56 protein-coding genes (1 of these 56 only partly in view) are annotated in these 57,512 nt (G+C 32.2%); 16 read left to right on the top strand and 40 right to left on the bottom strand.

Features of this window, described 5'->3' with window-relative positions:
• Positions 1 to 157: 157 nt before the first annotated feature.
• Together rsgA and KQI38_RS17035 are read right to left on the bottom strand one after the other, a co-directional pair.
• Positions 158 to 1,189 (bottom strand): ribosome small subunit-dependent GTPase A, encoded by a 1,032-nt coding sequence (gene rsgA / locus KQI38_RS17040; RefSeq protein WP_216561506.1) that lies wholly within the window; start codon positions 1,187 to 1,189, stop codon positions 158 to 160.
• 600 nt (positions 1,190 to 1,789) lie between these two features.
• Positions 1,790 to 2,470, bottom strand: a complete 681-nt coding sequence (locus tag KQI38_RS17035; RefSeq protein WP_216561504.1) for an N-acetylmuramoyl-L-alanine amidase family protein — start codon at positions 2,468 to 2,470, stop codon at positions 1,790 to 1,792.
• A gap of 305 nt (positions 2,471 to 2,775) precedes the next feature.
• Between KQI38_RS17035 and KQI38_RS17030 the strand changes: the two genes are divergently transcribed.
• The 5 genes from KQI38_RS17030 to KQI38_RS17010 are packed head-to-tail and all read left to right on the top strand — an operon-like array spanning position 2,776 to position 6,030.
• Positions 2,776 to 3,648, top strand: a complete 873-nt coding sequence (locus KQI38_RS17030; RefSeq protein ID WP_216561502.1) for an AraC family transcriptional regulator — start codon at positions 2,776 to 2,778, stop codon at positions 3,646 to 3,648.
• Positions 3,645 to 4,100 carry a GyrI-like domain-containing protein gene (locus tag KQI38_RS17025; protein ID WP_216561500.1) on the top strand — a complete coding sequence of 152 codons (456 nt, stop codon included), beginning with the start codon at positions 3,645 to 3,647 and terminating at the stop codon, positions 4,098 to 4,100. Before KQI38_RS17030 ends, KQI38_RS17025 begins: the two co-directional genes overlap by 4 nt.
• A gap of 2 nt (positions 4,101 to 4,102) precedes the next feature.
• Complete coding sequence (locus KQI38_RS17020) at positions 4,103 to 5,041, top strand: ABC transporter ATP-binding protein (protein ID WP_216561498.1); 939 nt, start codon at positions 4,103 to 4,105, stop codon at positions 5,039 to 5,041.
• Between the two features lie 11 nt (positions 5,042 to 5,052).
• Positions 5,053 to 5,808: an ABC transporter permease gene (locus KQI38_RS17015; protein ID WP_216561496.1), complete on the top strand. Its 756-nt coding sequence runs from the start codon at positions 5,053 to 5,055 to the stop codon at positions 5,806 to 5,808.
• A 3-nt stretch (positions 5,809 to 5,811) separates the two neighbouring features.
• The gene (locus tag KQI38_RS17010; RefSeq protein ID WP_216561494.1) at positions 5,812 to 6,030 is read left to right on the top strand and encodes a M23 family metallopeptidase; all 219 of its coding nucleotides are present in this window, start codon (positions 5,812 to 5,814) and stop codon (positions 6,028 to 6,030) included.
• 81 nt (positions 6,031 to 6,111) lie between these two features.
• Here KQI38_RS17010 and KQI38_RS17005 read toward each other — a convergent pair whose 3' ends face one another.
• A complete protein-coding gene (locus KQI38_RS17005) occupies positions 6,112 to 6,846 on the bottom strand; it encodes a TIGR03915 family putative DNA repair protein (protein ID WP_216561492.1) in 735 nt (244 codons plus the stop codon).
• On the bottom strand, positions 6,846 to 8,132 hold the full coding sequence (locus KQI38_RS17000) for a putative DNA modification/repair radical SAM protein (protein WP_216561510.1): 1,287 nt from the start codon (positions 8,130 to 8,132) through the stop codon (positions 6,846 to 6,848). The genes KQI38_RS17005 and KQI38_RS17000 overlap by 1 nt, the downstream gene beginning before the upstream one ends.
• 356 nt (positions 8,133 to 8,488) lie before the next feature.
• Here KQI38_RS17000 and KQI38_RS16995 point away from each other — a divergent pair, with 356 nt between their 5' ends.
• Positions 8,489 to 9,268: a class I SAM-dependent DNA methyltransferase gene (locus KQI38_RS16995; RefSeq protein WP_216561490.1), complete on the top strand. Its 780-nt coding sequence runs from the start codon at positions 8,489 to 8,491 to the stop codon at positions 9,266 to 9,268.
• A gap of 157 nt (positions 9,269 to 9,425) precedes the next feature.
• On the opposite strand, the gene KQI38_RS16990 is transcribed toward KQI38_RS16995, so the two are convergent.
• The 10 genes from KQI38_RS16990 to prdR form a co-directional block, all read right to left on the bottom strand.
• Positions 9,426 to 9,878, bottom strand: coding sequence for a hypothetical protein (locus KQI38_RS16990; protein WP_216561488.1), 453 nt, complete (start codon positions 9,876 to 9,878; stop codon positions 9,426 to 9,428).
• A 294-nt stretch (positions 9,879 to 10,172) separates the two neighbouring features.
• On the bottom strand, positions 10,173 to 11,180 hold the full coding sequence (locus KQI38_RS16985; RefSeq protein ID WP_216561486.1) for a proline racemase: 1,008 nt from the start codon (positions 11,178 to 11,180) through the stop codon (positions 10,173 to 10,175).
• A gap of 62 nt (positions 11,181 to 11,242) precedes the next feature.
• Positions 11,243 to 11,719 carry a glycine/sarcosine/betaine reductase component B subunit gene (locus tag KQI38_RS22465; protein WP_216561484.1) on the bottom strand — a complete coding sequence of 159 codons (477 nt, stop codon included), beginning with the start codon at positions 11,717 to 11,719 and terminating at the stop codon, positions 11,243 to 11,245.
• Positions 11,720 to 11,762: 43 nt separating this feature from the next.
• Positions 11,763 to 12,557, bottom strand: a complete 795-nt coding sequence (gene prdD / locus KQI38_RS22460) for a proline reductase cluster protein PrdD (RefSeq protein ID WP_216561482.1) — start codon at positions 12,555 to 12,557, stop codon at positions 11,763 to 11,765.
• Positions 12,558 to 12,635: 78 nt separating this feature from the next.
• Positions 12,636 to 12,887 carry a hypothetical protein gene (locus tag KQI38_RS22975; protein WP_216561480.1) on the bottom strand — a complete coding sequence of 84 codons (252 nt, stop codon included), beginning with the start codon at positions 12,885 to 12,887 and terminating at the stop codon, positions 12,636 to 12,638.
• A 21-nt stretch (positions 12,888 to 12,908) separates the two neighbouring features.
• The gene (locus KQI38_RS22970) at positions 12,909 to 13,361 is read right to left on the bottom strand and encodes a glycine/sarcosine/betaine reductase selenoprotein B family protein (RefSeq protein ID WP_216561478.1); all 453 of its coding nucleotides are present in this window, start codon (positions 13,359 to 13,361) and stop codon (positions 12,909 to 12,911) included.
• A complete protein-coding gene (locus KQI38_RS16960; RefSeq protein ID WP_094903052.1) occupies positions 13,361 to 13,612 on the bottom strand; it encodes a CBO2463/CBO2479 domain-containing protein in 252 nt (83 codons plus the stop codon). Before KQI38_RS16960 ends, KQI38_RS22970 begins: the two co-directional genes overlap by 1 nt.
• 18 nt (positions 13,613 to 13,630) lie before the next feature.
• A complete protein-coding gene (prdA, locus tag KQI38_RS16955; RefSeq protein ID WP_216561476.1) occupies positions 13,631 to 15,724 on the bottom strand; it encodes a D-proline reductase (dithiol) proprotein PrdA in 2,094 nt (697 codons plus the stop codon).
• A 22-nt stretch (positions 15,725 to 15,746) separates the two neighbouring features.
• Entirely contained in the window at positions 15,747 to 17,051 is a 1,305-nt protein-coding gene (gene prdC, locus KQI38_RS16950; RefSeq protein WP_216561473.1) for a proline reductase-associated electron transfer protein PrdC, read from the bottom strand.
• 450 nt (positions 17,052 to 17,501) lie between these two features.
• Positions 17,502 to 19,295 carry a sigma-54 dependent transcriptional regulator PrdR gene (prdR, locus tag KQI38_RS16945; RefSeq protein WP_216561471.1) on the bottom strand — a complete coding sequence of 598 codons (1,794 nt, stop codon included), beginning with the start codon at positions 19,293 to 19,295 and terminating at the stop codon, positions 17,502 to 17,504.
• Between the two features lie 147 nt (positions 19,296 to 19,442).
• Between prdR and KQI38_RS16940 the strand changes: the two genes are divergently transcribed.
• Positions 19,443 to 20,684, top strand: a complete 1,242-nt coding sequence (locus tag KQI38_RS16940; protein ID WP_216561469.1) for a metal-dependent hydrolase family protein — start codon at positions 19,443 to 19,445, stop codon at positions 20,682 to 20,684.
• Between the two features lie 47 nt (positions 20,685 to 20,731).
• On the opposite strand, the gene KQI38_RS16935 is transcribed toward KQI38_RS16940, so the two are convergent.
• Together KQI38_RS16935 and KQI38_RS16930 are read right to left on the bottom strand one after the other, a co-directional pair.
• A complete protein-coding gene (locus KQI38_RS16935; RefSeq protein ID WP_094903060.1) occupies positions 20,732 to 21,580 on the bottom strand; it encodes an undecaprenyl-diphosphate phosphatase in 849 nt (282 codons plus the stop codon).
• A 161-nt stretch (positions 21,581 to 21,741) separates the two neighbouring features.
• Positions 21,742 to 22,965: a GGDEF domain-containing protein gene (locus KQI38_RS16930; protein WP_216561467.1), complete on the bottom strand. Its 1,224-nt coding sequence runs from the start codon at positions 22,963 to 22,965 to the stop codon at positions 21,742 to 21,744.
• 273 nt (positions 22,966 to 23,238) lie between these two features.
• Here KQI38_RS16930 and KQI38_RS16925 point away from each other — a divergent pair, with 273 nt between their 5' ends.
• The 4 genes from KQI38_RS16925 to KQI38_RS16910 all read left to right on the top strand — a co-directional run bounded on the left by KQI38_RS16925 (position 23,239) and on the right by KQI38_RS16910 (position 26,880).
• Complete coding sequence (locus tag KQI38_RS16925) at positions 23,239 to 23,667, top strand: Fur family transcriptional regulator (RefSeq protein WP_094903064.1); 429 nt, start codon at positions 23,239 to 23,241, stop codon at positions 23,665 to 23,667.
• Between the two features lie 51 nt (positions 23,668 to 23,718).
• On the top strand, positions 23,719 to 24,213 hold the full coding sequence (locus KQI38_RS16920) for a rubrerythrin family protein (protein ID WP_094903066.1): 495 nt from the start codon (positions 23,719 to 23,721) through the stop codon (positions 24,211 to 24,213).
• Between the two features lie 325 nt (positions 24,214 to 24,538).
• Positions 24,539 to 25,843 (top strand): MATE family efflux transporter, encoded by a 1,305-nt coding sequence (locus KQI38_RS16915; protein WP_246565898.1) that lies wholly within the window; start codon positions 24,539 to 24,541, stop codon positions 25,841 to 25,843.
• A gap of 185 nt (positions 25,844 to 26,028) precedes the next feature.
• Positions 26,029 to 26,880 carry a DegV family protein gene (locus tag KQI38_RS16910; protein WP_216561463.1) on the top strand — a complete coding sequence of 284 codons (852 nt, stop codon included), beginning with the start codon at positions 26,029 to 26,031 and terminating at the stop codon, positions 26,878 to 26,880.
• A gap of 109 nt (positions 26,881 to 26,989) precedes the next feature.
• Here the strand turns inward: KQI38_RS16910 and KQI38_RS16905 are convergent, their stop codons facing one another.
• Positions 26,990 to 27,295 (bottom strand): winged helix-turn-helix transcriptional regulator, encoded by a 306-nt coding sequence (locus tag KQI38_RS16905; protein WP_216561462.1) that lies wholly within the window; start codon positions 27,293 to 27,295, stop codon positions 26,990 to 26,992.
• A 120-nt stretch (positions 27,296 to 27,415) separates the two neighbouring features.
• Here KQI38_RS16905 and KQI38_RS16900 point away from each other — a divergent pair, with 120 nt between their 5' ends.
• The gene (locus tag KQI38_RS16900; protein ID WP_216561460.1) at positions 27,416 to 27,850 is read left to right on the top strand and encodes a Dps family protein; all 435 of its coding nucleotides are present in this window, start codon (positions 27,416 to 27,418) and stop codon (positions 27,848 to 27,850) included.
• A gap of 81 nt (positions 27,851 to 27,931) precedes the next feature.
• Here KQI38_RS16900 and KQI38_RS16895 read toward each other — a convergent pair whose 3' ends face one another.
• Together KQI38_RS16895 and KQI38_RS16890 are read right to left on the bottom strand one after the other, a co-directional pair.
• A complete protein-coding gene (locus KQI38_RS16895; protein ID WP_216561458.1) occupies positions 27,932 to 29,137 on the bottom strand; it encodes a winged helix-turn-helix domain-containing protein in 1,206 nt (401 codons plus the stop codon).
• Between the two features lie 32 nt (positions 29,138 to 29,169).
• Positions 29,170 to 30,063 (bottom strand): EamA family transporter, encoded by an 894-nt coding sequence (locus KQI38_RS16890; RefSeq protein WP_216561455.1) that lies wholly within the window; start codon positions 30,061 to 30,063, stop codon positions 29,170 to 29,172.
• A 220-nt stretch (positions 30,064 to 30,283) separates the two neighbouring features.
• On the opposite strand from KQI38_RS16890, the gene KQI38_RS16885 reads away from it, so the two are divergent.
• Entirely contained in the window at positions 30,284 to 30,943 is a 660-nt protein-coding gene (locus tag KQI38_RS16885) for a hypothetical protein (RefSeq protein WP_216561454.1), read from the top strand.
• Positions 30,944 to 31,381: 438 nt separating this feature from the next.
• On the opposite strand, the gene KQI38_RS16880 is transcribed toward KQI38_RS16885, so the two are convergent.
• Complete coding sequence (locus KQI38_RS16880; protein ID WP_216561452.1) at positions 31,382 to 31,711, bottom strand: tRNA-binding protein; 330 nt, start codon at positions 31,709 to 31,711, stop codon at positions 31,382 to 31,384.
• 208 nt (positions 31,712 to 31,919) lie between these two features.
• Positions 31,920 to 32,411, bottom strand: coding sequence for a phosphatase PAP2 family protein (locus tag KQI38_RS22050; protein WP_216561451.1), 492 nt, complete (start codon positions 32,409 to 32,411; stop codon positions 31,920 to 31,922).
• Positions 32,412 to 32,673: 262 nt separating this feature from the next.
• Here KQI38_RS22050 and KQI38_RS16870 point away from each other — a divergent pair, with 262 nt between their 5' ends.
• Together KQI38_RS16870 and KQI38_RS16865 are read left to right on the top strand one after the other, a co-directional pair.
• Positions 32,674 to 33,168 (top strand): RNA polymerase sigma factor, encoded by a 495-nt coding sequence (locus KQI38_RS16870; protein WP_216561450.1) that lies wholly within the window; start codon positions 32,674 to 32,676, stop codon positions 33,166 to 33,168.
• Entirely contained in the window at positions 33,158 to 34,342 is a 1,185-nt protein-coding gene (locus KQI38_RS16865) for an anti sigma factor C-terminal domain-containing protein (RefSeq protein WP_216561449.1), read from the top strand. Before KQI38_RS16870 ends, KQI38_RS16865 begins: the two co-directional genes overlap by 11 nt.
• 62 nt (positions 34,343 to 34,404) lie before the next feature.
• Here the strand turns inward: KQI38_RS16865 and KQI38_RS16860 are convergent, their stop codons facing one another.
• The 10 genes from KQI38_RS16860 to KQI38_RS16815 form a co-directional block, all read right to left on the bottom strand.
• Positions 34,405 to 35,658, bottom strand: a complete 1,254-nt coding sequence (locus KQI38_RS16860; RefSeq protein ID WP_216561448.1) for a dicarboxylate/amino acid:cation symporter — start codon at positions 35,656 to 35,658, stop codon at positions 34,405 to 34,407.
• Between the two features lie 85 nt (positions 35,659 to 35,743).
• Entirely contained in the window at positions 35,744 to 36,628 is an 885-nt protein-coding gene (gene dapA, locus KQI38_RS16855; RefSeq protein WP_216561447.1) for a 4-hydroxy-tetrahydrodipicolinate synthase, read from the bottom strand.
• Between the two features lie 286 nt (positions 36,629 to 36,914).
• Entirely contained in the window at positions 36,915 to 38,057 is a 1,143-nt protein-coding gene (locus KQI38_RS16850; RefSeq protein ID WP_216561446.1) for a pyridoxal-phosphate-dependent aminotransferase family protein, read from the bottom strand.
• A gap of 35 nt (positions 38,058 to 38,092) precedes the next feature.
• Entirely contained in the window at positions 38,093 to 39,166 is a 1,074-nt protein-coding gene (locus tag KQI38_RS16845) for a pyridoxal-phosphate-dependent aminotransferase family protein (RefSeq protein WP_216561445.1), read from the bottom strand.
• A 331-nt stretch (positions 39,167 to 39,497) separates the two neighbouring features.
• Entirely contained in the window at positions 39,498 to 41,441 is a 1,944-nt protein-coding gene (locus KQI38_RS16840) for a sigma-54 interaction domain-containing protein (RefSeq protein WP_216561443.1), read from the bottom strand.
• Positions 41,442 to 41,805: 364 nt separating this feature from the next.
• The gene (locus KQI38_RS16835) at positions 41,806 to 42,075 is read right to left on the bottom strand and encodes a CD3324 family protein (RefSeq protein WP_216561441.1); all 270 of its coding nucleotides are present in this window, start codon (positions 42,073 to 42,075) and stop codon (positions 41,806 to 41,808) included.
• A 120-nt stretch (positions 42,076 to 42,195) separates the two neighbouring features.
• On the bottom strand, positions 42,196 to 43,005 hold the full coding sequence (locus KQI38_RS16830) for a GNAT family N-acetyltransferase (RefSeq protein WP_216561439.1): 810 nt from the start codon (positions 43,003 to 43,005) through the stop codon (positions 42,196 to 42,198).
• Positions 43,006 to 43,176: 171 nt separating this feature from the next.
• The gene (clpB, locus tag KQI38_RS16825; RefSeq protein ID WP_216561437.1) at positions 43,177 to 45,774 is read right to left on the bottom strand and encodes an ATP-dependent chaperone ClpB; all 2,598 of its coding nucleotides are present in this window, start codon (positions 45,772 to 45,774) and stop codon (positions 43,177 to 43,179) included.
• A gap of 115 nt (positions 45,775 to 45,889) precedes the next feature.
• A complete protein-coding gene (locus KQI38_RS16820) occupies positions 45,890 to 46,825 on the bottom strand; it encodes a DnaJ C-terminal domain-containing protein (protein WP_216561435.1) in 936 nt (311 codons plus the stop codon).
• Positions 46,826 to 46,943: 118 nt separating this feature from the next.
• Positions 46,944 to 47,096: an aspartyl-phosphate phosphatase Spo0E family protein gene (locus KQI38_RS16815; protein ID WP_216561432.1), complete on the bottom strand. Its 153-nt coding sequence runs from the start codon at positions 47,094 to 47,096 to the stop codon at positions 46,944 to 46,946.
• Between the two features lie 154 nt (positions 47,097 to 47,250).
• On the opposite strand from KQI38_RS16815, the gene KQI38_RS16810 reads away from it, so the two are divergent.
• Positions 47,251 to 47,646, top strand: a complete 396-nt coding sequence (locus tag KQI38_RS16810; RefSeq protein WP_216561430.1) for a helix-turn-helix domain-containing protein — start codon at positions 47,251 to 47,253, stop codon at positions 47,644 to 47,646.
• A 199-nt stretch (positions 47,647 to 47,845) separates the two neighbouring features.
• Here KQI38_RS16810 and KQI38_RS16805 read toward each other — a convergent pair whose 3' ends face one another.
• The 9 genes from KQI38_RS16805 to KQI38_RS16765 form a co-directional block, all read right to left on the bottom strand.
• Complete coding sequence (locus KQI38_RS16805; RefSeq protein ID WP_094898820.1) at positions 47,846 to 47,995, bottom strand: aspartyl-phosphate phosphatase Spo0E family protein; 150 nt, start codon at positions 47,993 to 47,995, stop codon at positions 47,846 to 47,848.
• Positions 47,996 to 48,179: 184 nt separating this feature from the next.
• Positions 48,180 to 48,449 (bottom strand): metal-sensing transcriptional repressor, encoded by a 270-nt coding sequence (locus tag KQI38_RS16800; RefSeq protein WP_094898819.1) that lies wholly within the window; start codon positions 48,447 to 48,449, stop codon positions 48,180 to 48,182.
• 14 nt (positions 48,450 to 48,463) lie between these two features.
• Positions 48,464 to 48,670, bottom strand: coding sequence for a copper ion binding protein (locus tag KQI38_RS16795; protein WP_216561428.1), 207 nt, complete (start codon positions 48,668 to 48,670; stop codon positions 48,464 to 48,466).
• Positions 48,671 to 48,804: 134 nt separating this feature from the next.
• Positions 48,805 to 51,177 (bottom strand): heavy metal translocating P-type ATPase, encoded by a 2,373-nt coding sequence (locus tag KQI38_RS16790; RefSeq protein WP_216561426.1) that lies wholly within the window; start codon positions 51,175 to 51,177, stop codon positions 48,805 to 48,807.
• A gap of 215 nt (positions 51,178 to 51,392) precedes the next feature.
• On the bottom strand, positions 51,393 to 52,850 hold the full coding sequence (locus KQI38_RS16785) for a Na+/H+ antiporter NhaC family protein (RefSeq protein WP_216561423.1): 1,458 nt from the start codon (positions 52,848 to 52,850) through the stop codon (positions 51,393 to 51,395).
• Between the two features lie 87 nt (positions 52,851 to 52,937).
• A complete protein-coding gene (locus KQI38_RS16780; protein WP_216561422.1) occupies positions 52,938 to 54,056 on the bottom strand; it encodes an ATP-NAD kinase family protein in 1,119 nt (372 codons plus the stop codon).
• 15 nt (positions 54,057 to 54,071) lie between these two features.
• Entirely contained in the window at positions 54,072 to 55,634 is a 1,563-nt protein-coding gene (gene gcvPB, locus KQI38_RS16775) for an aminomethyl-transferring glycine dehydrogenase subunit GcvPB (protein WP_216561420.1), read from the bottom strand.
• 21 nt (positions 55,635 to 55,655) lie between these two features.
• Positions 55,656 to 57,059 carry an aminomethyl-transferring glycine dehydrogenase subunit GcvPA gene (gene gcvPA, locus KQI38_RS16770; RefSeq protein WP_216561418.1) on the bottom strand — a complete coding sequence of 468 codons (1,404 nt, stop codon included), beginning with the start codon at positions 57,057 to 57,059 and terminating at the stop codon, positions 55,656 to 55,658.
• 21 nt (positions 57,060 to 57,080) lie between these two features.
• Positions 57,081 to 57,512: the 3' portion of an SDR family NAD(P)-dependent oxidoreductase gene (locus KQI38_RS16765; protein ID WP_216561416.1), read on the bottom strand. 345 nt of this gene lie beyond the right edge of the window; the window shows 432 of its 777 coding nt (coding positions 346-777); its start codon lies off the right edge, out of view — the gene reads right to left on this strand; its stop codon occupies positions 57,081 to 57,083.

Genomic DNA, 57,512 nt, shown 5'->3' with positions numbered 1-57,512 from the left:
CACATGCTTCTATTTTAACTTCTTTACTAAATTTTGGACGCCTTCCCATGAAAAAACCTCCTTAAGTAGAGTAAGTAATTTTAATTAATTACGTTGTCTACTTAGGAGGTATCATATCATTTAGCTGGCTTTACTTTTATATATTTCCTTTATTCTATCATCTTTTCTTTGATAATTTTTCTTTCTTCCTAAGATTTAGCTGTTCCTTTCTAGCGGCAAACCTAGCCTCCTTCTGGAGCTTTATATAATTATTCCATCTATCATAGGAAAGTTCACCACTTAGTAGTGCTTTTTTAATAGCACATCCCGGTTCCTTATTATGACTACAATCTTTAAATCTACATAATCTACTTAATTCTTCTATCTCTGAAAATGTAGTATCTAATCCATCCTCAATATTCCAAAGTGCAAGTTCTCTCATACCAGGAGTATCTATAATCATAGTTCCGTTACTTAACATAATCAATTGTCTATGAGTTGTAGTATGTCTTCCCTTGCTATCATCTTCCCTAATATCATTGACCTTCATAACATTCTCACCAGATAAGGCATTTACCAGAGAAGATTTACCTACACCCGAAGATCCTAGAAACACTATAGTTTCTCTTGGTTTAAGATATTCTTTTAGCTCTTCTATTCCTTCTCCCGTTACTGAACTAATATAGAAAATTGGTACTCCCATAGCAATATTATCTACTTGTAGACTATATTCTTCAATATCATCAACTAAATCTGATTTCGTCAAGATAACTGCCGGATTCGCTCCACTTTCCCATGCAATTGAAAGATATCTCTCAATTCGTTTTATATTAAAATCATGGTTTAAAGATGAAATTATAAATACATGGTCAAAATTCGCAGCAACCATTTGTTCCTTCTCATAATGTGAATCGTATCTGGAAAATTTGCTTTTCCTATCTAATACATGATGGATTATATCCTCTCCATAAGGATTTTGATTAACTAAAACAAAATCACCTACAGCAGGATATATACTATATTTATCATTGTAAAAGATTGAACCCTTAAGCCTTGCCCTTTTTTCTATATTATCATAAATTATTGTATACATTTCTTTGTGTACTTCAGTTATTCTTGCTGGTACAAGATCATCTTTATCTCCATTAATTAATTCTATTTGGTTACTAAAATAATTTGTGAAACCATAGTTTTCAATACCTCTAATCATTTAATTCCTCCAATTTTATTAATTTTATACTTGTAACATTAAAGTTTATATTCTTCTTCATAAAACATCACTCCTTTTAATTCCTTAAAAATGGGCATAAAAATACCGTAGACAAAACCATCCATGGATATCTACGGTAATATTATTTAATTATTATTAGATTTAAGTAGATGTGAAGGGTTGATTTCTACGGCACAAGGTAATTTTATTGCACAACAAAAAAACATACCATTAATCATTAATTCCTTGGCCCATATTTGATTTTATTGAGCAATCTCCATTATCAATTTTATCATATCACATCGACTCCTTACTATTTACATATTTTAAGTATATATCTGCCAAATATTGTTGTCAAGACATATTTGAAATGATATCAAAGTTTTATTGTCTCTGTTTTCTCATTATTTCTAGCATCATTTTGAAATCCGTATTGTTATACATAAACATAACTATATCTGTATCACTTTTCCTTACAATATCATCATATATTATTCTTCCATCTTGATTCCTTTAATATTATCAATATTAGGTTAACATAATATATTAAGATGTTCTATTGGAAAATTCTAGAGTCTTATATTAATTAAACGAATCTGCCTAATTGTCTAAATTTAACTCAAAGTAATTTTCTAATCCATTTACTATAGAATCCACTATCTTATCTTGATAATCGTCAGTTAATAAAAGCTTTTCTTCGTTTTCATTAGATAAGAATCCACATTCAACTATTATAGCTGGCATTTTTGTTTGGTTTAATACAATTAAGTCTGGTCTATCTACTATTCCCTTATTGTCAGCTCCGGTCTCCTCTAATAATTTATCTAATATGATTTGAGCTAATGAATCACTATTTGGGTCATTTATAGTACTTTCTCTATTAGGATAATACAATACTTGAACTCCATTTACAGTATTATTATTTTCTATAGCATTACCATGGATACTAATAAATACTCTAGCTCTCTTCTTATTTGCAATATCTGCTCTAGTATTATTATCAATAAATTCATCTGTTGCTCTAGTTAAAATAACTTTGTAACCCATTGACTTAAGTTTTTTATATAATTTCTTAGATATGTCCAAATTTATATCTTTTTCATAACTATTGTTAAATCCAATAGTCCCAGAATCTTTTCCACCATGTCCCGGATCTATAACTATAACTTTCTTCGATGATATAAAGTCCTTCCTAAAAAAAGATAGTCCTCTAAATGCAAAAAAAATAATAAACATTAATAATATTAATAAAAAAATAGCTCTAATTCTTCTAAGTATCATCCGTCTCCCCCATATATGCTTATATTTTTAAGTTGAAAATATCTCTTACCATATTATAACGAAAGAAAATAAAAAAAGACTGCAACTTAAAGTAACAGTCTCTGAACATATTGAAAATAATTTCAAGTTCTTCTTATAATAGATTATCACTTCTCCACCAAATGCTTCATCTTTATAATAAAAAATTTTATTTTTTAAGAATTGATATAAAATTTTTATTACGTTACAGTTTACAAAAGAGGACATGAAAAGCGAGGAGTAAAATTTGTAATTCAGATATGATATTCACAAGGAGGTACACAAAAATGGAATGGCTGAACAATTTAAGCAATGCCATAGAGTATATAGAAAATAATTTGGATAAAGAAATATCCTATGAAGAAGCAGCCCGTATCGCTTGCTATTCAACCTTTTATTTTCAGCGTATGTTTTCTTACGTTGCGGGTATTCCCTTATCAAATTATATTCGTCGCCGTAGAATGACTCAGGCGGCTTTTGAATTACAGCGGACAGATAAAAAGGTTATAGACATTGCCCTTAAATACGGGTATACGTCTCCCACCTCTTTTAACCGGGCATTTCAGAATGTTCATGGCATTACCCCAGCTGCCGCTAGAAATATGGGAATCACATTAAATGCGTACCCGCCAATTAAATTTTCAGTTAAAGTTATGGGAGGAAGTGCTATGTCATATTACATTGCAGAAAAAGAAGCTATGCGTATCGTTGGTATTCGTACCCCATTAGTTGAGGATATGGAGGAAAATCAGAAGTCTGTTCCTGTCTTTTGGAACAATACATTACAAGGACAACAATTTTCCGCAATATGCCAGCTTTCCAATCAAGAGCCGCAAGGAATATTAGGTGTAAGCATTTATCAAAGTCCAAAAGATATTTTCTACTACATTGCTGCGGCTACTGACAAACCTATACCAACAGGCATGTACGGGTATGAAATACCTGCCGCCACATGGGTAGTCTTTGAAAATGACGGACGTTTCAAAGAAAATGTGCAAAGTGTTTTTCAGCGTTTTTATATAGAGTGGCTGCCGTTTTCTGGTTACGAATATGCAGGGCTTCCGGACATTGAGGTATACCCTATTTATGAGAAAAAAACATTAAACGGTCATTCCGAAGTATGGATTGCCGTAAAAAAGAAAAGGAGAGTTGATTTATGAACTATCAAATCGAAATCAGAGATATTGAACCTATGAGAATAGCTTATATGAAATACAATGGAATGGCCACCGAAGCTAACAAGGTTTTCCCAAATGTTTTCAAGTCAATCCGTGGTAAAACCAGCGGCGCACCGTTTTTTAATTACTTATCCATGAACCCGGAAACCAAAGTGGGGAATATGGAATTATGCGTACCAACTGAGGAAACTCCAAATGGAAACGGGATTGAAGTAAAAGAAATGCCACGGATAAAGGCAGTATGCGTTACTCATATTGGATCTTATGAAACACTTTTTAATGCCTATAACGCCATTGATAGATATGCGGCTGATAAGGGACTGGTACTAATCCCCCCTTTTCGGGAGGTCTTTATCAAAGGACCGGGAATGCTCTTAAAAGGTAATTCCGATAAATACATTACGGAAATCCACTTCCCGATTAAGGAGGAATAACCATGTATGCCATTCAAGCTGAAAACATAGATAAGCGGTATAAGAATGGGGTACAGGCATTAAGACATCTCAACTTATCTGTAAAGATGGGCGAAATTTTTTCCCTGTTAGGCCAAAATGGTGCAGGAAAATCTACGCTTATCCGTATATTAACCACTTACTTAAAACCTACTTCTGGCACAATTATGATGTTAGGGAAAGACATTTTTAGGGAAGCGGCGGCTATCCGTTCAGAAATCGCTTGTGTTGCACAGCAGACCTCTATTGATACGCATTTATCTTTAGTGGAAAATATGATGTTTCAAAGCCGACTATACAGAATTCCGAAAACAGAAGCAAAAAAGCGCATGGAAACCCTTATTTCTGATTTCGGCTTAAAACAGTATATGGGATATCCTGTATCTTCCTATTCCGGCGGTATCAAAAGGCGGCTTGATATTGCGCTTAATATGATGTCAAAACCAAAAATCTTGTTTTTAGACGAGCCTACTGTTGGAATGGATATTCAGTCCCGTATGGCTATGTGGGAAATGATGAAGAAAATCCGTGATGATTTCGGGACAACCATTTTTCTGACAACGCATTATTTGGAGGAAGCAGACAGTTTAAGTGATACTGTCTGCATTATGAAAGACGGAAAGGAAGTAATACAGGGAACTCCATTTGAATTAAGGACATATATCAGACAAGATACCTTGCAAATTAGGTTTATAACCAATGCAGAAGCAAAAGAATATGTCACCCATATTGCAGAACATTGCTCCTTGAAAGAAGTGCGTTTACAGAATGATACCATTATCATCAATACAAAGGATAGCCATGCTGACTTAGAAAAGATAAACCTTTTTTTAATAGAGAGCCATATCCCCTATAATGGGATTCAAATATCGCAGCCTACTTTGGAAGATGTATTCTTACGCTTAACTGCAAAGAATGAATAGGGGGAATGTGCATGAGTGTTTTTACAATTTTACAGAGAAATATCAAATGGCGTTTTCATAATGCCTTTACAATCGTTATTACCATTTTACAGCCCATACTTTGGTTAATCCTTTATAGCACAGTTGCAGGACAAACTATGAAGAGTACAGGGATTGAAAACTACACTGCTTTCATTTTGCCTGGTTTGGTCATATTAGTTAGCTTTTCCACTTGCAGCAGCAGCGGAATTATGAATTACATGATGAAATCAGAGGGAAGTTTTTACCGGGTGTTAATCGCTCCTGTCCGAAGAAGCTCTATCGTATTAGGGCAACTTTTAGAAGCTGTTTTATGCACGTTTCTTGAAGTAGGAATAATGGGTATTTTCAGCCTTTTATTCTCTGTTAAAGTCGCTACTGGCTTAACAGGAATACTATTTATTCTTTTGCTAGTATTTCTAACAGCGTTCTTTATGGCGGGTTTATCGTATGCAATTAGCCTTATTCTTCCCAATGAAGTTGTATATGAAACCGTTATGAACGCAATCGTATTACCCATATTCTTTCTTAGTACGGCTTTGTTTCCCGTTAATGAAATAAAAGGCATTTTTGCTATTGCAATCAAACTTAACCCTTTTACCCATGTAATTGACGCGTTACGTTCTCTAATTCTGTACGGAAATATTGAGCCTGCAAGAATATTCTATATACTGCTCCTATTTGCCATTATGTGTGGTATCAGCTTTCTATGGGCATTACACAGACTTAAGAGAGAAACCAGTTTATAGAAAATGGCATATGGTAAAACAGTAATTATTGATCATGGTAATGGTTTAGCCACATCATATGCTCACTGTTCTGAACTCCTTGTTAAAGAAGGTAAGGAAGTAACTTCTGGTACGATGATTGGAAAAATAGGTACAACTAAAAGTAGTACTGATCTCCACTTACATTTTGAAGTAAGAAAAGATGGCGAGGCGGTTCAACCATTAGACTATATAAATAAATAATTACATAGTAGGGAAAAGATAACTCTATTATATCTTTTCCCTATTTATTGAATCAGTATTTTGAGAATGGTTTATTTCATATCACTTCTCCACCAAATGCTTCCAATACCTCATTGGCATATTTCTTTTTTGCAGTTTTGGATTAATTCTATTTTGAATAGCTATAGATTTAAAATATGCTTTCCAAAGTTCTTGATATTCTTCCTCATCTTCTTTTATCATTAAAGAATCTGCGACTTCTATATCTTTAATAACCCATTCTTTTTTATTATAAAGTACACCTATTCCTCTATTTACATCATGTATCGCCCAGTTTTCATTCATCATTCTAGATGCAAAGTGGGGTGCCAGTAATCCTACGATATTGTAATCTGGTTCTATAGAAGAATAAAGTATCCCATTTTCAAGTTGCTTAAACCTAATAAGTCCCAACATCCTGTGCTTTTCCATGCCTACCTTATAATTAATATTATCCATTTTTAAGATGATATCATTTGATAAGTTCAAGTCTACTTGAGGTCCAAATTTAAATCCTAACTGAAGATATTTAAGTATTGTTATTCCATGCCCTGGTAACTCAGATAAATAAGCATAGAACACTCTTTTTAAAGCTTCTTCCGAAATCTTGTTTCCTATAGCCTCATATACTTTTCTAGATTTTTCTCCATCTGTTGAAATAAAAACCTTCTGTACTAGAAAATTTTCTTCCATACTATCTTTAGGTACTATATCCTCAATATCTTCTCCTCTATAATAAGCTTCATAAATTGAAGTCAAGAGTCCATCAAAGCTACCATCATAAATATAATGAAGCATCAAAGTTGACCTCCTATCTGAATATATTTATCTTCAAGAGAGACTTGATCGAATAAAGATAACTGCTGATAATTTTTCTCTAGCTGTGGACCTTCTACTAGCTGATTACGGATTATTTGGCTATCCATGGATTTTACTCCATAATATTTTCCTTTACAGGTAATAAAATATTGAGCCCTTTTCAAGACAATTCCCAGCTTTTTTAAATCATAAAAATCTATAGATGAAAATCTTCTTGCTTGAATTATCTTCATTGCTGATTTTACTCCAATTCCAGGTACTCTTAAAAGCATATCGTAATCTGCTTTATTTATCTCTACTGGAAATAAATGAATATTGCGAAGTGCCCAATCGCATTTAGGGTCTAATGCTAAATCAAAATCAGGTTTATCTTCATCTAATAATTCCTTTGCTTCAAATCCATAAAATCTAAGCAGCCAATCTGCTTGATAAAGTCTATTTTCTCTCACCAGCGGGGGAGATTTAATCAATGGAAGCTTAGGATTATTTGACACAGGTACAAAGGCTGAATAGTATACTCTTTTAAGATTATAAGAATTATATAGACCTTCAGATAATCTTAATATCTTTAAATCATTATCCACAGTTGCTCCTACTATTAATTGTGTAGTCTGTCCAGCTGGAACAAATTTGGGGCTAAAACGAAATTTTTTCTTCTCCTCTATGTATTGAGTGATTCCAGTTTTAATTAGGCCCATAGGCTTTAAAATACTTTCTTTATTCTTTTGAGGTGCTAAGAGTTTTAATCCTTCTTCTGTGGGTAATTCTATATTTACACTCATTCTATCCACATATCTACCAACTTTTTCAACAATTTCCCTATCTGCCCCTGGTATTGCTTTTGTATGGATATATCCATTGAAGTTTTGTTCCTCTCTTAGGTTCCTAACTACTTGAAAAATCATTTCCATAGTATGATTAGGTGATTTAAATACAGCAGAGCTTAAAAACAACCCTTCAATATAATTTCTTTTATAGAAATTTATAGTTAAATCAACTATCTCCTCTGGAGTAAAAATAGCCCTAGGTAGATCATTGGAAGACCTATTGATGCAATAAACACAATCGTAGATGCAATAATTAGTCATTAAAATCTTTAATAAAGAAATACATCTTCCATCATCTGACCAGCTATGGCATATTCCACAAGCTTTTGCATCTCCTAATCCGCCATTCTTGTTTTTTCTATTACTCCCACTAGATGAGCAAGATACATCATATTTAGCTGCATCAGATAATATCTTTAATTTCTCTAGAACATCCACCACTAACACCTCATTACCGATTATTTTAGGTAAATTATACCACAAGAAGAACAAAAGTTCAAACATATGTTTGAGCAAAATTTTATACATCTATTTTTCTCTTTAGAATTATTACTAATATGCCTACTTTAAATATAATTAATTTAAACCTACAGCGGATGTTGACTTAATCTTAACCCTATTATACAATATGCCCTATAAATCGTCTTAAGATCATAGGAAAATTGAAGAACTTAACTAATCATTGAGTTTTAGCCTATAAAGCTTGTTAGTTATCATACTAAGATTTTTATTATTTAAGGGATGTATTTTTTTCATATGAATTCTAAAATTTTTATATCAAAGGAGAAAGTTTTATGGACAATAAAATGATATTAGATAATTTTGAAGAATATAATGATCCAATCCTATACGACAAAGAAAATAAAGGCTTAGACGAAATTTCACTCCTTTTAAAATGGGCTTCACAGACAAAAGGGCCTATCATCGATTTAGCTTGTGGAACTGGAAGAGCAACTATTCCCTTAGCAAGTGAAGGATATTCTCTTATTGGTGTAGATCTTCATAGAGGAATGCTAGAAGAAGCTAAAAAAAAGGCATCTAATCTTAATTTACAAATACAGTGGGTAGAGCAAGATTGCACTAAGTTAAATCTAAATATAAAAAGCAAGTTTATATATTCAGTTGGAAACTCTTTTCAACATTTCCTTACAAATGAAGCCCAAGATGGACTATTATCTTCTGTAAGCAACCACTTAGACACTGGAGGGCTTTTCATTTTTGAAACAAGATTTCCAGGTATAGAAGAACTATTACAACCAAGCGGAGAGGAATATTGGAAAAGTTATATAGATAGTGATACTAAAAACAAAGTAGATGTTTACACCATAAGTAATTATGATTCTCTTAGTCAACTTCAACATTATATTACAATTAGAAGATATAAAAACCAAGATGGTGAAGTTATAGATGAAAAAAGAACAAAAATAAGTTTAAGATATGTATTCCCAAAAGAAATGGAACGACTTTTACTTGCTCATAAATTAGAGGTTTTAAATATTTACAGTGACTGGAATGAATCTCCTATAAAAAATGATAGTTATCAAATGATTTATATTTGTAAGAAAATAGAATAGTTACTATCTATCTTATTTGTATTTGTATTAGTAAAATCTTTAATCTAACAATAAAATAAGCAAAAGGATTATCTCAAAATGATTAAAAAATCATTTTAGGGCAGTCCCTTTTGCTTATTATATATTTTTATCCAACAAAACCAGTTAAAACTAGAATTTACTTAACTGTATCTAAAGAATTCTCAAGAATCTTATTCTGAATTTCAATGAGTTCATCCACTAATTTATCAATTTCTTCATCATTACCATTGGATTCAATTAATTTAATCAATCTTTGAACACCTATTCTTGTCTTTTCAAGGTATTGGCTTTTTTCTAATTCTGTTGTTTCAAAATTACGCTGGAATAATGAATTAGATATTCTCAACATTCCGTCTAGCCTATAAATATCCTTAAGATTAATAGGTTTTTCAGATAGTATGGGTATAATCCAATTTCTTGGCAAAGAAACAGTAGTTGTACCAATTATATATTCCTCAGATGAAACTATTATATTTTTTAATCTTCTATTCTCTTTATACTGCTTAATAATCAATATGATTAATACAGCAAAAGTAATTATTATAATATTCTTTTTTACTTTTGGATCTTTTATTTTTATATTTTTCATTTTGATTTTATTATCCCCCTCTCTATTCTGCTATTTCCTATACATCTACAATAAATATAAAACACTACAGAGAATTGTATATCTTAACCTAAAATATTTTTGTTTATCATTAGCATAATTAGCTATTATATAATATATAAAACATATCAATACTAAATACATTAGTCAACCAATTTCAAAGATTATTAGAATACTTCATACAATTTAATTAACCACAATTCTCTCTAATAAAAAAACTCCTTATCTAGGAGTTTTTTGTCTGTCTTACCACTATTATTTTATAAATATTTAATTCTATTTCAAAATAAATCCATATCCTACTGGGTCTTCTTCGTCTATTACTAAATGGTTAAATCCTGTTATAAAAGCAGAACCTGTTATTTCAGGTATAACAGCTTTAAATTCACCAACAGTAGTTTCTTCTAAAATTCTTCCTTTAAATTTAGTATTAATTATACTTTCATATGTAAAAGGTTCATTAATACCTAGTTCCCCCTTAGCATATAATGTTGCCATTTTTGCACTTGTGCCGGTTCCGCATGGTGATCTGTCTGCTTGTCCCGAGCCAAATATTACTACGTTTTGATAATCTGCATCTTCGCTTTTAGGTTGTCCATAAACTTCCACTAAATCAACGGTCTTTATATGTCCTTGAGTTGGATGTTGTACTTGGATTTCCTTGTTAATAATCTCTCTTAGCTTCATAGCTCTTTCAATTATTAGATTAGTATTTTTCGGGTCAATATCAACCTTTAATTCACTATCTTTTACTATGGCAAAGAAACTGCCACCAAAGGAAATATCAAAGATAACTGTACCGATATCCGGTACATCTACTTGTACATCTTTTTTATATAAGAAGGAAGGAACATTGACTACTGAAACCTCTTTAGCCTTTCCCTTTTCCACTTTTACCTTGGCTTTAACTAAGCCGGCAGGGGCTTCTAATACTATATCTGTAGTTGGTTCGGTAACTTCCACCATTCCAGTTTCCACTGCAATAGTAGCTGCACCAATAGTGCCATGTCCACACATGTTTAAATATCCGCCGCCATCCATAAAGATTATTCCTAAGTCAGCTTCTGGTAATGTAGGTGCAGTGATTATGGATCCAAACATATCATTATGTCCCCTTGGTTCATGCATTACAGCTGTTCTTATATAATCTAAATGATTTTCTAAGTACTCTTTTTTCTCTGCCATAGTCTTTCCAGGTATATTAGGTAATCCACCTATTATAGTTCTATTCGGTTCTCCCATTGTATGGGAATCAATTGCGTGTAAGCTTTTACTAAAGTTCATGTCTTACTCTCCTTTGACTATAGTTTGATTTTTAACAATCCTTTATGCAAATAACCTAATTTCTATTCTTTAGATTCTTTATTTCTCATCTTTAACTTCAGCAATGCTAAGGCTTTTTTAGCATCTAATTCTGATAATGTGTTTTCTCCAACTACTTCAGTCTCTATACCATCTTTAGATTTATTAATATCCACTATGGTATCCATATATCTATTCTTTACAACAAATTGGGCCTGAGTACCAACAAAACTAATCCCCACTACCGGAATGTTTCTCTTTCCGATTTCTTCTATTGTATTTGCATAATCTACATGGCTATTTCCCCAGCCATCTGCAGAAATTATTACTCCATCAGCTCTCATGGCTTCGACCCAAGCGGCAGCTCTCCTGCCAACAAAATATTTATCCTCATTGTCTTGAGGTGTTCCTACAATAATAATTCCCAATAAGTCAATATCCTTATCATTAGATACTATATTTAATATTGGATCTCTAAAATGATGGAGAGTAGTTTCTTTTGTTGAAGGTCCAACTCCCATATATACACACCATCCTTTAATGGAATAGATTTACATATTTGAATCAATGCATCGCTCTTATTGCACCATCTCTATATTCGTTGGGACTCACTATAATAGGTACATTCCCCATGTCTATTATAGATCGTCCTCCTGCAAATCCTGAGGGTTCCTTTGAGAACAATTGAGTATCATACATAGCACCTTGTCCGGCAACTTGCTTTATTATAACCACCTTTTTCTTTCCCGGTTTCACTATGTCATAGTACTCATGTCTTTCAGTAAAACTATTGGATTTTAACCTTTTTAGGACTTCTCTAATATCCTGCACCATTTTATCACAAGCCCTATGAGCCGCTGTTGGTCCTTGTCTGTGATGACCTTCCCCAGCTTTAAGCACTACATCAAAAGAAATAATAATATCCGTATCAGCTGGAGTACCAACCTTATTTAAAGACAACTGGTCTTTCAATATCCCTTCTGATGAGCCGAATTCTGCAACTTGGATTCCCTCAGCATCAACTCCTGTAAGCATAAAACAAGCTCCTGTAATAGTATGAGTTATACCTTCACCTAAGACACCTAAAACCTTTACAGATATAGGTATTATATCCATAATACTATTAGTCCATCTATTATGGGCTCTTGGTTCTACTATATTTAAATCAATTCTCTCAATTAAAGGCTCTGTTTTTAATATCTCATCAATTAAATCTTTATTTATCCTTAATACTCCGTCCTCAATAGATGTTTCAGATGAAAGCTGAACTTCATTTATATGAAAACTTTTTATTACAAGCCTTCTTTTTTCAATTTCATCCTTTTCAAGCATCATATCATCATTCCTTTTCACTGTCACTATCCATCAGATAAGATTGCAGCTATATTTTACTATATCTGCAATCTATTCCTAACAGTTTTTAATTTATCATTTTTCTTAAACTTTTGCTATATATTCGTATGGAAGAGGAACTATTTTCCCTGGAGTATCAATTTCTATTAATTTTCGTAAAGATTCTTTACAAATATTATATTGCATTTCTATATCATTAGGAGCTCCTGCATTTGCTCCCATAGGTACTAGTGGAGCAACTGCTCTAGGAGTACCATTTTGTCTTACTACTGGGGGAAGAGCAGCTATTATTATAGTTGGTATACCTGCTTCTTCAATCGCTCTCTGCACAATCACGGCAGAGCGGTGGCAAGTACCTCATCCCGCAGTCATCAATACAGCATCTACACCTTCTTCTTTAAGTATCTTTGCAATCTCTGGTCCTGTTTCATTCTTAAATTTCTCTTGATTTCCTCCGCCACCCATGAATCCAATATGAACTGGGGCAACTTTTTTTATAACCCCATCCTTTGCAAGCTCATGTAATCTATCTATTGGAAACATACAGTTAATATCCTTATTGACATCTCCATTATCATATCCGCCATGTGATACCATTAATTCACTGGATGGAGTTGTATCTTTGACTTCTCTAAAAGAAAAGTCGCCAGCAAGATTAAATCTTTTATCTTTTTTCTCGTGAACACCAGCTGCTGTAACTAAAGCAACGGTCATCTCCTTCAACTCTTTAGTTACAGGAGTCCATACTGGTGGTGGTGTAATTGGTACAAATATTTCGGATTGTAATCCCTTCACTACCGTTAGGCTCATTACTTTACCTCCTTATCCTTTTTCTTATCTAAATTACTTATATATTTATCATTTGGTATAGGACTTAAAACTTCCACATAGCTCATATTGAGGCAAACTTCCTGACCCACTTCTAGTGGATAGTCAGTAATCAACATTCTCATTGGAATCTTTAAAAATCCTAATCTTCCTTTGAAATCTATACTTACAGCACCATCACTTACTTCAACTATAATACCTTCCATATATCTTACATTATCAATATATTTCATTTTAGCACCCTAATTTTATTAACTATATTTTTCTTTTCTTTTTTCACTCATTGGAATAGAAGTTTCGTTTTCTGGTCTTTCAATTTTCATCCCTGTCGTCTTCTCTATTAACTCTAGATTATTTTCCTTAACATTTGGATTCCATTTTCTTTCAGGCTGAGCTACTTCTTCATTGGCAATAGCAGACTTTAACATTGCAATTGCCCTAAGTGCATCTTCTTTAGTCAATGTATTACAGGATAATACTTCATTTTCAATTCCTGCTTCTGATTTATTATGATCTATCATATGTGTCATATATTTATTACCAACTACTAATGCACCTTGAACTGCACAGAATGATGAGCCAACTACTGGTATTCCTCTCATACCTATTTGTTCAATATGGCTGGCAAAATCAATATGATTATTTCCAAATCCTTCTGTAGTAACAAATGCACCATCAACATCCATAGATTCAACTGTCATACCAACTCTTTCAGATACATAGAATTTTTCAGAGTTGATTTGAGGACTTCCAACTAATATAACTGCACATAGATCCAACTCTTCATCTTTAAGTGCTTCCATTACAAGAGGCTCTCTCCAATAATGTCTTGAACATTCCTTAGATGCAGGTCCTATACAAGTAAGTGCATGTATAGCTCCGTCTAATATTTCTAATGGTGAACAAACTATAGGAACATTGCCAAGGTCAACATTTGGTTTAGCTCCCAGCACTCCAACTGGTTCAACAGGAAGTATTAAATTATCATGCATAGCACCCTGTCCCATAATCTCTTTAACTATTACTACCTTTTTCTTTCCAGGTCTTCTTGTTTGAATAAATAATTCCTCAGTTACTACTAAAGACTCATCTAATTTCTTTAATACATCTCTAATTTCTTGTGTGATAAAATCTGTAGCCTTGTGAGCTGCAAGAGGTCCTGGTCTTTCCATATTAGTATGTTCTTTAATTACAACCTCAGTTTTTATAAATATTTCTCCTTTATCAGGAGCACCAGGTCTTCCCCACATAATATTTTCTTCAAGGATACCTTCTGATGAACCAAATTCACCGATTTGAACTCCATTTTCATCAGTACCAGTTACCATTATGATTACTCCATCAAGTACTCTAGTTACTCCTGTGCCTAATTTACTTCCTTCTTCTTTTGTTGCTATAGGCTGAACATCCATTATGGTTTCTGAATACATATTATATTTATCAGGAGTGATAATTTCTACCTTTATCTTTTTTACCAATTCATCTACCTTAACTGCATCTTCTCCAATATTTTCTCTGATATATAAAGTAGTCCCATCAATTTTAGTTTCTGGTCCAAATTTAACTTCATCTATTTGGAAATGTTTTTTAACAAGTCTTCTGATTTCTTTAGCAGGAACTTCTTCATCTTTCATTTCTACTTTCTCTGCTGCTAAAGGTGCTTCTGCTACTACAGTCTGCACTGGCATTGCTGGAGTTTGTGATATTGAATATCCTCCCAAAGGAACTTCTATATCTATTCCTTTCCCTTCAGCTATTTTTATTTTTAGCACTCCACCTTGTATAGAGCTTGCTATAGAAGGTGCTTCTAGAACTTCTTTTTCTGATGATATACTAAATCCTTCTAGCATATTTTGAGTAACAGGTGTAAGGGCTGGTACGCTCTGATTAAGTTTTGCTCCAATAACTTCTCCTCTCGTCAACACCCCATCACCTAGTTTAATCAGAAGTGAATCCTCTAGTTTCTCAAAATTAATTGGATTTTCTAAATCAGCTGCCTTAATCACATCTCCAGCCTTCATATTAAATTTTAATACTGCCTTCTTATCTGAGTCTACAAGCTTTTCTGTATTTGTGCCAACTGTTCCTTCTACCTTCATTCCCTCTATAATTTCTGGTGTTATAGGGGTCAATGAATCAATAGTCTTTAAGAGTTTAACTCCAATAACCTGTCCTATCTTAGCAGCATTTTCTGGTATGGAAAGTAATCCTGAATCTACAAGATCAGGAAATATATTTGGATCTTCCAGATTATCTGCTGATATTACGGTCCCTGCCTCTGTCCTACAGCATACTACAGCAACTTCATCTTTAAACTTTTGTGCTTCATCAGCGCTTATTGACATATTCATACCTCCTCGATAAAATCTATTTTTCTTCTTCCATAGGAAGTCTTCTTGTTAATTCATGATCAACTGTTCTAAATATATGATCTGTATGATGATATACCGGTATCCCCATATTAGGAGCACAACACATTACCGTATTTGTACAATCACTACAGTTTGATATTAAAATTCTTTTGGCACCATTTTTTTTAAGGTGCATTACTCCTTGAACCTGTCCAGGGCAGTCCCCAGGTGTAAGGCATTTATTTGTACCTCTTACTTCTACAATATTTTTGCATTTTGTTACAGCAACAACTTCTGATTTCATTTTTCCAGCTATATCTCTAAGTCTAGATTCGTCTGCACCACATGCACATACAAGAAGTCCAATTGGTCCATCAAATTCCGGTAAAGGAATAGTAACTATGGCACCGCCAGATATTTTAGTAACTACAGAACTATGAATATCTCCAGACTTTCCTGTATACGGTCCTCCAATTACTACTTCACCAAAATCTCCATCAATTCCTCCACATTCATTAATAAGATCGTTTATTGGAGTCCCAATAGGTACTTGGAAGAAAGTATTAGCTTCTTTACCACTTTTTAATTTGCCGCCTACTGTAATATCCTTATCAATTACAGGTTTTAAATCCTCAACTGCCCTTGTAAGGTTTGCCAAAGTCTCACCATTCATAACTACACATTTGGCTTCAATAGGCAACTGCTCTGGAGTAAGCCATGTACCAAAGATTTCATGAATTATTGCTCTTTCTTCTCCCATAGGATACATATCTCTAAGCTCTTTTACTTCAATATCCTTTACCTCGCCAATTGCACTTTTTAATGAATGAATGGCTCTCTTATTTTTAGCTTTTATTGCTATATATCCTTTTGGAGCCTTTGTAGATTCCATAGCATATCTAATACCTTTTATAACTATCTCAGGATTTTCTTCTAAAAGTCTTATATTATGATTTAAAATCGGCTCACACTCTACACAGTTTGCAATTACATATCCATCTGGAATTTCTGATTTAAGCTTTATATGAGTAGGAAATCCAGCTCCGCCAGCACCTACTATTCCAGCTTCATAGGCAGTTTCTACTATAGATTCACATTTTTTTATTTTTACATAATCTTGTTTATCTATAACTTCTCCTTCAATTTCAATAGCTTCTTCTGTTATATTTATAATCTTACCTGACACACTAGAATGTATTTTAGCTCCAAGCCCATTTGGATCAGCAATACATTGACCTCTTAATACCTCATCTCCTATTTGTACTGTTGCTACACAAGGAGCACCTACATGTTGTCTTAGCGGAATTCTATATAATGCCATTTTCTTCCTCCCAACAATAAATATTGATAATTATTTGTTTATTATTTACTATGCAAATATTATGCCATTACCCCATTATCTAATATATTTGCACTTTGTAATTTATTTCTCATAACCTTCAATCACTATAAACCTCATACTTCCAATACCTTCAAAGAATGAAACGCCTCTTAATTTTTTCATTGATTTGTTAATTATTACATCTTTTTTCTTTATTAAATAAAAATAAACCTAATATATGTCAGATATCTGACATATATTAGGTTTATTTAATTCGCACCTATTATAGATATTTTTTATAGAAACCTAGTCATTAACCAAGTTGATATATAATAACAATGATATTAATATTATTTATCATGATAAAATAACTACAAAGCCAGTGTCAGTTTTTTGTACTCGAATGTCAATTAATTGACATTTCTTTTAAATACCTATTTAGATTCAATGTTATGAAAAATATTCAGTTAAATTGTATAAGTCTAATTTATAATATAGTGTAGATCTTTTTATATTCAGTAATTCTGCTGCTTGAACTTTATTACCTTTTACTGTGGCTAAAGCATTTATAATTATATTCTTTTCAAATTCCTCTACAGCATTCTTTAAATCAAAGGAATTGTCTATATCCAAATTTATAAAAGGAGACATATTTGTACTGCTTATTATTTCTGCAGGTATATCATTACTCTCAATTATATTATTCTTAGATAAAATTACTAATCTTTCAATAGTGTTTTTTAATTCCCTGATATTACCTCTCCAATGATAGTCTGACAGTATCTTCATGGCATCTGGAGATATATCTATCTTTCCTTTATTATTTTTCTCTGAGAATTCTTCAATAAAATTATTTATAAGCTCTGGTATATCTTCCTTTCGTTCTCTAAGCGGAGGTATTTGTATGGATACCACATTTAATCTATAATAAAGGTCCTCTCTAAATTTACCTTCCTCCATAAGTTGTTGCAAGTCTTTATTTGTTGCAGCTATTATCCTTGCATCTACCTTTATAGATTTACTGCTTCCTACTCTATACACGATTCCATCTTGTAATACTCTAAGTAGCTTTGCCTGCATAAGTAAAGGCATATCACCAATCTCGTCTAAAAATAAAGTTCCACCATTGGCTAGTTCAAACTTTCCTGGTCTTCCTTTCTTATAAGCACCTGTAAAGGCCCCCTCCACATATCCGAATAATTCAGATTCTAAAAGATTTGAAGGTATAGCACTACAATTAACTGGAATAAAATCTCCTTTTCTATCACTTTCCTGATGTATAGCCCTTGAAAATACTTCTTTTCCAGTTCCGCTTTCACCAGTGATTAATACGCTTGCATCTGTTTTGGCTACTTGTTTAGCTATAGTCATGGCATCTACTAAGGCCTTAGACTTACCGATAATCTTACCAAAGAAATATTTATCCTGAGTTATTTCCTTCATTTGTTGCTTTAAGATTTCCACCTTTGTCTTTTCTCTATCTAATTCCATATATAAATTGGTGATTTCATTAAGATCTCTATCCGTAGAAACTGCTCCTATTAGTTCCCCTTTATATATAAGGGGGGTAGCAGATATTATTACATCTGATTCATCCTTAGGCTTATATTTTAAGTTTTGGAAAGTTCTTTTCTCCTTCAGAACCCTTATAAGCAAAGCATTAGGAAAGAATTTTTCTATGTGAAATCCTACTATTTCATTTGCCTCTATACCATATAATTTTTCAGAACTAGCATTCCAAAATGTAACTATGCCAGAAGTATTTATGACACATACTGCTTCATGAAGATTACCTAATATCAGCCTTAGCTGAAGCTCTATTTCATCTCTTTGGAAATCCTGATGTCTGAACAATTCCAAGGGTGTCAATATTCCTACTATTTTTTCCTCCCTTAAAACCAGCAATGTTTCTACACCTTTTTCCTTCATAAGGAGCTTTGACGTCCTTATGCTTTCCTCTACATTGATGCCAGTTACATCACCCTTTATCCAATTTCCAACCTTGTCTTTAAGATTTATCTCCTTCTTAACTAATTTCCCTATATCTTCAATTGTAATAATCCCTAAAGCATTGTTATAATCAGCCTTATTTTTAAGTTCTTTAACTATTACAATCTCGTATCTGGAGCTTATAAGCATTTCTCTTAGGGCCGACTCTATAGATATTGATTCCTCTGCAAATATAATATCTTCATTCATAATATCAGCAATGTTCTTAAAATCTGCAGTATAATATTCAGCCATTTTATCACCTACTCAATATTTTCTTGCTTTCAATATTATTATAATTCTATCACATTTTAAAAAAACTTGCATAAATTTAATGATTGATTAGTGGAGTATTAAAGGTTAAAATGTATATGAATATTACTATAAGGGGGCGAATACATAGTGAGTAAGTTTATATTTACTGGCGGTCTATTAATAAATGGTACAGGAGAAGTAATCGAAAACTCTATGGTAGTTGTAGAGGATAGGAAGATCAAATATGCTGGACCTATTACAGATACTAAATTCGATGGTGAAGTAATTGATATAACTGGTAAAACTATTATGCCTGGTTTAATTGATGCACATCTTCATTTTAGTGGAAATTTAAGTGATAATGATACAGAATGGGTACTTGAACCAGTTATTCAAAAAACTATAGTTGCTGTAGCACAAGCTAGAGAGGCTTTAGAACATGGATTAACAACAGTTGGAGAAATTTCTCGCTCTGGAATACATATCAGAAATATGATTGAGCAAGGTATTATTCCCGGACCTAGGGTTATTACAACAGGTCTTGGATTTTGCAGAACTGCTGGACATGGGGATTCTCATAAATTGCCTTTAGATTATAATAATGATTCTCATCCATGGGCAGAAAGAGTAGATGGACCATGGGAACTTAGAAAAGCCATTAGAAAAAGACTCCGTGAAAATCCAGATGCGGTTAAAATCTGGTCAACAGGCGGAGGAATATGGAGATATGATGCTAAGGCCGCTACTCATTATTCAATGGAAGAAATTCAAGCAGTAGTTGACGAGTGTAACATGGTTGGAATACCTGTATGGTCCCATGCTGAGGGCTATGAAGGTGCTTTAAATTCATGTAAAGCAGGTGTATCTTCTATTATCCATGGACAAGAATTGAATGAAGAATGTTTAGAGATTATGAAGGAAAAAGATATTACCTTCTGTCCTACTTTGCAATTCTTCTATGAATGGTTTACAGTCTATGAGCCACCTTATAGACCTATACATGATAAGTATCCAGGCAATACAACTGCTGAGAAGGAATTGAATCGAATAATTGACAATCTGCAAAATGCAAATAAGAAAGGTATCCGAATCACAGTAGGATCAGATTCATTCTGTAGTAGCTTAACTCCTTATGGAAAATATGCTATAACAGAAATGTATGCCTTAAACAAAGCAGGTTTATCAGAGATGGAAGTAATATTGGCTGCTACTAAAAATGGTGCAGAAATGTTAAAGGTAGATGATATTACAGGAACATTAGAAGAAGGCAAATTTGCCGATTTAATAGTTCTTCAAGATAATCCTCTTTTAGATATTCATAATATTTGTGTTGAAAAAATGGAAGTAATTATGAAGGAAGGACAATTTGTAAAAAACTTCAAGAATTAAAAAAGAAATGGAGTAGTAGGTGATCACCTCTTACTCCATTAATTATTTTATTGAAATATTCCTGTAAGTCCTGCTATTAACACAATAATAGCAAATACCATTCTGTAGAATGCAAATATCCTCATAGGTTTCTTCTTTAAGTATGAAATAAATTTATTGATTACAATTAACGCTACTATAAATGATACCACGAATCCCACAGCAAGAGAAATAAGTTCGGGAACTGTAAGAACAGCTATTCCCCCAATCTTTATAATCTTTAAAAAGCTCATCCCTACCATAACTGGAATTGCTAAAAAGAAAGAAAACTCCGCAGCTGCAACAGTAGAAAGCCCTGACACCCATCCACCTATAATTGTTGAAGCCGAACGTGACATTCCTGGAATTATGGCTAAACATTGGAATAATCCAATTGTAATTGCTTGTTTTGCTGTAACATTTAAACTTTTACTTTTATTTCTATTGTTTCTAAATTTATTCTCTGCATATATCATCCATATCCCACCAAGGAATAAGGTTATGGCTACAGATACAGGGTTAAATAAGTATTTATCTGCTAAATCATCTAATAATATTCCGAAAACACCTCCAGGAATACAAGCAATAAATATCATAAACCAAAACTTAAATCCAGACTTTTCATACCCTACTTTTTGAGGAAAAAAATTTATAATAGTTTCCTTTATTTTCTTCCAATAAAGAATAACTACTGCTAATATAGCACCTAATTGTATAACATATGTATACATCTCAACATAGCTTTGATTTGTTCCTTTGAAACCTATTAAGTTCTGAAATATGACTAAATGCCCCGTTGAAGAAACTGGCAAAAATTCGGTCAATCCTTCTACAATTCCTAATATTATTGATTTTATTACTAAAATTATGGTATCCATAAGTAAATCCCCCTATCTAATGTTTATTTAAATCTTTAAATATTATTTATATATAATTTAACACCTTCTATCTTATTTAATATATTATACTTATTCATATATAAACATTATACAATATATTTCAGATACTTAAATATATAAAATAATTTTCTATATTTAAATCATTTACTAACGCAGTTTCTACCTTTTTTCTTAGCACGATATAAAGCCTTATCTGCAGATTTTAAAACATCATCTGGTGTTCTATAGTTTTCATTCTTCTGGGCAACTCCTATGCTCACTGTTATAAAAATTTGTTTTGAAGACTTTAGGGTTTTGGTTTTCTTTTTAGGTTTATTTTTCGGACGATCCTTCCCACGAATTGTAAACCCTCTCTGTGATATTTTTTCTCTTAATTCTTCAAGATGCGGAAGCACTTCACTTATAGATTTTCCTGGGAAAAGTATTGTAAATTCCTCTCCACCATAACGGTAAGATTTACCTCCCCCTGTAACGTTCTTTATAATGGAAGCAACTAGCTTTAAGACCTCATCTCCTGTGTCATGTCCATATTTATCATTAAATTTTTTAAAATAATCAATGTCTAGCATAGCAATTGAATAGTTAACGCCTAGTTTCATCATATCTTGTTTTAAAGCTCTTCTGGATGGTAAACCCGTAAGTTCATCAGAAAATGCCATATAATAAGAGTCCTGAATTATTGCAACTATAAGAATAAGTCCTGAAACTGCAAAAAATACGGAGCATAATATTTGACTGCTATTATTTTCTAGTACATAAAATAATGCCACTAATACAGCAATAAAAGATACATCCTGAGAAGATTTATATGATACCTCTCTAGTAATAAGTATCACTAGAGTTATTAAAAATACTATTACTGATATCTGAGGTATTGAATTTATTGCATCAATATTTATAGATAATATATCTTTATTGATTAGGTCTAAAATGTATCTCTCACCTGAATAAATCAACCAAAGTGCAAATAATAATTGCCCAACGATAATTCCTATACGTATAGCTCCCCATAGACTTATTATCCCCCGCTCTTTTAGAAATGAGAACAATGCAATATTTATGGGAATCATTAGGCAAATTATTGAATACATATCAGCTGCTTCCGTTGAACTAATAGAATCACTTTTTGTGTATCCTATTACACTTAAACATAGAGTAAGAATTATTAATACAAAAAATTCTCGACTGCGATTAAATCTCCAAGCAATGACAATTCCTATAAAAAATATTACATAGGGAGAAAGTCTTATTATATCTAGTTGTGCATCTGACATTGTATTAGTCTTAGTAAATAAAATATAGGCAAATATAATCAAACTAAATGGTAAAAACATGGAAAAAATCCTTTTGACTCTAGTTCTCATTTTATGTAATTCCTTTCGCATTAATTACCAATTCAAAATTAAGTATTTACTTTTAAGCTTTTTATTGGATTTTTTTCATAGAATCTCAACACTATTTTTTATTTTATACTTTATTTTACTGATTTTCAAGCATCATGTTCTAGGACAAAATTACTTAAAGTTTTTACTTGACATCTTTTAAATTTACAATTATAATTATATTGTAATCATTACAACTTAATAATAATTTTAATTTATTATTATAATCCTAAATATATAAAGGATGTGAGGCATATGAATACAACTTTTGAAGAACTAACTAATGAATTAAAAAATAGGAATATTCGTCTTTCTCACCAAAGATTAAAGGTTTTAGAATATATAAATAATCATAAAACTCATCCCACTGTTGATCAGATATATACTGATTTACAAAAGGAAGTTCCTACATTGTCAAAAACAACAATTTATAACACCCTAAATGCATTAGTAAATGCCAATCTAGTAAGAGTTATAACAATAGAAGACAATGAAACTCGATATGATGCCACAACTGAAAATCATGGACATTTTAAATGTGAATCTTGCGGGGAAATTTTTGATTTTAATATAGACTTTGATTCATTAGCAGCAGAGGGCTTAGGTAGTTTCAAAGTTAATCATAAGGATGTGTATTTTAAAGGTATATGTCCAAAATGTATTAAAAAAAATAATGATATCTAAAGACAAGATAGTCTTTTGAAAATATTAATTAAATAAAATGGAGGAGATAAAATGGAAAATAACAAAACACTTAATAATCTTATGGAGGCATTTGCTGGAGAATCCCAAGCAAACAGAAAGTACTTATCATATGCAAAAAAGGCAGAAACAGAAGGAAAGCTAAATGCGGCGAAGCTATTTAAAGCAGCTTCTGACGCTGAAACTATTCATGCTCTTAGACATTTCCAAGTAGCAGGTAAGATTGGATCAACTGCTGAAAATCTTGAAGATGGAATCAATGGAGAGACATATGAATTTGAGAGCATGTATCCACCATTTATAGAAGCTGCAGAAGCAGAAGGAAATAAAGCAGCAGTTCAAACTTTTACTTATGCTATGGAAGCTGAAAAAGTCCATGCAAAACTATACAAAGAAGCTTTAGAAAATATTGATCAAACGGAAGAAGTTTTCTACTATCTATGTCCAGTTTGTGGAAATATTGAAAAATTTGTTCCAGAGAAATGTAGTATCTGTAACGTTGCTGGTTCAAAATTTATTAAGTATTAATAAATTTCAAAGGCTTAGTTCATATAAAGTGATGATTACCTTAATCATCACTTTATATTTATGCATTTATACCTCCTTTTTTGGAATATAATTTTATTCTAAAATTAATAATTATTAATTTTATTTTCATATATAAATTGACAAGTTATAATAACTATTATAAACTAGATTTTACTTGCTCTAAGGATAAATCTATATAGAAAATTCTATAGCTTATTAAGTTAATGTAGGAGGTAAAGATATGACAAGACTTAAAGAACTATTTGCTCCCAAAGATTTAACAGAGGGTACACCTTGGAAGCGAATTACTGAATTCGCGATACCAATGCTTATCGGTAATATAGCACAGCAATTTTATAATACTGCTGATTCCATTATCGTCGGTAAATATGTTGGCGATAACGCACTTGCTGCTGTTGGAAGTGCATCCCCTATATTAAACCTTTTACTCGTACTCTTTGTTGGAATTTCTGTGGGGGCAGGCATAATGGTAGCTCAGTACTTTGGAGCTAAGGATCGAAAAAAACTTTCTCATACTATTGGTGTATGTATATCTTTGACTGCTATTGCATCGATAATTATTATGATTATCGGTCCTATTGTTACCCGCCCATTACTTTCTTTTCTCAATACACCAGATACTATTATTGATTGGTGCGCAAATTATCTTATTATTTATTTCGTAGGTATTGCAGGCTTTGCTTATTATAATATTTTAGCTGGTGTTCTTCGTGGTCTTGGTGATTCTCTATCGGCACTTATATTTCTACTTATTTCCACAGTTTTAAACGTAGTGCTTGATATTTGGTTTGTTGCTGGACTTAATATGGGTGTCCCAGGTGTTGCGCTGGCGACTATTATTGCACAAGGAATATCAGCAGTACTTTGTATCATTAAACTAATGAAAATGAAAGATAACTTCGACTTGAACTGGGCAATGCTAAAATTAGACAAGGAGTTTTCCTATAGACTAATAAAACTCGGATTACCATCTGGTCTTACACAGGCAATATTCTCTCTTGCAATGATTGTTGTACAATCTCTAACTAATAGTTTCGGAGAGATGGTTATAGCTTGCAACGTAATTGTTATGCGTGTTGATGGATTTGCCATGATGCCAAATTTCTCTTTCGGCAGTGCAATGACAACCTATACTGGACAAAATATAGGGGCAAATAAAATGGATAGAGTGGAAAAGGGAACTAAAGATGGTACTATGATAGCTGTTGGAGTTTCCACTGTAATAACTATTTTGATTTTAATTTTCGGTAGATATCTTATGGGTGTTTTCACTGATACAGCAGAACTTGTTGATTTAAGTATGCATATGATGCGAATTCTAGCAGTAGGTTATATTGCAATGGCTGTAACACAGAGTTTATCAGGAGTTATGCGTGGTGCAGGGGATACAGTTACACCTATGTGGATTTCACTAATTACTACAGTTGTTCTTCGTGTTCCTGTGGCTTATGGCATTGCTTACCTTACAAGAAGTGAAGCTTATCCAACAGGACGACCTGAATCCACATTTATTTCCCTACTGGTTTCTTGGACAGTTGGAGCAATTATAACTACAATTTTCTATAAAAAAGGCAAATGGCGTAAAAAAGGCTTTGCTAATAAGTTATAGTAAGAAAAGAATCAATCCTATCTAAATATTAGATGGAATTGATTCTCTTTATATTTTTGACATAATATTAAATTGACAAAAGTCATAGTATTAGATATTATTATTCATACATATTAGTCATATTTTCCATTAGTCAATCTAAAATAAAAATTTTCAATCAATATATTTAGGAAGGATTACTCAAAATGAAAAAGATAATATTAAGTGCTGATAGCACCTGTGATCTAAATCATGAATTAATAGGGCATCATAATGTTAATAGTTTTCCTTATACCATTCTTCTGGATGAAAATACTTATAAGGATAATGTAGATATTACACCTGCCGAAATCTTTAGAGTATATTCTGAAAAGAAGATTTTACCGAAAACATCTGCTATAAATGTTGCAGAGTATTATAGTTATTTCAAGCCTTGGATAGATGATGGCTATGAGATAATACATGTTAACCTAGGAAGTGCACTTACAAGTAGCTATAATAATTGTTGTATAGTAGCGAATGAGTTGAAGGGAATCTATCCTATAGATTCACACAACCTTTCCACTGGTTCTGCTCTTTTGGTATTAAAGGCAGCTAATATGATAAAAGAAGGATTATCAGCAAAGGAAATTAGTGATAGACTAAATAGTCATAGAGAAAACATACATATGAGTTTCGTTCTTGATACTTTAGATTTTTTACATGCTGGGGGCCGTTGTTCAAGGACTTCATCTTTAGGAGCAAATTTATTAAAAATCAAGCCTGTTATTAATGTAGACAATAAATCTGGTGCCATGGACTTAGGAAACAAATATAGAGGAACATTAAATAAGGTTATTGTAAAATATATAAATGATAAATTATCAAGCTATGATAATATTAATAAGGAGAATATTTTTATTGTTCATTCGGGAATAGATTCTGAGTATATAGAACTTGCCAAGAATACAATACTAGAACATACGGATTTTAAGAAAATTCATGTAACAATTGCAAGTTGTACAATATCATGCCATTGTGGGCCAAATACTTTAGGTATAGCTTTTGAAACTAAATAGTTAATAAAAAGTCTTCATCAATAAATTGATGAAGACTTTTTATTTATTATCTATTATGTCAAATAGAGAGTTCTTTATTTGCTATTATAGAAGACATGCGTACCGCTCCTTAAGAATGTTGAAAGTACTTCTCTTCTAAATCTTCTAAATGGTAGAAAATATGTACTAAATCTTTACCAAAGCTAAGTAAAGAATAGTATGTATTTTCCTCCTCAACTACTTTATCTATGACATTTCTTTCTATAAGTATAGATAACTTTCTATTTAACTCAGTATGGCTCATATATGGAATACTTCTTAAAATATCGCTATACCGTTGATTTCCAAGATGGATAGATTTTAATATTTCTGGTACCCATCTAAGTTTAATTAGATCCTGTACAATTTGAAATCCATTAGATATTTTGTTTTTCATAATTTCACCCCTACGAACATATTTGTGCCTTTTTGTTACTTATATTTTATCATATAATATAGTTAATAGAAGATAATAATTAATAATTATATAAATTTAAAAATTTTAAGGAGGTATTTTATGAAACATATCGAATTATTACAAAAATATTTATCAAACTTGGCTGTACTAAATGTAAAGTTCCATAATATTCACTGGAACGTAGTAGGTACTCAATTTATGCAAGTCCACAATTTTACAGAAGAAATCTATGATAAGTTATTTGAGAATCTAGATGAAGTAGCAGAATTATTAAAAATGAAAAATGAAACTCCATTATCTACAATGGCTGAGTATCTAGAAAAATCTAATATTGAAGAAATTAAAGCGAAAGACTTTTCAATAAAAGAGTCTCTAGAAATAGTTAAAAAAGATATGGAATTAATGAAAGAATTAGCAACTGATATCAGAAATATAGCTGATGAAGAAGGAGATTTTGAAACTGTTGCTATATTTGAAGATTACGTTGCATACTACAGCAAAAACATATGGTTTATAAATTCTATGCTAAAATAAATAAAATTTTCAAAGCATCCTTAATTAAGGATGCTTTGTTTGTGTATTTAAATTTATCTTCTATTCTCACTACTATCTATACTAAGACCTATGAGAACTAGATGATATCTCACAGTCTATTCTTATATTTTGGCAATTATTAAAATTAGCAAATCTATTGAGACAATCTTGAATTTTATCTTCGAATACATCATCTTTAATAATATTATCTTCAAACCAGAAATTCTTTACTACAAGTTGCTTCAATTTTTTATCATTTATTACTTCTATTCTCCCAATGAAGGTATCTCCATATAGAACAGGTAAAATATAATAACCATACTTTCTCTCAGCAATAGGCGTATATATTTCCCATTTGTATTCAAAGTTAAAAATATCCTTGATCAATCTTCTATCCCAAATCATATTATCTAGTGGAGCGATGAACTCTACCCTCTTTTGGAACTCATCAGTATCTAAAACCAAGTCAATTATATCTTTATCCTCTGATAGACAATAAAAAGCATCAGATATATTTTCAATAATAACTTCGATAATCTTTTTCTCTGCAAGTAATTCCTGGAATATTTCATTACGATTAGATGATTTTAAGCCATCAATTCCTAGCCATGCATCTGATGACTTATTCCAAAGTAATCCAACAGCACCAATACGTCTTAAAATTCTCCACTTCCAGTGTTCCTCATCAGTTAAGTTAGGATCTTTTGCATTAAGAATCTCTTCAGGAATATATTCATGAGCAAGAGAGTAATATTTAATCGTTCCTTTTTTATGATTAAGAATCAAATCACCTTGAAAATATAATGTTTCCAATGCTGCACGAGATAATGTGGCAGGACTCCAATACCAATCAACCTGCTCCTTAAAACTTAAATCTTTTGAAGAAACAAAACCTTTCGCTTTGATAATTTCCTTTATCTTGTCCATTACGTTATTTACTTGTTCTCTACTTCTACCATTTTTCTCATGCTTTGCTCTTTGACGTGAAAAATATTTCCAATCTTCTAGACTGAATATGGACATATTCTTATCAAAATAATCTATAAATTTTCTATCTATGTACAAAAGTTTATGCAACATCTCCTTAGAAAATCCATCTACCCTTGATTGCAAGACTAATTCAGCATTTTTACCACAAACATCTATAGGATCAAATTGAATACAGCCTGCTTGCTTGATATAATCACAAACACCTTGTTCTTTAATAAATTTATAATTACCTACTAATCCTTGTTTCAATAAAATAAAATGTCGAGCTTGTCTGTTTGTAAGTTTAACTTGTTCCATTTTATTTATCACTTCCTAACTTATTAATTATACTACTCCATACCTAAAATACCAATAGATATCATTATTGCAGCTATTACAGCATATTGAAGTTTGTTCAATTTTTCTTTTAAAAAGACTCTAGACAGTATTACTGATACTATACTATAAGATGCTACTAGAGGTGCCGTAACAATTGAATTTTGAGCCATGGCAAAAACATAGAAGAATTGACCAAGGGTTTCAAATATAGCTGCATATAGCTTTATTTTTTCCCTTCCAAAACTTAAGAATTCTTTTTTGACAAAAGCTAAATATATAAATGCTATTATTCCTACTATCATAAAAGTGAATTCATAGGATAAATTTGCTTCAGCTTCAGTTAATACCCTATCCAAATAGAATGCATCTGCAAATGTCCCGATTCCATCTATTATGCAATATAAAATTGGAAATACTATTGCCATAGTGCTTATTGTATATTTATTATCTACAGACCTATCTTCCAGTCTACCTTGAATTATATTCTCTTTTCTTTCTAGAAAACCTAAGATAATCATCCCCACTGAAATAATAGCTACTGCAGCGAACTGCAATATATTCATGGTTTCCCCTAAAAAAACAAATGTCAATAATGCTGCTACTGCTCCTGAAGAATTTCCCAATGGAGAGGAAATGGATAATTCAATGTACCTAAGTCCCATATAGCCTATAGTCATAGATAGAATATACATAGAAGTTACTGGGATATATCTTATAATATTTATAGGATTATAGGATATTTTATTGAAAATCATATATCCAAAGCCATGTATTCCCATTACTAATCCTACCATAATAACAATTTTTAGATGACTATATTTATCCTTAGGGTCTGTCCCCATTTTGTAAAACAAGTCTGCAATGCCCCAAGATACAACAGATATTAGTGCAAAAATAAACCACATTCAATTTTCCTCCTAATTTTTGCTGATACTATGTTATCATTTAGATTATTTTACTATATGGAGGAATAAATGTATAGACAATTCATATTCAACTCCTCCTAGTGTGTCATGGAATTGTAATGATGATGTAACCTCTTTGTAATTGTATTGATGTAAAATTATGGTATTCTAATTACAGTAGTATGTTACTCTATATGAAATTAAGATGGGAGTGATAATTATGGAAAAAATGACCATGAAAGAAGCAGGAAGATATGCTAACTTCCTTGATAGAACCATCGACGAATTAATATATTTATCAAACTATGCTATGGATTCTAGGATATATTCTATAACAGAAAATCATAAGAAGTCAGCTTCATACAAAGATGCAGTTGATGAAACTGTAGAAGTGGAATTTGAAGATGATGCAGAAATAGATGTTCCCAATCTAACAATACTATTAGAAGACCTTTTTCTTGAAAAATCTATGTTAGCAGAAAGTATAGCAGAAGCCAAGAAGGACTTGATAATAAAAATTGATGATAATAAGAGCATGAATTTGGATGCAGCATTGGAATATGCAAAGTTACTTAGAAGATTTTCGGAATCATATCTAAGACCTCTAGCAAATAGAAAGGATAAGAAAACAAAGGAAAATAGAACTGGCTACGCATTCAATGTAGAAGGAAATCAAACACCATATATATATGAGGCTGAAGTAATTACTACAATAATATATGATACAAAGCCATTATCCGAAAAGATTAAATCCAATAATTATCTAGCAGATAGAATATCTGAAAAAATTGACATGGCAATGAATCTTCAGTCTGTAGATTTTAGTGCAAAATTTAGTTATCTAGATAGATGTGAAGATATCATAAATCAATATAAATAGTATAGAATAATTTGGTGTGATAATAAAAGGCTTCATTGATATTGAAAGATGATCAGTCGATAGCATAGATTGAAGGAATATTACATTTTAGGCTTGCTTAAGATATTATATTCCTAATATCTGAAATCCTTTGATGGAAAATAATTCTGATATATTAAAAGATTACGCTATGCAATCACTACTCATAAATTCACAACTCACCAGTTCCTTAATTCATGAGCTCATCCTTCAAGAAACATCAAACAATTCAGTTGGCAATATAACGTATTTTAGACTCTCTTGCTATTAAGCTTTTGTTAGTTACTTTATAATTGCTTCGATGGATTGTTTAGTAAATTGATATGGAGCTTTCTATTATCACACCAAATTCATATCATTTTTCATCTAATATTTGTCTGGATACTCATTCAAAAGGGAGATTAGATAAGATACCAACCTTTAACCTAATTTTTCTCCTTTTTTAACAGGTTGTTCTGGTTGAATCAATACTACCCCTTGCTCAGAATAAACTCCTAATACCAATACCTCTGACATAAAATCTGCAATTTGCCTTTCTGGAAAATTTACTACTCCTAATACTTGTTTACCTACAAGATCCTCTACTTTATAACATTCAGTAATTTGAGCACTTGATTTCTTTATACCAATTTCTTCTCCAAAATCAACCAATAGTTTATACGCAGGCTTTCTTGCCTTTTCAAAAATCTCTGCTTTAATAATTTCTCCTACTCTAATATCTAATTTCATAAAATCATCAAATGTAGCCATAATAAGCTCCTCCTACTCAATTATCTTATAAATATACTATTTATATATTACCATAAACTATTGACCTGCAAAGCTAGTGTAATACCAGCACGTAAAACGTAATATTGAACCAAGTGCCGTTACTATAATTATACACTGTCTGCCATGAGCTTCTTTGTTTCCCTTAAAACAAAACACTATCAGAAGTTTAAAGGGATATTCTATAGCATTATAAACGGAAACCTATCATACCAAATAAGATGCCAATCATAGCACCAACAACTACATCCCTAGGAAAATGTACACCACCTAGTACTCGTACTATTGCTAATATAATGCCTGCAAACATTAAAATGACTCCCACTGGAACTGAAATGTAATATAAAGTCATGGCGATTACAAAGGCAGAAAATACATGACGACTTGGAAACGATCTTCCCTTAGTACTTTTATTGATGATTGGGACAATATCCAAAACTTCATAAGGACGAGGAAAATCAGTATGATTTCGGAATGAACTAACCAACATGAAAGAAATTCCTGGTGTAAGAAAAACTCTCCAAAACCTTAAATCACCATTAAATGCCAACATAAGAAGAAAAATTGGATATATGAAATACACCAATGTAGTAGTTAACTTATTTATTCCTTTAATCATTACTAAGGCATATGGATGGCTACCTAATATTTTTATCATTTTTTCATATGTTTTTTCATTCACGATTATCACCTTATCTTTTAATCTGTTATCTATTATACCATATCAATATATTTTCTAAATAGATGCTTTCTTCTTTTCTTAATTTATCTGTTATGATAAAAATAATCCTCAACTGGCTTACTCCTATATCCATATTGAAACAAGTAGTCTTTTCTTCATTCTTTCGATATAATCGACATAGAATGACCTTTTTAAAAATTCTTCTAAAAAAGTGTAACCTTTATCCTTCTATTCCGTTTATTAAGTGAAAGGGGATTTTCCTATGATAAACAGCCAATTAGAAAATTTATATATCAAATATCATAGGGAAGTTTACCTCTATGCCCTTTCGTTATGCAAAAATCATCATCATGCTCAGGACTTGGTTAGCGAAACCTTCTTCAAGGCCTTATTGTCTCTAGACGAAGATACTCCATATATTAAATATTGGCTCTTTAAAGTATGTAAGAATTTGTTCTTAGATACTTCTAGAACTAATAAAGAATATAATACTATGGATAGTTTAGAAGATCTTCTTGCTACAGAGGAAACTCCCCTAAACAAAGTCATTGACAATGAAGAAAAAAAACAGCTCTATTACCTAATTATAAATCTACCTCATTCCTACAGAGAAGTCATTATACTATATTATTATTGTGACTTTACTATAAAAGAAATAGCTAAAACAACGGGGTTAAAATACGGGGCTGCTAAAACTCTACTTTTTAGAGCTAGAAAAAAATTAAAAGATATGTTGGAGGGTGAATATGAATTTTAAGGAATTGATGGATAAATATAGAAATGGTATCGCCTCTGAGGAGGAAAAATTGCTAATAAAACAAGAAATAGAAAAATATGAGGCTATAGAAGAATATTTATCAGAGAACATAGATATAGATTTTATAGAAGTGGAAAATTATGATGACCAGAGGGATGAGACTATTAAACTAAAAAAAAGTGTGAACAGTCGTCTTAGAAGAGTAGTTATAACTTCAGTGTCTGTTGTTATGCTCATTATTTTAGGAATTTTTTTTGTTTTATCTCCTATCATAGACAGTTTTTATTACAACCCGACAAAGGTTTCAGTTGGTCAATATAATCAGGACATATATTTTGATCTGACAGCCTTTACAGAACTAAATCTGCCAGGATATTCTCTAGGCCTTGTCACAGCTGAAAGACTAGGATTTGGCAATTATAATATTTATTATAGTCGTCATAATCTTTTCACTAAAGAATCAAAAAATATCTCTTCCAAAATAAAACGAGATACTCATTTAAAAAACTTTGAAAATGTCTTTGAGGAAGAATATATAAGTCTAGGTTTTCAAATAATCACAAATCCTGAGATTAGTGATTATGAATATTTTAAAGAAAATAAAAATCGAGTTATAAATCACATAAAAAAACTAAATCCTGTGTCCTATGTATCTGCTTATCTTACCTTTGAAGAAGATTTAACTATGGAAGAAATCTACAATATGTTGATGGAATACGATAATATTGAATTTGCTTGGATTGGTATCAGAACAGCACCTAAAGATGAGGCTATTCAATATCTTACAGGATTTAAGCCTCCTTCCAATGCAGTATCAGCTGCTGATGACAGACCTGATAAAAATAAATACCCTGCATTTCAATTATTGGATTGGCTAAGGGACCACACTAGATCACGAAATCAATCTATTTGGCCAGAGGGTTATGAACTACATTATAAGAGTTTATTAAGATATATGATAGATAGAAAAGATGAGGTAAATGTTCTTGACCATAACCATCTTAAAACTCAACATTATCAATCCGCATTAGACTATGTAGAAGAACATGGTGTCAAATCCTATGGCGTATTAATCTATGCCAATGCCGAGGATTTACTTACCTTTATAGGAAAGGAATCCATTTTTACCATAGAATTAGATCAAGTCATGGCCTCAAAAAGATATATACGCTGATAAAAAACCTTAGGATATTATATTAATATCCTAAGGTTTTCATTTTTAAATAAAAAAATCTATTAATTTACACCAATTGTACTTTTCGCCATACTGTCATTGTATATCTTGTCATCTATCATGTTTTCTCCACGAGCTATACAGATAGTGCTAACAACGTCTCCTGTTACATTCATAGTTGTTGTTCCCATATCTATTATACGGAAAATTCCTGCTATCATTCCCACAACATCCAATGGTAATCCCATTGTTGTAAGAAGCATAGTAGACATTACAATCGCACCACCCGGAATACCAGGAGCTCCTACTGACACTAAAGTTGCCATAAGTACAGTCATTATTTGTTGAGTAATTGATAACTCTATACCATAAATCTGTGAAACAAATATAACACTTGCGGCATAGAAACAAACACCGCCATTCATATTCATTGTAGCACCAAGAGGTAATGTAAAGTTACCTAAATCCTCTGCTACACCAAACTTATTCTTCGTTATATTAAGTGTAACCGGTAGGCTTCCAGAACTACTTGTAGTACTTGAAGTAACCAACCAAAGTTCTGGTATCTTCCTGAAGAACTGTTTAATAGATGCTTTTCCAATTAATTTTAACATAATTGCATACATAATTACAACGGAGATCAAGCTTAGATAAACGGTTCCTATAAATATTGCAAGAGGTCCGAAAATTTTCATTCCATATGCCCCTACGGAACATGCTATCAAAGCAGTAACTCCGTATGGAGATGTCTCCATAACCATTCCGGTGATTGTGTACATAACATCTGACCCGGATTCAAAAAAATTTCTTACCTTTACTCCTTTATCACCCATTATAATAATAGCAATACCAACAAATAATGAAAATACGATAATTTGCATTAGATTTGAAGTTGTAAATGCTGTGAAGATATTATCCGGAACCATTCCAATTATTGTATCTCCTATAGTAGGTGCAGCAGTGGCTTCATATACTGTTCCAGTCCCTACTATTTCTTCTGCAGATAATCCCTTTCCCGGCCCTATTAGATTTGCAATTGTTAATGAAATTGATCCTGCTAAGGCTGTTGTCAAAAGATAATATATAAGGGTTTTAGAGCCAATTCTTTTGAGTTTTTGCATATCACCGATACTACAAACACCTGCAGCAATTGAGAAAAAAATCAATGGTACAACTATCATTTTTATTAATCTTAAGAAAATATCTCCAACAGGTTTAATAATTAGAATTTTTTCCTTAAATATAATACCTAAAATAATACCTAGTCCAAAACCTATAAATACCTTTGCACTTAAGCTAAGTTTCTTTTTTTTCACAAACTTTCCCTCCTAGTACATTATGGTTGTGATCAACCTTAGTAGGCATCCGCCTACTAAGGTTATCAATTACAATCTTTTACTATTACTTTAAAGCCCCATATTTTCTCAAAAGCTCCTCTATCACTTTTTTCGTATCCTCTGAAACTGGAACTAACGGTCTTCTTGGTTGTCCTCCTTTATATCCAAGTAAATCCAAAGCATATTTTAGTCCGGCTACACCGAATTTACCTGTAACGGCAAAGTTGATCTCTATCAGCTTTAACTGTAATTCTCTAGCTTCATCTAGTTTTCCTTCTTTAAATAATGATACAAGTCTGCAACATTCCTCTGGCATAATATTAGCAAGAGCCAATGTAGCACCTCTTGCCCCTACTGTTAAAGCGGGTAATAAATATCCTGCGTTTCCTGCAAATACTGCAAAATCATCATTAGTATCTCTTACGATTTCTGAGATTTGAACTATGTTTCCTGAAGTATCCTTTATACCTACTATATTAGAATGCTTTGATAATTTAGCGATCAATGCTGATGAAAGATTTATTCCTGTATTGCCAGGCATATTATAAATCATTACTGGTATTGATATGGCATCAGCTACATCAGTAAAATATTTGTATAAAATATCTTCCTTCATTCCGCCTTTAAAATAATTAGGAGGTAATAAAAGTACTGCATCGGCTCCTAATTCTGCCATTTTTTCCGAAAGTGCTATGGTTTCCTTTGTAGATTCACAAGCTGTACCTACAATTATTTTCTTTTCCGGATTGAAATTTTCCTTAACAAATTTCACTAATTCAAGCTTTTCCTCTTGATTAAGGTAAACAAATTCTCCATTTGATCCTAATACTACTATACCATCTAAATCAGTCTTTCCCCAGATGTCTAAATTATGTTTCATATAATCATAATCGATTTGTTCATTAGCATCAAAAGGTGTTACTATAGGGGTATAAATTCCTTTAAACATTTTATCCACTCCATTCATTTTATTTTCGATATATTATATTGCAATAGCCATGCCAAAAATATTACTTGGTATATACCATATAATTGCACATTCTTTTAGACCTCCGTAATGTAAAATTCCCAAATAGAGAAATTTTTAAGTTTTTTTATTCTCATATTTGGAAACTTTCCCATTCTGGGATTGCTTAACTTTTATCTTTCATTTTTATTACAAAATAAAAACCCTTTGAATTTCTTAGATTTCAAAAGGTTTTTGCTTCTTTCATATCTTTATTATGATATATCTTCTATTCTATCAATTTTCTCTGTAATACTTCTACACCCTTACCTAATACATCAATATCCATTCTGTAAAGTGTTCTTTCTATTGCAGATATTGCTCCTACCATGTCAAGCATATCTATATTTCCCATATGCCCTATTCTAAACATCTTTCCTGCATATGCTCCGAGGCCACCTGCTACCTGAGCTCCTTCTTCTGCTAATACGGTTCTGAATTTTAAATCATCAATTCCTTCAGGATATAGACAGCATGATAAAGTAGTTGCTCTATTTTTTTCATCAGCTAATATTGTAAATCCCATAGCCATTAAAGCTGCTCTCATTGCTTTTGAGATATCAATATGTCTTTCGTATCTAGCTTCTATTCCTTCTTCTTTTATTATTCTTATAGATTCTTGTAGCGCCCATATCAGGTTTACAGCTGGTGTTGCATAATATTTTGAAGGATCATGCATTACAGGCAACCACTTATCAAAATCAACATAATATTCAGGTATTGAACCTATTGATTTTCTTCTCTCCATAGCCTTTTCACTGGCCCAAAGAAGTGCCAAACCCGGTGCTACTCCAAATGCTTTTTGGGATGCAGTAAATAAAATGTCAATATTATATTTATCCACATATTCACGCTCACCTGCAGTTGCAGCTACTCCATCTACTATATAGATTGTATCTGGAAATTTTTTCATCATTTCACCAATCTCTTCAATTGGTGCTACTGCAGCTGTAGAAGTGTCAACATGAGTTACAGTTATTGCATGATAATGCTTTTCTTTTAGCTTGGTTTCAATATCTTCTGCTGAAAACACTTTACCCCATTCAGCTTTCATAACATCAGCATTTATTCCTTTATTCTCCGCAATACTAACAAATCTGTCTCCAAAGAAACCATGTGATACAATAAGCAGATTATCTCCTGCCTTTAGTGTATTAGCAATAGCCATTTCCATAGACATACTTCCGCTACCAGCTATAACAAATACTTCACCCGATGTACCCCAAATCTCTCTTAAATCTGCAATAACTTCCTTAAAGTCATTTACAAATTTAGGATCACCAAATGCTACTGTCTCTCTTCCCATTTGATCCTGAATTGTTCTTACAACAGGTGTTGGTCCCGGTATCATAACTAATTTACGATTTTTCATAGTGTTTCCTCCATTTTACTTAAGCATATTTTATATTAATTAATTTTACTTACAACATCTTCTAATGCATTTAAGAACAATAGTACATCATTCTTTGATACATATCCCATAGTTCCAACTCTAAATACATCCTCTGCCAATGCTCCTATTCCACCATTTACAACAACTCCTCTTTCTGCAAGAGCTTTTACAATTTCCTTGGACTTACCAGGAACATAGATTGCAGTTAAAGTCTTTGAAGCAAATTTTTCATCTTTAGCGAAAAGAGTTAAACCAAGTCTTTTCACACCTTCAATTATCATTTGTGTGTTTTCCTCATGTCTCTTGTATATATTATCAAGACCTTCTTCAAACATCATATTTAATGATTCATTCACAGCTAAAAGTGTATATATAGTAGGTGTAACTAGAGTTTGATTTTTCTTATTATGTTCTCTTGCTAGCTTGAAATCAAAATAATATTTTGGGAATTTTGACTCTTCAACATAAGCCCATGCTTTATCGCTTATTGCAAGAAAAGCTAATCCAGGAGGAGCCATTAATGCTTTTTGAGAGCTGGTAAATATTATATCTATATTCCATTCATCCATTTTTACTTCTAATCCACCAAGTCCACTAACAGAGTCAACTACAAATAAAGCATTTGTATCCTTTAAAGCCTTTCCAAAGGCTTCTATATCATTAAATACACCAGTTGCACTCTCATTATGAACTACAAATACTCCTCTTGTTTTAGGAGTAACCTTCTCCATTACCTTATTTATATCAGCTGTTTCACCATTTTCAAATGGTACTCTTATTACATTCAATCCATATAATTCACACATATGTGCATATTGGTCACTAAATTTTCCTATTGTTGGAACAACAACCTCATCTCCTGCTGAAAAACAGTTTTGTATAGTAGCTTCCATGGCTCCTGTTCCCGATGATGTCAAAACAAACACTTCATTCTCGGTGTTGAATATTTTTTTCAGATTTGTGGTTACCTTTTCCTGAAGTGCTGAATATTTATCGGTACGATGTGAAAATGATTCCACATTCATGGCATTAAGTACTCTTTGTGGAATTGTCGTAGGTCCAACCATCATGTATACCTTTTTTTCCATAAAAACATCTCCTTCTCTCTGGTATTAAAGACTATTTTTAATAGATTCAGATTATTTATAATCTATTTTATTTTGCTTTGCTTTCGATATACTATATTGCAATAACTGTGCCAAAAATACAACCTAGTATTTACAACACATTTGCTCATTTCTCTGAATATATCTAATGACAAATTCCCAAGTAGAGAATTTTTGAAGTTTTTCTATTCTCATATTTGGAAACTTTCCCATTCTGGGATTATTTGAATTTCATAATTGATTTTCATCTTCCACTTTCCATAAATATAAAAAAACCTTTTGATTTTTAATAAACAAAAGGTTTTTCGCTTCATTAATCTATGTTATATTCTTTAAGCTTTCTATATAAGGTTGATTTTCCTATGTTCAAAGCTTGAGCTGCTTGCAGTTTTCCTACTGTTGTATGTCCATATTTATCTAATGCCTTTTTAATTTCTCTCTTTTCGAGCTCATCAATAGGGATAATTTCTATTATTTCATCTTCCTTTATAACAACTTCTGTATAATCATTTAAAGGAATTTTACTCCTTACATTCTCCACTTCTATGATATCATCTTCACAGATACAACATAAATATTCTATAGTATTCTGTAATTCTCTGATGTTTCCCTTCCATTGATGATTTATGAGTATAGCCATTGCACCTGCTTCGATACCCTTTTTAGCTACACCAAATTTATTACAGTACATATCAAGAAAGTAATCGATAAGTAGTGGTATATCTCCAGGCCTCTCTCTCAATGATGGAATTGTTATATTAAATACATTAAGACGGTAATACAAGTCTTCTCTAAACTCCTTATTTTCAACCATCTTCATTAAATTCTTATTAGTGGCAGCTATAACTCTAACATTTATAGGTATCTCTTTAAGTCCTCCAACTCTCCTAACTTGTCTTTCTTGTATAACCCTTAATAGTCTGCATTGGAAATCTAAAGAAGCATCCCCTATTTCATCAAGAAAAATAGTTCCGCCATGAGCTTCTTCAAAAAGTCCCCTTTTACCACCCTTCATTGCTCCTGTAAAAGACCCCTCTTCATAACCAAAAAGTTCACTCTCTATTAAACTGCTTGACATTGAAGCAAAATTAACTGGTACAAATGGTCCCGAAGCTCTATGAGATGCTGAATGAATAGACTGGGCAAACAATTCTTTTCCTGTGCCACTTTCCCCTTGTATCAAAATAGTAGAATCTGTAAGAGCAAAAGACTTGACTTTATCTATTAAATCTTTCATATTGCTGCTTTTATAAAAAATATCATCAAATGTATAATAATTTGTTCTAATGGCATTTTCTGAAGTTCTTCTACGTATTTCATGCTCATTTTTTTCAATCTCTTCACTTTTTTCAAAAGTATATATGATTCCATCTTCACTACCCTTACCTTCTATAACATTTGATGTAACGAAGAGTTCCTTGTTATGAATTCTAATAATATCTACTTCATCATGACCATTTATTTTTAATATTTGAGGTAATATATCTTTAATGTTTTTTCCAACAATATCATCATAGGAGCATTTTAAAATATTACACATCTCTTGATTACTTACTATAACATCGCCAGATTTATTAATATATATAATGGCTTTTGCCAAACAATTAGCAACTGTTTCTAATCTGCTACTGATAATTCTCATATCTTTGGCTGTATCATTTATTCTATTTAATAAATTTATTATATGGTTTACATATTGAGAAGAGAGCCTGTCCCCCAAAGCCTTCATTAACCCCAACCTATTAGCTATATCAACTACAGTTACTATATCAATCTGTCGAGTTCCTATATTAATTACTTTCTTTACACCAAAGGGAACAAGATGAGGTTCCCCAACTGTGACAGAAATATCTAGCTCTGGATAGGAAGCTATACCTGGATAATAAGGATAATACTTAATATAGTTGACTCCTAGAGCTTGTAATTGAACCATGGCCTCATGACTGGATTCTGGTCTATCATTAACTAATAGAACTTCTGTCCCTCTAGGTAAATTTAACAATTCTGATATATACCGATGATTTATTACCCTCTGTGCTACAATATATTCTAAACCATTATCTATTAAATCCTGTATTCTTTTATCCATAGTATTAGGGGATGAAAGAACAACCAATGCATTTGTAGGATCAAAATCTAAATCATCTTCCAGACAATAAGATTTAACTTCGGTATATTCACCAAAAATATTTTCAAGTTGAATAGCCAAGTTAATGGAAGTTACTTTTCCAGGAGTAATCATTATAATTTTCTTCATTCATTTACCTACTTTCCATATAGTAATAGTGACAAATAGTTAAAAATCAATCATAATTTGCCAATATTATATAACAAAATATTAAAAAAGAAAAATGAAAAAAGGCTTTTAACTAGGCATTTGTAATTTGAGAAATCGTTTTTTTGGAATTCATTTATCCAAAGTTTATATTAAAAAGATTAAAAAAACAGGAATTTTTCTATATACATAAAATAAGCTAGGTCAGTTATGACCTAGCTTATTTGCTTAAGGGTTTATACTAAAAACACCTCTATTATTTTCAAAATACCATCTCCCTTCTTCTATACTAACCGGTTAATTATATTCTCTCATTTATTATATAAAAATGATATAGAGAGAATAATTATAATAGTTTTTTACCATATACTATTTTTCTAACCGTCTCTTGACTTAAATAATACTCCTCTGACAGCTTACTAATAGAAATACCCTTTTGGAATAATTTAATGATATCTTTATTCCTCTTTTCAATAGCTTCCTTGGAGCCTGTCAACTGGCCCCAACTTACTCTGCTGCTTGCTTTAGGTATATATATCAGCCCTCCGTCAATATGCTTTTGCACCTCTTCTAACAGATGAGGTGGTAATAATTCTGCTGCATTTTTGTAACTCAAATATTTGTACCCCCCATAAAAAAGTATTAGATCGATAAATGTGGTTTACACATTTCTTCATAATACCCACCTCCCTTAATATATTTGTTTTAATATTATTTATATATTTAATAATGACTTCTATAATAATTTTTCCATTCTAATTTCTCCTCTGCCTTCAGCTCTAACATATCCTAAACTTTCATATAGATTAATACCTCTATGATTTTCTACATCACAGGCTAAAAAACTTCTTTTTGCCCCATTTTGTTTACCCCATTTAATAGCATATGTTAGCAATAAGCGACCTATTCCCTTACCTTGATATTCAGGGTCTACAGCTACTTCCCTTATCCATAACACTATTCCCTTATCACTTTCAAATCCATATAAGTTAACACAGCATATGCCTGCTATCTTTCCTTCCATTTCTGCTGCAAAAATAAAGGAATTGCTAGATTCATTCCATTCTTTAATCCATTCATCATCTTCACCTGTAAATCCTCTAGAATATCCTATACAATTTCTGGTCACCTGACCTGCTATACTATATTCATCTTCTTTTAACCTCCGTATATTAGAAGTATCATGTTCATCTATAGAAATAACCTTTATATCTCTATTCCAGAAATCAACAAACTCTGCTATAACTCTAAAGCCTTTTTTCTCTAAAAAACTAATAAATTCCTCTGGAATAAATTTTATATGTACCTTTTTTCCAGAGATCTTCTTCTCCTCTACTAATATTTCAAGACTATTTAGCCCTGTCATAAATCCCTCTTTAGAATCTGCTGCCCAAAACAATTGTATTGTTTCATCTAGTTCCTTATATAAGAGAATGCTAGTCTCATCTTGATATATTACTTTAGCATCTTTTATATCTTCCTCGTCTATATATTCTAAAGAAGTATATTTATATTTTTTATCTATAATATTATTAATGTTTTCCACTTTTATCCCCCATCCCATTGCCATACTAAGCAGATAACCTAATTTTATCATTTATCCTATAAGAATAATATAGAAAAAACAATTATAATAATTTTTACCCTTGAATTTAAAAAACTTGGTACAATTATAAAATCTATTTTATAATTGTACCAAGTTAATATAGTTCATAGTTTATTTAATAGTTTCTAAACTTATTTTTAAATTGCCCTGCTCATCACATGAAACTATGACATCATCCTTATCCTTCAAATCTCCTCTAATAATCATTCTGCCAATTTCTGTTTCAAGATATTTTTGCAAGAATCTTTTAACTGGTCTTGCTCCATATTGGATAGAATAAGCTCTGTTTAGGATAAGGTCTTTTGCCTCATCTGTTAGCTCTACGGATATTTGTCTATCTTCTAAGCGGGAGCTAATTTCTTCTATTTGAAGATCTATTATCTTAAATATCTCATCTCTTTGCAATGGTTTGAACATTACAATTTCATCCACACGATTTAAAAATTCTGGTCTAAACATTCTTCTCATTTCATTCATTACTTTATCTTTTGCTGATTCATCTATGCTTCCATCTGGTCTTATACCTTCAAGTAAATATGACGAACCTATATTAGAAGTCATTATGATAACCGTATTTTTGAAATCAACTGTTCTACCTTGGTTGTCAGTTAATCTTCCATCATCTAATACTTGAAGCAATATGTTGAATACATCTGGATGAGCCTTTTCTATTTCATCAAATAAAATCACTGAATAAGGCTTTCTCCTTACAGCCTCTGTTAGTTGTCCTCCTTCATCATAGCCTACATATCCCGGAGGTGCTCCTATAAGTCTTGATACAGAATGTTTTTCCATATACTCAGACATATCTATCCTTATCATATTTCTTTCATCATCAAATAAAGATGAAGTTAGAGCCTTTGATAACTCTGTTTTTCCTACTCCTGTTGGACCTAAAAATATGAAAGACCCTATAGGTCTGTTTAACTGTTTCATTCCAGCCCTTGCCCTAATTACAGCATCCACTACAGATTCCACTGCTTCATCTTGACCTATTACCTTTTTATGAAGAATTTCACCTAATGATAGAAGCTTTTCTCTTTCTGTCTCAACTAATTTCGATACTGGTATTCCAGTCCATTTAGCCACAACTTCTGCTATTTCTTCTTCTGTGACCTCTTCCTTTAGCATCCTCTCATCTTTTTCATTCTTTTCATTTGCCTCTTGTAGTTTTTTCTCTAATTCCACTAAAGTTCCATATTTTAATTGAGATAGTTTTTCTAAATCATATTTTCTCTCTGCCTCTTCTATTTGTCTCTTTACTCTATCTATTTCTTCTTTAACTTCTTTGACCTTCGATATACTCTTTTTCTCATCTTCCCATTGGGCTTTCATAATATCATACTTTTCTTTGAAATTTGATAATTCTTTTTCCAGTTTTTCTAGTCTTATTTTAGATCCTTCATCAGTTTCTTTCTTTAATGCTGATTTTTCTATCTCTAATTGAAGTATTCGTCTTCTTGTTTCATCAAGCTCTACAGGCATAGAATCTATCTCGGTTCTTATCATAGCTGAAGCTTCATCCATCAAGTCTATTGCCTTATCAGGTAAAAATCTATCAGATATATATCTATCGGAAAGAGTTGCTGCCGCTATTACAGCACCGTCAGATATCCTTATTCCATGATGTATCTCATATTTTTCTTTAAGTCCTCGAAGTATTGATATAGTATCCTCCACTGTTGGCTCTGTAACTAATACCTTTTGAAATCTTCTCTCTAATGCTGCATCTTTTTCGATATATTGCCTATATTCATCTAAGGTTGTAGCTCCTATGGTATGAACCTCTCCCCTTGCTAACATAGGCTTTAGAAGATTAGATGCATCCATTGCCCCATCAGTTCTACCAGCACCTACTATATTGTGTAATTCATCTATAAACATTATTATCCGACCATCTGATTTTTCTATTTCAGATAGCACTGCTTTTAATCTTTCTTCAAATTCTCCCCTGTATTTAGCACCAGCTATTAAAGCTCCCATGTCTAAGGCAAATATCGTTTTATCTTTTAGCCCTTCTGGTACATCCCCATTAACTATCCTTTGAGCCAATCCCTCTACTATGGCTGTTTTACCTACTCCTGGGTCTCCTATTAAAACTGGATTGTTTTTAGTTCTTCTAGATAGTATCCTGATTATATTTCGTATTTCACTATCTCTACCTATAACTGGGTCAATTTTTCCAGTTTTAGCTTCTTCTACTAAATCTCTTCCAAATCTAGTCAATGCTTCATAGGTAGCCTCTGGATTGTCAGAGGTAATATTTTGATTTCCTCTTATTTTTTTCAAAGCTTCCAGAAATCTTTGCAAGTTGATATTATATTTATTAAATATTCTCTCTGAAGCTGTTGCCTTTTCCTTGAGAAGCGATATATAAATATGCTCGACTCCTACATATTCATCTCCAAATTTCTTCGCCTCTTCTTCAGAATTCAATAGAACTTTGGTATAAATCCTACTAGGATATATAGATCCTCCACTACCAGATTGTTTTGGTAACTTATCTATTTCTCTTTCCACATCCATTTTAATTAACTCTGGATTTTCTCCCATGTACGATAATACCTTAGGGATTAGTCCATCATTTTGTGTCACTAGGCCATAATGAATATGGATTTCTTCTAGTTGTGGATTTCCATTTTTTATGGCCATGTTTTGTGAATTCTGCACTGCTTCTAAAGATTTTTGTGTAAATTTGTTTAAATCCATATTTCTCCCTCCCTTAAATGCAACTAATAGTGAAGAGTGAATAACTAATAGTTGAAAAGATTAAAGACCCAAAATTCTTACTTTAAACTATTCACTATTCACTTTTTACTTTTAACTATTTTCTCGATATTTCCTTCAATTTCTCATACAGTTTAACTTCCTCTTCTGTAAGGCTTGGTGGATTTATTATATTTATTTCTATATATAAATCTCCCTTATTTCCTTTCATATCTATATACCCTTTTCTTGGTATTCTAATTTTTTTACCAGACGAAATAGATTTAGGAATATCAACTTTAATTTTTCCATCTAGGGTAGACACTACTACTTTATCTCCAAGGGCAGCCTGCCATGGAAACAAGTCCAACTTTGATACTATATCTAATCCATCAAGTCTATTTTTTCCATCCTCTAGAAGGTTTATCTTAAATAAAACATCTCCCTTTATTCCCCATTTTTCACCTTTAACCTTCAATTTTTTCCCGGGCAATATTCCTTTTGGGATATTTATTGACATGGATTTATTTTCTCCGCCTATATTAATGGTAATATTCTTAGTACCTCCATGATAACCTTCCTCTAAGGTAATATTTAATTCTGACTCATAGGATGGTACTTCTTTTCTTGTAGTTTTTCTACCTCCACCAAATAAGTTTCCTAAGTCAAAACCACCTGTTCTCCCACTAGTCCTTTGATTCCCTCCTCCTCCAAAGAACATATTAAAGAAATCACTAAAATCTCCTCCAGATGTGGTATAAGTGTAACTATAGCCATTTCCAAAGTTATCAAACCCATACTGAGATGGGTCAAAATTCTGTCCGTTGGTGAAGTTATATCCAGAGCCAAAAGTATCATATCTTTTCTTTTTTTCTTCATCACCTAATACTTCATACGCTTCATTTATTTCCTTAAATCGTTCTTGAGCTTTAGGATCGTTTGGATTTAAGTCTGGATGATATTTCTTAGCTAATTTTCTATATACCTTTTTTATTTCATCCTGAGATGAGTTTTTTTCTACTCCCAGTATTTTATAATAATCCTTATATTCCATAAAATCTGCTCCCTTTTTATAATTAAATAGTCAAATTCATTTGACCTTCTTTGACCTTTAATTTAATTATACCTATTTTGTTAAAAAAAATCAATATAATATCTATTAATATAACTCGTTAATCTTTGCCCTTTTCTATGCAATTTTTTTCTTTAAAATATTGCACAATTAGTTCATCTAATTCTTGACTTACCTTTAGCATTTTCTCATAGTTTTTAGATTCCATCGTTTGATGTAAATGTTCCCTTAATTCATCAATTCTATTCTTCATTTTCTTCCCCCCGATAAAGTTTATTGTATTTATTATATAATAAGACTTATGTGCAATACAATGTTTTTTATGCATATAGGCAATAATATTTATATGCTATTAGCCAATTTAGTTAAATCGAAGAAATGTATACAGTATTATTGAGGTGGCAAAAATGGATGAAACTAAAAAGACGTTAAATTATAAAGATGTGGGACTAAGAATTAGATTGGAAAGAGAAAAATTAGGACTATCTCGAGAAAGATTTGCTGAAATAACTGGATTATCGTCATTTTATATCGGTCAACTTGAAAGAGGAGATCGTAAAATGAGTGTCGATACATTAGTGAACATATCCAATGTTTTAAATGTATCAGTAGATTATCTCCTGTATGGGTATACCTATTATATGGAGAATATATGTATTTCAGAGGCTTTTGATGATATTTATAAAGAGTCCATTGATGATGAATTAAAGGAATTGCTGAATGTCTTAAAAGGTAGTTCTAAAGAACAACTATCTCTTATAAAAGATGTTTGTAAACTTATTTTACCTTCTGTTAGAAAATAACTATCAAAATGTTAAACAAAAATAAGAGATTATAATATCTCTTTTATTTGTTTACACTATGAAATTAATAGTTATTATTAAAATTCATCAATACATACAACATTAGTTTGAATATTTTAATCTTCTTTGGCCTTTGATTTAACTAGAATCTTTTTTAGGGAAAAATCAATATTTTTCTTAATTTATATAATAATTTTTCTTATTCTTGTGATTCTGTCTCTTCTTTATAATATTTAATGATAAGTTGATCTAATTCTTCGCTTATTTCGATTATATTTTCATGTGCCATTTCTTTAGACTGCATCTCTTTATATAATTTTTCCCTAATTTTATTTATTTTTCTTTTCATTTTCTTCCTCCCATATGCACTGATATTATTAACATTATACGGCAAAGTATATGTACGTACAATACCTTTTATTATATTTTAACAAATATTTTCTAAAACAAAAAAGACAAAAATACAACTTTCCTATTCATTATAAAACAACCTGTATCTTTTCTCAAAATACAGGTTGTTTTATGTCTTTTATTTATTTTATATATTTATCTATAATATTTATTATTTCTTCTATCTTTTCTTCACCTTGCTCCTCACCTTCTAAGATCGCAGTTGCTACACAGGACCTTATATGTCCATTTAATATATCTATATTTGCTTTTTTCAGAAGTCCGATAGCGGATAGGATCTGTGTAGAAACATCTACACAGTACCTATCATCTTCTAGCATTTTTATTATGCCATCTATTTGTCCTCTAGCAGTCTTTAACTTAGCTGCTGCTCTTTTTTTACCTTCACTCATAGAATCACTACTTTCTACCTTATTTCTATTAACTCATATCCTGCATCCTCTATAGCTCCTTTTATGAGGATGTCATTTAGCCCTTCTCCTTCAACCTCTACTTTTTTAGTTGCAAGATCAACTTCTACCTTTGATACTCCATCTAATTCTCCTAATGCATTTTTCACTGCCTTTTCACAATGTCCACAGGACATACCTTCTACCAATAATGTTTTTTTCATCTTTCTTTCCTCCCATTTTAATCAATGCACAATTATCAATGCACAATTCACAATTGTTAAAGCAAGTTTTTGGGGTCTTTTACCTTAATTTTTCACTCTCCTAATTGTGAATTGTGAACCGTGAATTGTGAATTTTACTTGAATTTCTTAAGTCTTAGTGAATTTGTAACTACAGAAACTGAACTAAATGCCATAGCTGCACCTGCTATCATTGGGTCTAGGAATCCTAATGCTGCAAAAGGTATCCCTAAACTATTATAGAAAAATGCCCAAAATAGATTTTGCCTTATGGTCTTCATAGTTTTATGGCTAAGCCTTATAGCTGTAACTACTCCGGATAAATCTCCTCTCATCAAAGTAATATCTGCTGCTTCCATAGCCACATCTGTTCCTGTCCCTATTGCAAATCCTACATCTGCTGCTGCTAAAGCTGGAGCATCATTGATTCCATCTCCAACCATTCCTACATGTTTACCTTTTGATTTAATTTCTTCTACTACCTCTGCTTTGTTTTCTGGTAATACTTCTGCCAGTACATTTGTTATACCTACTTCCTTAGCTATAGCTTGTGCTGTTCTCTCATTATCTCCTGTTATCATATATACATCTAAGCCCATAGATTTTAACTCTTCTATAGCTTTCTTTGATGTCTCCTTGATTTGGTCTGCTACTGCTATTATACCAGATAATTTATTGTCCAAGGATAATAACATTGCAGTTTTTCCTTCTTCTTCTAATTTTAATAGAGTCTCTTCTCCGTTTGTTATAGAAATATTATTATCAACCATTAGCCTTCTATTACCAACAAGAACTTCTTTTCCTTCAAAGGTAGCTCTAAGTCCCTTACCTGGAACTGCCATAAATTTTTCAGGCTCTGATAATCTCAATAACTCTTCTTCACCCTTTTTTACGATGGATTGCCCTAGAGGATGTTCTGAAGTTTTTTCTACTGATGCGGCTATCCTAAGAATCTCATCTCTATCTATATCATTAAAAGAAATGATATCTGTTACCTCTGGCTCGCCTTTAGTTATTGTACCCGTTTTATCAAATACTATTGTATCCATTTTATGAGCTCTCTCTAGATGCTCTCCCGATTTAATCAGTATCCCATTTTCAGCACCCTTACCTGTCCCTACCATAATAGCCGTAGGTGTAGCTAAACCTAAAGCACATGGGCAAGCTATAACTAAAACTGCAACTGCGTTTATAAGTCCTATATTAAAATTTCCTCCTATAAGATAGAATCCTAAGAACGTTGCCAAAGCAATGACTACAACTATTGGAACAAATATACCTGATATTTTATCTGCCAGTCTTTGAACCGGAGCCTTTGAACCTTGAGCATCTTCAACAAGTTTAATTATTTGAGACAATACCGTATCCTTACCTATCTTGGTTGCTTTAAACTTAAATGTACCAAATTTATTTATAGTAGCTCCTATTACTTCATCATCTATAGCTTTATCTATTGGAATACTTTCCCCTGTAATCATGGATTCGTCTACAGCTGAATTTCCTTCAACAATAATTCCATCTACTGGGACTCTTTCTCCTGGTCTAACTACTATAATGTCTCCAATCTCTACCTTTTCTATAGGTATATCCATTTCTACTCCATCTTTTATAATTCTTGCTGTCTTAGGCTGCAAGCCCATTAATTTTTTTATTGCCTCTGAGGTTTTTCCCTTTGCAACCGCTTCAAAAGTTTTACCTAATAGTATTAAAGTTATAATAACTGCAGAAGCTTCAAAATAATATTCATGAACTCCTATTATAAGATTATATATACTATAAAAATAGGCTGCTGAAGTTCCCATGGATACTAAAACATCCATATTAGCCCCTCCACCTCTTAAAGAGTTATAGGCTCCTTTATAAAACCTATAACCTATAAGAAATTGCACAGGAGTTGCAAGAATTAATTGAAACCATCCATTAGTTAAAATAGTATGAATTCCAGCCATATGAAAAAACATAGCTGAAAATAAAGGTAAGCTAAGAATTGCTGAAATGATGAAGGAAGTCTTTAGAGATTTAATTTCCTTTTCTCTCATTTCCTTTTCCCTATCTAAGTCTCTTTCCACCTCTAGCTCTGCCTTATATCCTGCTTTTTCTACAGCTTTAACTAAAATATCTTCATCTATTACACCAGATGGATATTCTATTGTGGCTTTATTAGTAGATAAATTTACAGTAGCTTTAACTACTCCCTCTAGCTTATTTAATGCTTTTTCTACCCTAGTGGAACAAGCTGCACAAGTCATACCTTCTACAATTAAAGTTTTTTTAACTAAGGGAACTTCATACCCTGTTTTTTCTATAGTTTTAATTAAATCCTCTGGCTTGACCTTATCTGTATCAAATTCAATAGCTGCTTTATTAGCCAGTAGATTTACTGTGGCAGAAATTACTCCCTCTCGTTTTGATAGGGCCTTCTCTACCCTAGTAGAGCAAGCTGCACAGGTCATACCTACTACATCTATACTTATTTTTTTGGCTGTCATTATATCACTCCTTAACCTCTTTACCCCCTCCCCTGGGGGGTGTATACTTATATTATATGCCTCTATATCTATTTTGTCAATAAAATTTTAAAATATCATTGATAAAATAGATATAGACCTCTAAAAATTATAATTTTCAGAGGTCTTCTAAGTATAACCAATACAAGCATAAGCCAGCCATTAAATATACCCAATAAATAAACTATTTCATTTTTCTAATATATTGCTTGTTTCTCTTTCTTTAAGCTAACTTGTGGTTCCGATGGCAACTTGAATAGTGGAATAAATCTATCAAAACCTGTCAATGTAAGAATTAACATTGAAGCCACAGCTACTATTGCCATATAATTATATTTAATAATGTCTAATGCATTAAACTCGTGTAGAGGATAAACTGCCATACATATTGCTACATAAAATCCCATATAGCAATGCCAAGGGATAAGCTGAGATCCAAATACTCCCATTGCATCTGAAAATGCTGAATTTCTTAATCTAAGTTTATACATATCTTCCTCAGATGCTTCCACATTTTCATCGGTCATTTCCTTTATTATTGGTCCTATTGTTACTATTTGAGCCATTTCATCAGCTAAGGCAGCATTACCAATTAAACAAAGAACACCATTATAGAACATTAGCTGTTTAACTGATTTAGAAATCTTAAGTACAAATTTAGATATTGGTTCAAATGCTTTAATACTACTCATAATACCACCAAAAGCACCTATCCAAAGCATCATAACTACAGACCAGCTACCTGCAGATTCAAATCCAGCTTGAACTAATTCTAAAAAACTATTCAGAGATTGTACAGTACCGGCAGCTAATCCAAAAATCAGTGCAGAGATAATTCCAATACCTAGACAGATCATTGTAGGGACACCCTTAAATGCTATAGCTATTACAAGAAACATTGGTATAACCATGTAATAAGGAACCCCTGATTTTACCTGTTCTAACAATGTAACTGCAGCAGGTCTAACTTCTGCTAATCTTTCAAACACATCAACTGGTATTGAATTAATAGCTTCAGCTGCACTACCTACTGTATTAGGTAAACCCATTGAAAGACTAACTAAATATATTATTATTCCAGATACCAATAGCACCAAACCTGACCAAACCCCTTGATGCCTGACTCTATCCGTTACGGTAACTTTTTGCAAGCCTGAACTAACAACTGTAGTATCTGAAATTAATCCAATATTATCTCCAAAACATGACCCTCCGGCTATGGCAGCCGTTGTAAGTAAAATATTGCCTCCTACTATATGATTAAGCCATAAAAATACAGGGGCACAGGATGCAAAGGTTCCCCAAGAAGTTCCTGTAGCTATAGATAATAGTGATGTAACTGCAAATCCAACTACAGCTACTGTCTTAGCAGTAACTCCTAGTTTTAGAGAGATTATTATAATTGAAGCTCCAACTCCTGTGGCCATAAAGGTTTCTGCTACTGCATATGCAAACATTAGAATAAAGAATACAAGAATCATTTCCTTTACAGCCTTGAAACCATTTTCCATTATTTCATCATATCTATGTTTTTCAGTAAAACCAGCCACTAATCCAGCATAAATTGTAGCTAATGGAGCTGCCATCACCAAGTCCATACCCGATATCATTAAACCAGCTAGTAAAAATATAGGTGTTAGTTTAACAATTGCCATTATATAACCTCCTTATAATTTAAGCTTGTTAATATACAACCAATTTTCCAAATCTTCTGAAATTTCTAGCTGTAAAATAAGGTTTCATTAGTATACTCCTGAAACCTTATATATGATGTCCATTCCGTATCCAACTTTAATTCTATAATATCCTGCCAAATTCTTATCAGTAACTTCATCCCCTGTATATATTAAAAGAGGCCTCCCTTTTAAATCTACTATTTTAGAATTAGGAGATATTATTAAAATATTATCTTTTCCAAGCTTTTCTAGTACCCTATAACTTATCTGTTGATTTCCTCTTCCCAAAAGGTATCCTTGACCACCTGTTGGAGTGATGATTAACTTTCCTTTTTTATCATCCAAGATATCTAAAATGTCTCTTTCATTGCAATCTAGTTTAATTATGGTCTTATCCTTAATTATATCTACTCCCAATAAAGTATTAGGTAAATTTAATTCATCCATAATAGCTCTAGTAGTTGTACCTGGGCCTATTAAATAATATATCTCCTTTTTCATATTATCTATAATATCTAATGCTATTGCCCTTTGACTTACTTCTTCCTCTAAAGGAGTTGGCGCTTTTTTATTCTGCAATAATTCTTTTTTATAAGGCACCTTCAAATATCCAAAGAGTTGTGTTTTTACTTGATTATTTCTAAATAATTCTTCGTCTATATCAATAACTTCTTCCTCTTTTGTATGAAAGCTGCCATTACTCAAATACATCAAAGCTAATTTCCCTGCTAATTCTGGTGTATTCCCATAGACAGGCGAGTGAATCTTTACTCCTGCTGGGATACCTAATGCAGTTACTCTATCCTCTACAGCCTCGTAAATATTCCTAGCAGTACCATCCCCACCTACAAAGATAATCAGTTCAACACCCCTTTCTTCCATTATTTTAGCCGACTTTAAGGTATCTGAGAAATCAGTTATACTATTGGTTTTATGAACTATCTCGTAATTAAAATCTAAGGCTTTACACTGGTTCTCACCCATATCAAAAGAAGAAGTTAAGATTAATAATTCTTCTTTAATAGGCACTAATTTTTCTAAAGCCTTAACTGCCTTACTAGGGGCTTCTTTCACAGCCCCTAGCTCTATTGCCATATCTAAAATCTCTCTACCATCTGTCCCTTTTAGTCCAACTCTACCACCCATTCCAGCTACTGGATTTATAATTAGACCAATGGTTTTCATACTATCACATCCAATTTAGTTTGCTTTTGCCTTTCTAAGATAAACTCTCCAAGTTGGGCACCATTTTTCTGGGTCATCTAAGCTAGATTCATCTACTTGATGAATAGTGCTATTATGTGGAGCATCATGGATTGTTTCTGGATTCTCATAAGCTTCATTGAATATATGGTGTAATGTCGATGCATACTCATCTAAATCTTCCTTAGAAGGCGATTCTGTTGGTTCCAATGTAAGTGGTTCGGGAATGTAATATGGGTGATGACTTGACCAGATATGCATCCCAAAATCCATTACTCTACGAGCTACATCTCCAGAAGTAATTCCTGTATCTTCGGTTATCGTCTCTATAGTATATCTAGTCTGTTCTATTCTTTGTGTATCTAGTCTATAAGGAAGTGTTATCCCTTTGTGTTTTAGTAATTTTTTAATTAAATAAGCATTGTTAAGTGATGCTATTTTAGCAACCTCATAAAGTCCTTCAGCTCCTAAACTCATTATCCAAGCATATGCCTTAAGAACAACCTGTGGTGTACCATAGAAGGCTTTTACTTTTCCAATGCTATTTTTTAAATTATAGTCTAAAAAGTATTTCTCTCCATCATAATCTATTAATGGCTTTGGCAGATGGTCCCTTAGCTCTTTTATTACCCCTATTGCTCCAGAACCTGGTCCTCCACATCCATGAGGTGTTCCGAAGGATTTATGGAGATTAAAATAGCACATGTGAAATCCTGCTTCCCTTGCTCTAGCTATACCAAAAAGTCCATTAGCATTGGCTTGATCATAACAATTTAATCCCCCAGTCTTAGTTACCAAATCTGTAAATTCCTTTACCCTTGGATTGAATATTCCAGTATCTTCAGGATTAGCTACAACAAATGCAGCTGTCCTCTCACTAACTGCCGCCTTAAAAGCTTCATAATCAGGATGTCCGTTCTCATCAGCCATAATTGTGATTATCTTATATCCCTTTAAAGCTGGAGCTGCTGCATCGGAAGGATGGGAATACACTGTGGTTATTATCTCATCCCTTTTATGTTCTTCGCCTCTTAGTCTATGGTACATTCTAACAATAGAAGCCATAGTCATAGTAGCCTGAGAACCTCCACCGGGTTGGAAACTAAAATAATCCATACCTGAAATTTCTCTCATAATCACATCTGTTTTATAGATTACTTCCAATATGCCTTGAACTGTACTTTCATCCTGTAGAGGATGTAAATCTATCATCTTTTCAGTATTGGCAATTTTATCATTGATCTTAGGATTATATTTTACAGTACAAGTTCCTTGACCGATTTCCACATTTATATCTCCGCCTAAAGTTTCCTGAGAAAGCCTTAGATAATGCATTAGAACTCTTTTTTGATTTATCTCCGGTAGATTAGGTAGTCCTTTTCTTCTCATAAATGAGGGTAATTTAGACAATCCATCTCCTACCTGATTAACTATAGATTCTTCTGTTTTAGGAACCACGACTCCCCTTTCACCTTTACGGCTTAGCTCAAATATAATTGGCTCATTCCATCTTGCTTGGTGAAAATCTCTAACCTTAGAGTTTCTATTTATTCGCTTCATTTAATCAATCCTTTCTATAGATTATCCTTCAACAATTTTTCTAATAGCATTTACTAAAGTATCTATATCTTCTTTTAAATGAACTTCGGTAACACAGTATAAAGCTGATTGACCTAATTCAGGGAACTCCTCAGATAAGTCCTTACCACCAAATATACTTTCATTTAGTAATTCCTTATTTATTTCCTTTATTGTTTTACCAGTATCATTAAAATCAACTATGAATTCTTTAAATCCAATATTATTAAATCTCGAGCCTTTAACGCCCTTAATCTTAGATAATTCTTCAATAGCATATAAAGACTTTTGTATAATATTTTGTCCTAACTCAAACATTCCGTTAGGTCCCATTAAAGATAAGTAAACTCCAGCAGTAATACCAAGTAAAGCTGTTTGAGTACCTACATATTCCTTACCCTTCTCCCTGAGGTTTCCAAATGAAGTCCTATCATAGGCTATATCTCCAAATCCGTATTCTCCTTCCTTCACAGTTGGGGCTACACCAAATAATCTAGATGGATATTCCATTACAAATTCCTCTTCATCTCTAGTAGAAATAAATCCTGATTGTCCCCCGCCATAATTCATGTGCATACCTAAAGGTTGAAGATCCCCGCATATAATATCCGCACCATAGGATGATGGTGGAGCTATGACTCCTAAACTACTTGGATCAACTCCAACTACTGATATTGCACCAGCTTCATGAGCTATTTTAGAAATTTCAGCTCCTTGATCTTCAATGAAGCCTAAATATGATGGATTTTCAAAGTATACCGCTGCAGTATTATCAGAGATTTTTCTTTTCAAATCCTGTAAATCCATTTTTCCAGTTTCTCTATCATAATCAATTAAAGTAATTTTAACTCCTGGATCACAATAATTTTTTATTATCATTAACCTATCAGCACTTATAGTTCCTACTACTAAGGCCTCAGACCTTTTAGTCATCCTTGAAGCCATTCTAAGAGATGTAGCTGCTGCCTGCGGCCAGTCAAATGTGGGAACATTTACCACATCCATATCAAGTAATTCAGCTAACAAAGATTCATACTCAAATAATGCTTGAAATCTACCATGATCGTTGTAGGGTTCTCCAGCATAAGCAGTTAAAAACTCAGACCTACTATTTACCTCATCACATACAGCTGGTACGTAATGTTGCCAGCATCCTGCTCCGAGAAAATTTAAATATTCCTTAGATGATATATTTTTCTTTAAAACTTTATCTATAGCCCTTTTTAATTCATACTCCGACTCAAAAGGTTTTGGCAAATTCAAAGGTCTTTTTAGCTTTAACTCTTCTGGTATCTCAACATGTAAATCATTTAAAGATTTCAACCCTATTTCTTCTAACATTTCTTGTTGAACTTCCAAATCTGAGTTTGGAATATATGGATGATTTTTAAATCCACGTATTATCATACTTCTACCTCCTAAATTTTATTATGCAATTCCACCGCCATCAACAACTAATGCAGCCCCTGTTATCCAAGTTGATAAATCACTACATAGGAATAGCACTGCCTTTGCAATGTCCAAAGGTTCTCCTAATCTTTCTAAGGGCCTTCCCTTAGCTGACTCTACAAGGAAAGTATCTATTTCTGTTTCTCCAAGTTGTCTTCCCTCATCTCTTAGCATTGCTGTGTCGGTATCTCCTGGATTTATAGAATTAACTCTAATATTTTGTGGTCCATGATCAATTGCCATAGCACGAGTTAGGTTCACTATTCCACCCTTTACAGCACAATAGGCTGCTGCTTTGTCTCCACCCTTTAACCCCCAACCTGATCCAGTATTGATTATACTTCCTCCACCATTTTTAGCCATAATAGGTATAGTGTATTTAGAAAGTAGGTATGTACCTTTGAGACCTAC

The sequence above is a fragment of the Tissierella carlieri genome, assembly GCF_018917285.1.
GTDB lineage: Bacteria > Bacillota > Clostridia > Tissierellales > Tissierellaceae > Tissierella > Tissierella carlieri.
This window is presented reverse-complemented; position numbering and strand designations above follow the sequence as displayed.

What these genes read in the sequence shown, in the direction of transcription:
- rsgA (WP_216561506.1), bottom strand. Translation starts at nt 1,189, where the DNA reads ATGATTAGAGGTATTGAAAACTATGGTTTCACAAATTATTTTAGTAAC.
- KQI38_RS17035 (WP_216561504.1), bottom strand. Translation starts at nt 2,470, where the DNA reads ATGATACTTAGAAGAATTAGAGCTATTTTTTTATTAATATTATTAATG.
- KQI38_RS17030 (WP_216561502.1), top strand. Translation starts at nt 2,776, where the DNA reads ATGGAATGGCTGAACAATTTAAGCAATGCCATAGAGTATATAGAAAAT.
- KQI38_RS17025 (WP_216561500.1), top strand. Translation starts at nt 3,645, where the DNA reads ATGAACTATCAAATCGAAATCAGAGATATTGAACCTATGAGAATAGCT.
- KQI38_RS17020 (WP_216561498.1), top strand. Translation starts at nt 4,103, where the DNA reads ATGTATGCCATTCAAGCTGAAAACATAGATAAGCGGTATAAGAATGGG.
- KQI38_RS17015 (WP_216561496.1), top strand. Translation starts at nt 5,053, where the DNA reads ATGAGTGTTTTTACAATTTTACAGAGAAATATCAAATGGCGTTTTCAT.
- KQI38_RS17010 (WP_216561494.1), top strand. Translation starts at nt 5,812, where the DNA reads ATGGCATATGGTAAAACAGTAATTATTGATCATGGTAATGGTTTAGCC.
- KQI38_RS17005 (WP_216561492.1), bottom strand. Translation starts at nt 6,846, where the DNA reads ATGCTTCATTATATTTATGATGGTAGCTTTGATGGACTCTTGACTTCA.
- KQI38_RS16995 (WP_216561490.1), top strand. Translation starts at nt 8,489, where the DNA reads ATGGACAATAAAATGATATTAGATAATTTTGAAGAATATAATGATCCA.
- KQI38_RS16990 (WP_216561488.1), bottom strand. Translation starts at nt 9,878, where the DNA reads ATGAAAAATATAAAAATAAAAGATCCAAAAGTAAAAAAGAATATTATA.
- KQI38_RS16985 (WP_216561486.1), bottom strand. Translation starts at nt 11,180, where the DNA reads ATGAACTTTAGTAAAAGCTTACACGCAATTGATTCCCATACAATGGGA.
- KQI38_RS22465 (WP_216561484.1), bottom strand. Translation starts at nt 11,719, where the DNA reads ATGGGAGTTGGACCTTCAACAAAAGAAACTACTCTCCATCATTTTAGA.
- KQI38_RS22970 (WP_216561478.1), bottom strand. Translation starts at nt 13,361, where the DNA reads ATGAGCCTAACGGTAGTGAAGGGATTACAATCCGAAATATTTGTACCA.
- KQI38_RS16960 (WP_094903052.1), bottom strand. Translation starts at nt 13,612, where the DNA reads ATGAAATATATTGATAATGTAAGATATATGGAAGGTATTATAGTTGAA.
- prdA (WP_216561476.1), bottom strand. Translation starts at nt 15,724, where the DNA reads ATGTCAATAAGCGCTGATGAAGCACAAAAGTTTAAAGATGAAGTTGCT.
- prdC (WP_216561473.1), bottom strand. Translation starts at nt 17,051, where the DNA reads ATGGCATTATATAGAATTCCGCTAAGACAACATGTAGGTGCTCCTTGT.
- prdR (WP_216561471.1), bottom strand. Translation starts at nt 19,295, where the DNA reads ATGGCTGAATATTATACTGCAGATTTTAAGAACATTGCTGATATTATG.
- KQI38_RS16935 (WP_094903060.1), bottom strand. Translation starts at nt 21,580, where the DNA reads ATGGATACCATAATTTTAGTAATAAAATCAATAATATTAGGAATTGTA.
- KQI38_RS16930 (WP_216561467.1), bottom strand. Translation starts at nt 22,965, where the DNA reads ATGAGAACTAGAGTCAAAAGGATTTTTTCCATGTTTTTACCATTTAGT.
- KQI38_RS16925 (WP_094903064.1), top strand. Translation starts at nt 23,239, where the DNA reads ATGAATACAACTTTTGAAGAACTAACTAATGAATTAAAAAATAGGAAT.
- KQI38_RS16920 (WP_094903066.1), top strand. Translation starts at nt 23,719, where the DNA reads ATGGAAAATAACAAAACACTTAATAATCTTATGGAGGCATTTGCTGGA.
- KQI38_RS16915 (WP_246565898.1), top strand. Translation starts at nt 24,539, where the DNA reads ATGCTTATCGGTAATATAGCACAGCAATTTTATAATACTGCTGATTCC.
- KQI38_RS16910 (WP_216561463.1), top strand. Translation starts at nt 26,029, where the DNA reads ATGAAAAAGATAATATTAAGTGCTGATAGCACCTGTGATCTAAATCAT.
- KQI38_RS16905 (WP_216561462.1), bottom strand. Translation starts at nt 27,295, where the DNA reads ATGAAAAACAAAATATCTAATGGATTTCAAATTGTACAGGATCTAATT.
- KQI38_RS16900 (WP_216561460.1), top strand. Translation starts at nt 27,416, where the DNA reads ATGAAACATATCGAATTATTACAAAAATATTTATCAAACTTGGCTGTA.
- KQI38_RS16895 (WP_216561458.1), bottom strand. Translation starts at nt 29,137, where the DNA reads ATGGAACAAGTTAAACTTACAAACAGACAAGCTCGACATTTTATTTTA.
- KQI38_RS16890 (WP_216561455.1), bottom strand. Translation starts at nt 30,063, where the DNA reads ATGTGGTTTATTTTTGCACTAATATCTGTTGTATCTTGGGGCATTGCA.
- KQI38_RS16885 (WP_216561454.1), top strand. Translation starts at nt 30,284, where the DNA reads ATGGAAAAAATGACCATGAAAGAAGCAGGAAGATATGCTAACTTCCTT.
- KQI38_RS16880 (WP_216561452.1), bottom strand. Translation starts at nt 31,711, where the DNA reads ATGGCTACATTTGATGATTTTATGAAATTAGATATTAGAGTAGGAGAA.
- KQI38_RS16870 (WP_216561450.1), top strand. Translation starts at nt 32,674, where the DNA reads ATGATAAACAGCCAATTAGAAAATTTATATATCAAATATCATAGGGAA.
- KQI38_RS16865 (WP_216561449.1), top strand. Translation starts at nt 33,158, where the DNA reads ATGAATTTTAAGGAATTGATGGATAAATATAGAAATGGTATCGCCTCT.
- dapA (WP_216561447.1), bottom strand. Translation starts at nt 36,628, where the DNA reads ATGTTTAAAGGAATTTATACCCCTATAGTAACACCTTTTGATGCTAAT.
- KQI38_RS16850 (WP_216561446.1), bottom strand. Translation starts at nt 38,057, where the DNA reads ATGAAAAATCGTAAATTAGTTATGATACCGGGACCAACACCTGTTGTA.
- KQI38_RS16845 (WP_216561445.1), bottom strand. Translation starts at nt 39,166, where the DNA reads ATGGAAAAAAAGGTATACATGATGGTTGGACCTACGACAATTCCACAA.
- KQI38_RS16840 (WP_216561443.1), bottom strand. Translation starts at nt 41,441, where the DNA reads ATGAAGAAAATTATAATGATTACTCCTGGAAAAGTAACTTCCATTAAC.
- clpB (WP_216561437.1), bottom strand. Translation starts at nt 45,774, where the DNA reads ATGGATTTAAACAAATTTACACAAAAATCTTTAGAAGCAGTGCAGAAT.
- KQI38_RS16820 (WP_216561435.1), bottom strand. Translation starts at nt 46,825, where the DNA reads ATGGAATATAAGGATTATTATAAAATACTGGGAGTAGAAAAAAACTCA.
- KQI38_RS16815 (WP_216561432.1), bottom strand. Translation starts at nt 47,096, where the DNA reads ATGAAGAATAGAATTGATGAATTAAGGGAACATTTACATCAAACGATG.
- KQI38_RS16810 (WP_216561430.1), top strand. Translation starts at nt 47,251, where the DNA reads ATGGATGAAACTAAAAAGACGTTAAATTATAAAGATGTGGGACTAAGA.
- KQI38_RS16805 (WP_094898820.1), bottom strand. Translation starts at nt 47,995, where the DNA reads ATGAAAAGAAAAATAAATAAAATTAGGGAAAAATTATATAAAGAGATG.
- KQI38_RS16800 (WP_094898819.1), bottom strand. Translation starts at nt 48,449, where the DNA reads ATGAGTGAAGGTAAAAAAAGAGCAGCAGCTAAGTTAAAGACTGCTAGA.
- KQI38_RS16795 (WP_216561428.1), bottom strand. Translation starts at nt 48,670, where the DNA reads ATGAAAAAAACATTATTGGTAGAAGGTATGTCCTGTGGACATTGTGAA.
- KQI38_RS16790 (WP_216561426.1), bottom strand. Translation starts at nt 51,177, where the DNA reads ATGACAGCCAAAAAAATAAGTATAGATGTAGTAGGTATGACCTGTGCA.
- KQI38_RS16785 (WP_216561423.1), bottom strand. Translation starts at nt 52,850, where the DNA reads ATGGCAATTGTTAAACTAACACCTATATTTTTACTAGCTGGTTTAATG.
- KQI38_RS16780 (WP_216561422.1), bottom strand. Translation starts at nt 54,056, where the DNA reads ATGAAAACCATTGGTCTAATTATAAATCCAGTAGCTGGAATGGGTGGT.
- gcvPB (WP_216561420.1), bottom strand. Translation starts at nt 55,634, where the DNA reads ATGAAGCGAATAAATAGAAACTCTAAGGTTAGAGATTTTCACCAAGCA.
- gcvPA (WP_216561418.1), bottom strand. Translation starts at nt 57,059, where the DNA reads ATGATAATACGTGGATTTAAAAATCATCCATATATTCCAAACTCAGAT.